This window comes from Nocardia ninae NBRC 108245 (genome assembly GCF_007990755.1).
GTDB lineage: Bacteria > Actinomycetota > Actinomycetes > Mycobacteriales > Mycobacteriaceae > Nocardia > Nocardia ninae.
Window position 1 is genome coordinate 1 of the sequence record NZ_BJXA01000056.1, and the last position, 57,671, is coordinate 57,671.

Below are 57,671 nucleotides of genomic sequence, written 5' to 3' on the forward strand. Positions count from 1 at the left end.
CCGTGCTCGGCGCTGCGGCGGAGTTGGTGCAGCAGGAGGCCAGGGACGGGGCGCGGTCGCGGCAAGGCCGGGTGATCGTGGTGTTCCAGCCGCATCTGTACAGCCGCACCGCGACTTTCGCGAAGGACTTCGGCGCCGCGCTGAGCCTGGCCGACGAGGTGGTCGTGCTCGACGTGTACGGCGCGCGGGAGAAGCCGCTGCCCGGCGTGAACGGCGCGCTGGTGGCTCAATCGGTCACCAAACCCGTGCATTACCAACCGGATATGTCGCGGGTCGGCCGTCAGGTCGCCCGGCTCGCGCTGCCCGGCGACGTGGTGATCACCATGGGTGCCGGCGATGTGACCATGCTCGGCAGCCAGATCCTCGACGGTTTACGGGCGCGCCCCCAGTACGGGCGGTGAGGCCGTGACTCGCAGGGAGCGTGGCGACGGTTCGGTGCGCAGGGCGGGTCTCGGTTCGGTGCGCTCGGCCGGCGCGTGGCTCGGCCCGGACGGCTGGCGCCGGGTCCGGCTGTGGGGATTGCTGGGCGTGTGCGTCCTTGCAATAGTCGGCGGCGTCGCGCTGTTCACGCCGGTGCTTTCAGTGCGTACCGTCGAGATCGACGGCGCGGTCGCGGTGCCCGAACAGCAGGTGCGCCAACTGCTCGAAATCCCTTCGGGGCGCTCGATGCTGCGCATCGACACCGACGCCATCGCCCGGCGGGTGGCGAGCATTCCGAAGGTGCGCTCGGCTCGGGTGCAGCGGGTTTTTCCGTCGACGGTGCAGGTGACGGTGGTCGAGCGGGTTCCGGTGCTGTACTTCGAGAGTCCGCAGGGCGCACATCTGCTCGACGTCGAGAGCGTGGAATTCGCGATCGAGGACACGCCGATCGGGGTACCCAAATTGGTCACCGATCACCCGGCCAGTGACGCCCCCGCGACCAGGGCCGCAGTCGCGGTGCTCGCCGCGCTACCACCTGCACTTGGCATCCAGGTGGACGAGGTTGTGGCGCGGTCCATTTCGGATGTTTCGCTGAATCTGAAGGATGGGCGCACGGTACTCTGGGGCGGGATGAACGATGCCGAACGCAAGTCGGCGGTCGTGCTTCCGCTGCTGACCCGCCCTGGAACGGTGTTCGATGTTTCGAGTCCTAATCTGGTCACGGTAAAGTGAGCGATACCCATTGCGCCCGCATCGAATTGCAGAATTCGATGGGCGGCGTTCGCCGACTCTCCGGAGTCGCGCGGACCGTCGCCTCCGGGCCTGACGCTCACGCCGCCGGCCCTCGCGCCGCGCGGCGAGCGTCGGGGGGCAACCGTTCACCATACGTCGTGCGGGGCTGCGAGACGAGAGGGATCACACAAGATTCTGTCTCTCGTTTCGGCGCGCCTGCGCGTGTATTGCGGCGGCGGCGAATAGCGTTCCGCAGCAGTCGGATACTTGACATAACGCTAACCCTATGGTTGAGGTTTAGGGTTTGCCCGGGCGGCGGTTCGCTGAGTGAAGCCGCTCAGGCGAACTTCGGCCCGGCAGAACGGGCGAAGTGTCTCGAATCCGAAAACGACAGGCTTTAGATCGAAGGAAGGCGAGAGCCCATGACGCCCCCGCACAACTACCTTGCCGTGATCAAGGTCGTCGGTATCGGCGGCGGCGGTGTGAATGCCGTCAACCGGATGATCGAACAGGGCCTCAAAGGTGTCGAGTTCATCGCGGTCAACACCGACGCGCAGGCCCTGCTGATGAGCGATGCCGACGTCAAGCTCGACGTCGGCCGCGAACTCACCCGTGGTCTCGGCGCAGGCGCTGATCCGGAGGTCGGCCGCCGAGCCGCCGAGGACCACAAGGACGAGATCGAAGAGGTGCTCAAGGGCGCCGACATGGTCTTCGTGACCGCGGGCGAGGGTGGTGGCACCGGCACCGGTGGCGCCCCGGTCGTCGCGCAGATCGCGCGCAAGCTCGGCGCGTTGACCATCGGCGTCGTCACCCGGCCGTTCTCCTTCGAGGGCAAGCGGCGTGGTGGCCAGGCCGAAACCGGCATCACCCAGCTGCGCGAGTCCTGCGACACGCTCATCGTGATCCCCAACGACCGGCTGCTCCAGCTCGGCGACGCGGCGGTCAGCCTGATGGACGCGTTCCGCTCGGCGGACGAGGTGCTGCTCAACGGTGTCCAGGGCATCACCGACCTGATCACCACCCCGGGTCTGATCAACGTCGACTTCGCCGACGTCAAGAGCGTGATGTCCGGCGCGGGCAGCGCACTGATGGGCATCGGCTCCGCGCGCGGCGAGGGCCGCTCGGTGAAGGCGGCCGAGTCGGCGATCAACTCACCACTGCTCGAAGCGTCCATGGACGGCGCGCACGGCGTGCTGCTGTCCATCGCGGGCGGCTCCGACCTCGGCCTATTCGAGATCAACGAGGCCGCCTCGTTGGTTCAGGAGGCCGCGCACATCGAGGCCAACATCATCTTCGGCACGGTGATCGACGACTCGCTCGGCGACGAAGTACGAGTCACCGTGATCGCAGCGGGTTTTGACGGTGGAGGACCCGCCCGGCGTACCTTCGACACCGCCAGCCGGGGCACCATCGGATCGGCCCGCGCAGGCGAGGTCGGCCAGAGCCGTACCGCCGAGGTCGCGGCACGCAGCACCGACGTCGCATCCGCCACCGCGAGCTCGACCAGCTCGACCCGCGGCGCGGTACCGAGCTACCGCGACACCGAGCGCGCCCGTTTAGCGGAGCCGACCGTGGCGAGCAACGCGCGCACCCACATCGAACCGCCCGACGACGATGACGACGATGTCGACGTGCCGTCGTTCATGCGGCGCTGACACCGGGCAGCTTGCACTGTTGAAGGCCCTGACCCCGACGGGTTCAGGGCCTTCGTCGTACCCGACGCGGTCCGTCGTGGTCACGGGGAGCGAAAGTTGTTGATCTCACAGCGCGTTCCGCTACGTCATAGAACCGGCGGGCCAGGTACGCGGAACGAGAGCTCTGTGCGATCGGCGGGGCGGGACGGTTGACTACGCTCGGGGGCATGACTTCTGCTCCTACGCTGACAGTTCGACGGGTGACGACGACCAGGGCGGGTGGGTTCTCGGCCCCGCCGTACGAGTCGTTCAATCTCGGAGATCATGTGGGCGACGATCCGGCCGCGGTGCGCCGGAATCGGGATCGGCTGGCCGAGGGGATCGGGTTGACGCCCGACCGGCTGGTGTGGATGGAACAGATCCATGGACGCAATGTCGAGATCATCGACGGGCCGCGCGACGAGCCCGTGCCCGCCACCGATGCGATCGTGACCAGGGTGCCGGGGCTGGCGCTGGTGGTGTTGACCGCCGACTGTGTGCCGGTGCTGTTGTCCGACGACGAGGCGGGGGTCATCGCCGCCGTGCATGCCGGACGGATCGGGGCGCGGATCGGGATCGTGCCGCGGGTGCTCGAGGCGATGGTGTCGGTCGGCGCTCGGCTGGATCGGATCGGCGCGTTCCTCGGACCCGCCGCGTCCGGGCGGCAGTACGAGGTGCCCGCCGCGATGCGCGCCGATGTCGAGAAGCATCTGCCGGGCAGCGCCGCCACCACGGTGCGCAAGACTCCGTCGCTGGACCTGCGGGCCGGTATCAGCAGGCAGCTGCTCGAGGCAGGGGTCAACGGGGTTGCGATCGACCCGCGCTGCACGATCGAGGATCACACCCTGTTCAGTCATCGCCGCGGCGCGCCGACCGGTCGGCTCGGCAGTGTCATCTGGTCGGAGGTCCGGTAGTGAATGAGGTTGCGGCGCAAGTCGACGCGCGCACCGCGGAACTGGCCACCAATCTCTCGGCGCTGCTGCAACGGGTGGACGCGGCGTGTCTCGCGGCGGGGCGCGCGCCGGACTCGGTGCGTCTACTCCCCGTGACGAAGTTTTTCCCGGCCGAGGACGTGGCGATCCTGTATCGCTTGGGCCGCCGCGAGTTCGGCGAATCGCGCGAGCAGGAGGCCACCGCAAAGGTGGCAGCACTGCCATCTTTGGTCCGTCAGGATGCGGAAAGTGACGAAGGACTCCCGGATGTCCAGTGGCACATGATCGGACGCCTGCAGCGCAACAAGGCACGCGTCGTCGCGCGCTGGGCACACACCGTGCATTCGGTCGACAGCGAACGCCTGGCAACGGCGCTTGACACCGGTGCGCGCACCGCGTTGGACGTGGGGCAGCGCAGCGAGCCGGTCCGCGTCCTGCTGCAGGTGAGCCTGGATGAAGACCCTTCGCGCGGCGGTGTCGCACCCGACGATCTGGCACGGCTAGCGGAACATATTGCCGCGTCTACGGGATTACGACTGTCCGGTCTGATGGCTATTCCGCCATTGGGGGTTGAGTCTGATGCCGCATTTGCACGACTTGCGACTTTGCACACCCTGCTGCTCGCCGAGCATCCCGGTGCGACAGAACTTTCCGCAGGAATGTCCGGCGATCTGGAATCTGCCATCCAACACGGCGCCACGTGTGTGCGTGTCGGTACCGCCTTGATGGGCGCTCGACCGATAACCTCGGCGTAGCAAAGAAACCTCATCAGTCACATTCGACACATATGCTTGAGACAGGCGAGGGCTGAGCAAGACTTCAACACCCGGCCGCCACCGGGGCCGAAGGAAGGTCGACCAACATGAGCGAGCGGAGCGAGCGAGTTCTCGACGCAGCCACGATCGTGGTCATGACTGCGCCGAGCGTCAGCGAGGTGCGGTGATGAGCGAGCGCAGCGAGCCAATGGGCGCAGCCACCCGCGTGGTCATCATCGCGCCGAGCGCCAGCGAGGTGCGGTGATGAGCACGCTGCACAAGTTCAAGGCGTATTTCGGCATGGTTCCGCTCGAGGACTACGAGGACGACTACGTCGACGATCGCGCCCCCCGGGGTAGCGACGAGCGTGGGGTTCGTCGGCCTCGGCCCCGTGACTACTCCGACCGCTATGTCGAAGATCGTTACGGCGCAGACCATTACGGCGCCGACGGCTTCGACCGCGAGGACGCCGACTACCCGGAACCCGCCTACAAGTCGCCCTACAAGGGCGGTTACCCGGTTTCCCGGCGGGACGAGTACGCCGACGAGCCCTACGGCGAGGACCGCTACGAGCCGGCCCGCAGGCCCACCCGCATCGACGCCGCGCCCTCGTCCGGCCGGTTCCGTGCGGGCGGCACCGCGCCGCCGCCGCTGCGGGGCACCACCCGTGGTGCGCTCGCGGTCGATCCCGACGCCGAGGAGCGACGGCTGGAGGAGCGCGTGCGCCCCGAGCCGGCACCCGCGCGCAGGCCGGGGATCTTCGAGGACGGAGGCCCCTTGTCCAAGATCACGACACTGCGCCCGCGCGACTACAGCGAGGCCAGGATCATCGGCGAGCGGTTCCGCGAGGGCAACCCGGTCATCATGGACCTGGTCGAGCTGAGCAACGCCGACGCCAAGCGCCTGGTCGACTTCGCCGCCGGGCTCGCGTTCGCGCTGCGTGGCTCGTTCGACAAGGTGGCCACCAAGGTGTTCCTCCTCTCACCGGCCGATGTCGACGTATCAGCCGAAGAACGCCGACGCATCGCCGAAACCGGCTTCTACAACCAGAAATAAGGTCGTGATCTGGGGGGTGTTGCAGACCGGTCGCAGGTGGGGCGGCGCGGTCATTTTGCGCAAAGCGGATTTTGCGGCAGAGTGAACTCGTGGCCTTGTTCGCGGTGCTGTACTTCGTACTGTTCATCTTCTGGCTGTTGCTGATCAGCCGGGTGATCGTCGAGTTCATCCGAAGCTTCGCGCGCGACTGGCGCCCGACCGGTGTCGTCGTCGTCATCCTCGAGGTGATCTTCACGATCACCGATCCGCCGGTGAAACTCCTGAGGCGCTTGATACCACCGGTGTCTCTGGGAGGAATTCGCCTGGATCTGTCGATTATGGTCCTGCTTTTCATCGTCTTCATCTTGATGTCGATCGTGGGCAGCCTTGGGCAGTCGGCAACCCCGGTGTGACAGAATGGGCCATGAAGTAGCTTGCTAGATCTGCTAGATCTCCAAAAGACGCGTGAAGGGATCCTTCCATGCCGCTGACTCCAGCCGATGTGCACAACGTCGCGTTCAGCAAACCGCCGATCGGGAAGCGCGGCTACAACGAGGATGAAGTCGACGCCTTCCTGGATCTCGTCGAGCAGGAACTCTCGCGTCTGATCGAGGAGAACGCCGACCTGCGTCAGCGGGTCGCCGAACTCGACGCAGAACTTGCTGATGCCAAGAAGAATCGCGGCCCGGTCGGCCCGAACAACGTGAAAGCGCCTGTCCAGCAGGCCCCGCCGCCGCAGCCGGAGCCGATCAAGCCCCCGGTCCAGCAGGCCCCGCCCGCGCCGATGCCTGCCCCGGCCCCGCCGAAGGAAGCCCCGAGCGCGGACGCCAACCTGCAGGCCGCCAAGGTGCTCAGCCTCGCCCAGGAGATGGCGGATCGGCTCACCAGCGACGCGAAGGTCGAAGCGGAAAACCTGCTGTCGAACGCGCGGGCAAACTCCGAGCGTCTCGTCGGCGATGCCAGGACCCGCTCCGAGGCGATGATCGCCGACGCGCGCCAGAAGGCCGACGCGATGCTGTCGGACGCGCAGTCCCGGTCGGACAACCAGCTGCGTCAGGCGAAGGAAAAAGCCGACGCCCTGCAGGCCGATGCCGAGCGCAAGCACACCGAGATCATGGCGACCATCACCCAGCAGCGCAGCGTGCTGGAGAGCCGGATCGAACAGCTCAAGACCTTCGAGCGCGAGTACCGGGTGCGGCTGAAGTCCTACCTGGAATCGCAGCTCGAGGAGCTGGAGAACCGCGGCTCTGCGGTCCCGGTCGACGGTGGCGAGGCCTTCGCGGACGCCAACACGGCCAACAACCTGCAGCCCGCGTCGTTCGCCAAGGGTGGCAAGTAATCCGCTCGCCTCGAGCGCACCACAGTTCGTACAATTGAAGAAACTGTCGAGCCGCCTGGGGTCACCATGCTCGTCTTGACGCTCGTTCTTGCCGCCGTCGGCTTCGCCCTGCTGGTCGCCGCGCTCACCACCGGATCGGTGATCTGGGCGTGGGGTTGCATTCTGGTCTGCGTGCTCGGCGCCGTGCTGTTACTGGTCAGTGCCCTGTCTATGCGTCGGCCGGACGAGGACGCCGCGCCACCGCCGGGGCGTCACGCCAAGCGCTAGGTAGGCGGCACCGTAATCAGGTTTGACCGCACTGGCTAGAATCAAACATGAACATGGTGTTGATCCGGCCATCACCGGGGAGCCTTCGGAAGAACAGCACCCGCGGCCTGCGCGGCGGCGGTGCCCAGTAGAACCGAACGGGTGAGCCCGTCACAGCTCACAACGAGAGGTTCGGCCGCTCTGGCCGGACAAGCGGGGTGGTACCGCGGTATCGACGCACCGGCGTCGGCATCGTCCCCGTGCCAACGTAAACGGCACGAGGAGACGCACCCGCGATGGCGGACCAAACTTCCAGCAACAGCGGATACCCGCGCGTGGACCTCGGTGTCGGCACGGGCTCGGCGTTCCCCGCGATGGAGCGCCGCGTGCTAGACGCCTGGGCCGCCGCCGACACCTTCCGCGCGAGCATCGAAAACCGTTCCGGGGCAGCGGAGTTCGTCTTCTACGACGGACCGCCGTTTGCCAACGGTCTGCCACATTACGGGCATTTGCTCACCGGATACGTCAAAGACCTGGTACCGCGTTTCCAGACGATGCGCGGCAAGCGGGTCGACCGGCGATTCGGCTGGGACTGTCACGGATTGCCCGCGGAAATCGAAGCGGAGAAACAGCTCGGTATCACGGACAAATCACAGATCGACGAGATGGGCCTCGCCGAATTCAACGCGGCCTGTAAATCTTCCGTGCTCCGCTACACCGGTGAATGGCGCGATTATGTGACACGTCAGGCGCGCTGGGTCGACTTCGACAACGACTACAAGACACTCGATCTCGACTTCATGGAGTCGGTGATGTGGGCGTTCAAGTCGTTGCACGAGAAGGGCTTGATCTATCAAGGCTTCCGGGTGCTGCCCTACAGCTGGTATGAGCAGACGCCGCTGTCGAATCAGGAGACCCGCCTCGACGACGCGTACAAGATGCGCCAGGACCCGGCGGTCACCGTCGACATGGTGCTGCGCGTGCCCGCCGAGCATCCGCTGCACGCCTTGGACGGCGCCAACGCGCTGATCTGGACCACCACCCCGTGGACGCTGCCGTCGAACCTCGCGATCGCCGTGCACCCCGACGTCCGCTACGTGCACCTGCGCGCCGCCGACGGCAAGCGCTATCTGCTGGCGGCCGAACGCGTGTCGCACTACGCCCGCGAATTCGGTGACGAACCGGAGACGCTCGGCGAGTACGACGGCGCCGCGCTCACCGACCTGCCCTACGAGCCCCCGTTCGACTTCTTCGCCGGCCACCCGCGCGCGCACCGCGTGCTGAACGCCGACTACGTGACCACCGACTCCGGCACCGGAATCGTGCACCTCGCACCGGCATTCGGTGAGGAGGACATGGACGTCGCCACGGCCAACGGCATCGAGATCGTGCAGCCGCTGGACCCGGGCGGCAAGTTCACGTCGATGGTGCCGCCGTACGAGGGCCTGATGGTGTTCGACGCCAACCCGGTCATCATCAAGGACCTCAAGGCCGCCGGAAAGCTGTTGCGGCACGAGACCATCGAGCACTCCTACCCGCACAGCTGGCGCTCCGGCCAGCCGCTGATCTACATGGCGGTGCCGTCCTGGTTCGTCGCGGTGACCAAGTTCCGTAACCGGATGGTCGAGCTGAACCAGCGGATCAGCTGGGTGCCCGAGCACATCCGCGACGGCCAGTTCGGCAAGTGGCTGGAGGGCGCGCGGGACTGGAACATCAGCCGGAACCGCTACTGGGGCAGCCCGATCCCGGTGTGGGTCTCCGACAACCCGGACTATCCGCGGATGGACGTGTACGGCTCGCTCGACGAGCTGGAACGCGACTTCGGCGTGCGCCCGGCCGACCTGCACCGCCCGATGATCGACGAACTGACCCGGCCGAATCCGGACGACCCGACGGGGCAGTCGACCATGCGCCGGGTGCCCGAGGTGCTCGACTGCTGGTTCGAGTCGGGCTCGATGCCGTTCGCCCAGGTGCACTACCCGTTCGAGAACAAGGAGTGGTTCGACAGCCACTTCCCCGGTGACTTCATCGTCGAGTACAACGGGCAGACCCGCGGCTGGTTCTACACGCTGCACGTGCTCTCGACCGCGCTCTTCGACAGCCACGCCTTCAAAACCGTTGCCGCACACGGCATCGTGCTCGGCGACGACGGCCTGAAGATGAGCAAGTCCAAGGGCAACTACCCGAACGTCAACGAGGTGTTCGATCGGGACGGCTCGGACGCGATGCGCTGGTTCCTGATGAGCTCGCCGATCCTGCGCGGCGGCAACCTCATCGTCACCGAGCGCGGCATCCGCGAGGGCGTCAGCCATGCGCTGCGGCCGCTGTGGAACGCGTGGACGTTCCTGAACCTGTATGCCTCGAAACCGGGTACCTGGCGCACGGATTCGCCGAACGTGCTGGACCGCTACATCTTGGCCAAGCTCGCGCAAACCCGCGACGCGATGACCGAGGCGCTGGAGACCTACGACATCGCCGGGGCCTGCGAGCAGCTGCGCGGATTCGCCGACGCGCTCACCAATTGGTATGTGCGCCGGTCACGTTCGCGCTTCTGGAGCGAGGAGCCGGATGCGGTGGACACGCTGCACACGGTGCTCGAGGTGGTCACCCGGCTGGCCGCGCCGCTGCTGCCGCTGATCACCGAGGTGATCTGGCGCGGGCTCACCGGTGGCGAGTCGGTGCACCTGACCGACTGGCCGAAAGACGGTGAGCTGCCCGCCGATCCGGAGCTGGTCGCCGCGATGGACGAGGCCAGGGTGGTCTGCTCGACGGTGCTGAGCCTGCGCAAGGCACAGAACCTGCGGGTGCGGCTGCCGTTGGCCGAGGTGACCATCGCCGCGGCCGACGCCGAGCGGCTCGCGCCCTACGCCGACATCATCGCCGACGAGGTGAACGTCAAGAAGGTCGACCTGACCACCGACGTCGCCGTGCACGGCCGGTTCGAACTGGTCGTCAACGCCCGTGCCGCAGGCCCGCGCCTCGGCAAGGACGTGCAGACGGTGATCAAGGCGGTCAAGGCCGGCGAATGGTCCGAGGATGCCGATGGTGTCGTCACCGCCGCCGGAATCGCCCTACTCCCCGAGGAATACACGCAGCGCCTGGTGGCCGCCGAACCCGAGTCCACCGCCGCCCTGCCCGGCAATGCTGGCCTGGTGGTGCTGAACTCGGTGGTCACCGAGGAACTGGAGGCCGAGGGCTGGGCCCGCGACCTCATCCGCGATCTGCAGGAGACCCGAAAGTCCTTGGGGCTCGACGTCTCCGACCGCATCTCGGTGCTGCTCGAGGTACCGGCCGACCGGGCCGGGTGGGCCGAAACGCACCGTGCGCTGATCGCGGGCGAGATCCTCGCCACCACCCTCACCTTCGGCGAGGCGGGGGCCGACGCCGCCGATCTGGTCGGGGGCGTGCGGGCACAGGTCACCAAGGCCTGACACGTCGAACAGCAAAGGCGGGGCCAGCTGGTCCCGCCCTTGTTTGTTCCGCTGCTGCACCGCGATCCCGCGTTCGGCGGCTTTGTAGGCGCCCATCAGACCGGCGCCGTCAACTGCTGCACGATCGCGGCGGTGTCCAGCCAGACGTTCTCCCGGCTGATCTTGTCGTCGCGGATCTCGCAGACGTGCAGTATCCGGAAATCGATGGGGCGGTTGCCGCCGGGGATGCCGAGGAACGTGCCGGTCGCCCGGCCGTACCAATGGGATTCGTCGACGAAGAAGTCCTCGCCGTAGTACCGGTGGACGGTCTCCATCTTGTCTTCGCTGATCGCGTCGAACAGGTCGCGGTAGCGCTGGGCGATCGCGGCCGGGTCGCGCAGGGTGCCCTGCGGATCGCCGACGGCGTCGTGCTCGACGTCCGCGGCCAGGGTATCCATGATCGCCTCGACATCGTTGGCGGCCTCCGCCGCGCAGTGCCGTTCGAACAGCTCGTCCATCTCTTCACGTGTCATCGCCACGCCCTCCTGAAAGTGAGAATCTGCTATCGTGGTGAGATGACTTTCTCACGGCGAGATGAGATTCTCAATAGTGGCCGAGCGAAGAATCAGAAGATGCGCACCAGGGAAGCTCTGCTCGCGGCCGCGCTCGAACTCGCTCGCAACGGTCACTCGCCCTCGATCGCCGAGGTCGCCGAGGCCGCGAAAGTCTCCACCGCCACCGCTTACCGGTACTTCCCGAACCCGCAGTCGCTGTGGTCGGACATGGCGACCCGGCAGGCCGGGACCACCGGCGGGTTTCCGGACTTCCTCGACGAGCTGCCCGACGATCCGGAGCAGCGCATCGACCGGGTGGTGCGCGAGGTCTGCGCCTTCCAGTTCGCGGACGAGGTGGTGTGGCGTGGCGTACTGCGGGCAACCCTCGATCGCTGGTTCGGTCAGGTCGATGTCGCTGAGGCGGAACGGGTTCCGGTGCGCGGCGTGACCCGGCTGGAGATGGCGCGGGTCGCCTTGGCGCCGTTGCGGGACACGTTGTCGGCCGAGCGGATGGAGCGGTTGGTGAACGCGGTGACGCTGGTCTTCGGGATCGAAGCGCTGGTATCCACCCGCGACACCTGTGGGCTCGATGTCGCCGCGGCCACCGAGACGATGAGCTGGGCGGCCCGCTCTTTGGTACGCGCCGCCCTTGCCGAAGCGGGCTCGGATTGACTCGCGGCCTGCCGGTGCCGGAATAATGTGTGATGTAGATCACATGCCAGAAATTTGCTGAACCGGGGTTGCACGTTCAAGCGGCACGGCAGAATCGAAGATGGTGCTGCTGTTGCGGAGATCGACTTCTGGGGCAGTAGTGAGTTCGTGAGTTGTCCTACCTGAATGCGCTGTGCCAGGTGTTTGTGCGCCGGACACGGCGGCTGCGGCCCCTGTGGCGCTGCTCGACCCAGGCGTCAGCCGGGACCGCCGGATGGTGGCCCGCGCGCCGGGCCGCCGGAAGGGACGAGCACGTGAACAGAAAACCCTTGCGTCGCATCGCTTTCGGATTCCTCCTAGCGACAGCCGCGACACTGATCCTGGCGGGTCCGGGCTGGTCGGACACCGGTAGCGCTACCGGCAGCGCCCAATCCCTTTCCGCCTCCGGTTCGGCCGCGATCCCGCTGCCCAGCTCGAACGGGGTGGGTGCGCTGGCGGCGGCCGTCTCGCAGACCGGAAAGCCCTACGAGTGGGGCGGCACCGGCCCGTTCACCTGGGACTGCTCCGGCCTGGTCCAGTGGGCATTCCGCCAGGTCGGCGTCCGCATTCCGCGCACGACCTGGGAACAGGCCAGAGCGGGCGCACCCGTCCCGTACTACGCGCTCTCGCCCGGCGACGTGGTGGTGCTGAACACCGACGGCTCGCACGTCGGCATCTACGCCGGCTTCGGCCAGATCTTCAACGCCTACGACTGGGGCGTCCCCGTCGGCCTCAGCCCGCTCAAGCAGTTCGACATCTACGCCATTCGCCGCTTCTAGCCGCACATCCGCTGATGTCCCGCACCGAAAATCGCGTGCGATTCGGTCCGCGGGACATCAGGATGTGTGCGGCTCAGTCCTTCTCGTCGACCAGGCTGCGCAGCAGTGGGGCGTACTGCGGGTTGGCCAGCGCCGAGGCGAACTGGGCGACCAGGTAGTCGGCCGGATTGCCGGTGTCGTACCAGCGGCCCCGGATCACCTGGCCGTAGACGGGGTTCTCGGCGGCGTGCACGTTGATCGCGTCGGTCAGGTAGACCTCGCCGGAGCGGTGCTCGTACCAGGCCTTGGTCTGCGCGCGCAGTTCGTCGATGATGCCGGGGGTGACGACATAGCCGCCGATCGCGGCGAAGTCCGACGGCGCGTCCTCCGGCTTGGGCTTCTCCCGCAGGCCGGTGATGCGCAACAGGCCGTGTCCCTGGTCGTCGGCGACGACCGGGACGCCGTAGCGCTGCGACTCGGCCGGGTCCATCGGCATCAGCGCGAGCACCGGGGCGCCGGTGGCCTCGTAGGCGTCGATCAGCTGCTGGGCACGCGGCACCTCGGCGACGAACACGTCGTCGGGCCACAGCACCAGCATCGGCTCGTCGCCCAGATTGCGGGCCGCGTTCAGGACCGGGGTGCCGTTACCGTAGGGGCCGTGCTGGTCGAGGTAGGTGATGTGGCCGAGCCTGGACAGTTCACCGACCTCTTCGACCGCATCGGCGTAGGCGGTCTTGCCGTCCGCGCGTAGCTGGGCCACCAGCGCGGGATTGGGGCGGAAGTGGTCCTGGATCAACGATTTTCCGCTGCTGACCACGATGGTGATGTCGGTGATGCCCGACGCGACCAGCTCGCGGACCGTATGTTCGATGACCGGCTTGTCACCGACCGGCAGCATCTCCTTCGGGATGGCCTTGGTCAGCGGGAGGAGCCGGGAACCGATACCGGCGGCCGGGATCACGGCCTTGCGGATCTTCATAGGTCCGATCATCACACATGAAGCTGTGCGGCAAGGGCGGTCCCCGCGCTTCGTCAACTGTTTACCGAAACCGTGTAGTGCGCTCGGGCTTGTGATATCTGCCCAGGTCGCGGGCTGGTTGTCCGTTCAATGTCGAAATCGCATCACTTCGGATCGCGACAGGAAACCGACAGCTAGTCCGCAGTCACCACACAGCGTCGGCGCCTGCCCGATGCTGTCGGTGGGCGGGCGTAGATTTCCGAAGGTGAGTACGGACAAGGCGATCGTCGCCGAGCGGGTGCCTGCGAAGGCGCCGGCGGATGCGGCCCGGCTGGGGGAGTTCGGGCAGCGCACCGCCGACGTGCTGCCGGTGCGCTTACCGGAGTCCAGGAAACCTTCGGCGAAACCACGGTGAGTGAACAGCATCCACTGACGCGCGCCGACGCACAGAGCACTGCCCGGCGCTGGGTGCTGCACATCGATATGGATGCGTTCTTCGCGTCCGTAGAACAGTTGACGCGTCCCACGTTGCGTGGGCGCCCGGTTCTCGTCGGCGGCATCGGCGGGCGCGGTGTCGTCGCGGGCGCCAGTTATGAAGCGCGCGTGTACGGCGCGCGTTCGGCGATGCCGATGCATCAGGCGCGCAGACTGGTCGGCGTCACCGCGGTGGTGGTGCCGCCGCGGGGTGCGGTGTACGGCGTGCTGAGCGGGCAGGTGTTCGACACCCTGCGCAGCCGGATCCCGGTGCTGGAGACGCTGTCGTTCGACGAGGCGTTCGGCGAACCCGCCGAACTGGCCGGCGCCACGGTCGCCGAGGTGCACGAGTTCTGTGCGGACCTGCGCGCCGCGGTGCGCGAACGCACCGGCCTGACCGCGTCCGTCGGCGCGGGCACCGGTAAGCAACTCGCGAAGATCGCCTCCGGCCTGGCCAAACCCGATGGGATCCGGGTGGTTTCGGCGGTCGAACAAGCAGAGATGCTGTCCGCGCTGCCGGTCCGGAAGCTGTGGGGGATCGGCCCGGTGGCCGAGCACAAACTGCGCTCGCTCGGCATCGAGACGGTCGGCGCGTTCGCCGCGTTACCGGAATCGGAGGCGATATCGATCTTGGGAGGTGCGGTCGGCGCCGCGCTGCATCGCCTCGCACGCGGTATCGATGATCGCCCGGTCGCCGAGCGGGCCGAGGCCAAGCAGATCAGCGCCGAGACCACCTTCGAGACCGACATCGTCACCCTCGCGCAGCTGCGCCCGGCGATCGAGGCGATGGCCGCGTCGGCGCATCGTCGCCTGATCGCCGACGGGCGCGCCGCCCGCACCGTGGTGCTCAAGTTGAAGAAGTCGGATATGAGCATCGTGACGCGCTCGTTCACGCTGCCGTACGCGACCGAGGATCTCACCACGCTGTCCACCGCCGCGCAGCGTTCCGCGATCGACCCGACCGAGCTCGGCCCGATCCGGCTGGTCGGGGTCGGCTACGGCGGATTGTCCACGGTGCGGCAGGAGTCACTGTTTCCCGAACTGGATCAGGCGCCGGTCGCCGAGGACGGCGTCTGGGAACAGGCGGCCGCGCCGGCCGAAGTGGCAGCGGACGCGGAGGAGGCACCGGCGACCGCGCCGCTCGCGACCGCGCTGTCGGTTCCGCTCTGGCATCCCGGCATGGACGTCGAGCACCCCGAGTACGGCCACGGCTGGGTCCAAGGCGGTGGATACGGCGTCGTCACCGTGCGATTCGAGACCCGCTCGACCGGTCCGGGCCCGGCCCGCACCTTCGCCGCCGACGACCCGGGCCTGAGCAGAGCCGATCCGCTGCACAGTCTGCGGTGACGGGGTCGGCGCAGCGCTCGACATCGCCGAGCCCACCGCGTACGTTCGCTGCCGACGACATCAGTCAGTCCCGTGTGGGTCCACGCGGTGGTCCTCTGTGCCGGTAGCCTGGGAGCTCGTGCAGCGCCGCCGGTCGGGTGGAGGCTGCCATTGGTGGACATGACACGGACCTACTCGAACGCAAAGGACGAGCAGTTGAAGCTTCGTAAGACTGGACGCATCGCGATCGCCGGCCTGGCCATCGTTGCCGCGCTGGGTATGACCGCGTGCGGCGACGACAAGGACAGCAAGCCGGCCGCCAAGACGTCGACCAGCGCCAAGGCGTCGGCGTCGGCCGCTGCGAACCTGCCGCCGGTCCCGACAGTCGCGGAGCTGAACGCCGCACTGGCCCGCGCGCTGGACCCGGCGGTTCCGGCGTCGGAGAAGCTGGACGGTGTCCAGGGCGCCGAGGCCGACCCGACCCTGCCGGATCGCCTCTCGCAGGCGGCCAAGGGCGCCGACGTGAAGATCGAGGTCACCGATGTGACCGAGTTCGGCGACAGCGTCAACGCCAAGGCCAAGTTCGTGGTCAACGGCCAGGAGAACCTCGTCGACGTGCCCTTCGTCGCCGACAACGGCAAGTGGAAGATCCAGAAGTCCTGGGCCTGCGCCATGCTGACCAACCTGGGCCAGACCTCCACGGCCTGCAGCTAGTTCGTGTCGTCGCGGCCGGCTCCCAGCGAGCCGGCCGCGACAACGGCCTCCGTTCGCGTCGGTGACCGAATATGCAGGCTGAGTACGTGATTCGACCGCCGATAGCTGGGACTCTGTGTCATCCGATGATTACGCGCTAGCATCCAGCGTCGTGACTGTCAGTGACGCTGTGCGTGAATCCGCCCAACCGTCGGCACCCCAGGAGCCACAGGATTCCGGAGCGCATCGCGGTGTCGCTCGCCGAATCAGGTTGCTGGCGATCGTCAGTGGGCTGCTGGCCATCCTCGCCGCCGCGTCGATTCCGTTCCTGCCGGTCGAGCAGGACCAATCCAGTGTGGCGTGGCCGCAGACGGCGGCAGTCACCTCGGTGACGGCGCCGCTGCTCACCTACGCGCCGATGGACCTATCCGCCGAGATACCGTGCGCCGCCTTCGACGCGCTCGCCGACTCGGGTGGCGTTGTGGTGTCGACCATTCCGCGGCAGTCGCCCGATCTGGAGCGCTACGGGTTCGTCGTCAAAGTCGTCCCCGATGCCGCGGATCGTGTGGGCCGGGTCGACGTGGTGTCACGCAACACGCTGCTGTGGTCGGCGCCGCTGAGCGCGGTCCGCAATGGATCCTGCGCGGTCCACGTCCAGATGGATACGCAGCGGACCACGGTCACCGCAACGGGTGTCGCGGATTCGGGCAAGGAGTTCACCACCGACATCCGCCCGCAGGTTGTCGGTGTCTTCAGTGACCTGACCGGTGCGGCGCCGTCGGGCTTGCACGTGAATGTGCAAGTGGATTCCCGTTTTTCGGCCTCGCCGACGCCGTGGAAGCTGGCCGCGATCGTGCTGGCCGTGTTGGCGACGCTCGTCGCTTTGGTCGCGCTGTACCACCTGGACAGTGCGGACGGCCGAAAGTCGCGGCGGTTCCTGCCCACTCGTTGGTGGCGGCTGCAGCCTGCCGACTACCTGGTGTTCGCCACGCTGCTGGTGTGGCACTTCATCGGTGCCAACACCTCCGATGACGGTTATATCCTCGGCATGGCTCGCGCCGAGCGGAGCTCCGGGTTCATGTCGAACTATTACCGATGGTTCAGCGTCGACGAGGGGCCGTTCTACACGCCGTACACCGACTTGATCGGGTTGCTGACCCACGTGTCGTCGGTGAGTCCCTGGGTTCGGTTGCCTACCTTGCTCGTCAGCGTCATCGCCTGGTGGGTGATCAGCCGTGAACTCCTGCCCCGGCTCGGTGCCGCCCTGCGGGACAACGCGGTCGTGGTGTGGACAAGCGCACTGGTGTTTCTCGCCTTCTGGCTGCCCTACAACAACGGACTGCGGGCCGAACCCTTTGTGGCGCTGGGTGTGATCCTCACCTGGGCGTCGGTCGAACGGGCCATCGCAACCCGTCGCCTGCTGCCGTACGCGCTTGCGATCCTCATCGCGGCGTTCACCTTGACCGCCGCACCCTCCGGCCTGATCTGCATCGGCGCACTGGCGGCCGGGGCGCGCACCATGGTTGCGGTTATCGTGCGGCGGGCGAAGAGCGCCGGCTACTTTGCGCTGCTGCTGCCTCTGCTCGCCGCCGGTCTGGTGGTGCTGACTGTCGTCTTCGCGGATCGAACCCTGGCCGGAGTGCTCGAGTTCTCCTACGTGCACAACAGGATCGGGCCTGGTGACGGTGCCTCGTGGTTCCTGGAATTCCTGCGCTACCAGTATCTGCTCCAGCCGAGCGGCGACGGGTGGCTGACCCGGCGGTTCGGCATGTTCATGATGCTGCTGGGCTTGGTGGTGTGCGTGGTCATCATGCTGCGCCGTGGTGGGCATATTCCCGGCACCGCGGTCGGGCCGTCGCGCCGACTCCTCGGCATCACTGTCGCCGCGATGGTGCTGATGATGTTCTCGCCCACGAAATGGATTCATCAGTTCGGCGTCTTCGCCGGGTTGGCTGCCTGCGTTGCGGCGCTCACCGCCGTCGCGATCAGCCCGCACGTGACGCGCCCGGTGCGCAACAGGGCGCTGTTCGCCGCGGCAGTCTTCTTCGCACTGGCGCTGACTTTCGTCGGCGCCAACGGTTACTGGTGGGTGTCCGCCTGGGGTGTCCCGTGGTGGGACAAGGCACCGACATTCGCCGGTTTCGGCCTGTCGACCTTCGCGGCGGGTCTGTCGGTGCTCGCACTGATCGTCGCTGCGTGGTTCCACCTTCGCCCGGAGACGCAGCCGCGTCCTGACTCGGTGCCCGGTCGAATCGCCCGTACTCCCGTGCTCGCCGTCGTCGCGGCCGCCATGGTGTTGTTCGAAGTGCTGTCGATGGCGAAAGCTGCGGTGGCGCAGTATCCGTCGTACTCGGTCGCCCAATCGAACCTGTCCGCAGCCTTTTCCGGTGGCTGCGGACTCGCGGACAAGGTGCTGATCGAAACCGATCCCAACGCGTCGGTGCTGAGCCCACAGGCCGGCGATGCGGCGGCGGCATTGGCCGGTGCCGAGTCGACCGGATTCACTCCGAACGGCGTGGCTGCCGACCTGACCTCCGATGAGATCGAATCCACCACGGGCAAGGCGAATTCCGTAACCAGCGCCGATTCCGACGAGGCTGCGGATCCGAAGGCGGGGTCGAAGTCACCCGGTTCGGAGACCGGTACGTCGAAGGGGGCCGGAATCAATGGCAGCAGTGTCCCGCTGCCTTTCGGCCTGGATCCGGCGTCCATTCCGGTGCTCGGCAGCTACCGGGACGGTGACCAGGTACCCGCCGAGCTGACGACCGGGTGGTACCGACTTCCGCAGGACAACAACGGAAGTCGCGGCCCGATCATCTCGATTGCGGTCGCCGGGCGGATCCGGCATGTCGACAGCGACGGCATCGTGCACCCGGGTCAGGACCTGCGCGTCGAGTACGGTCGCGCCGAATCCGAGGGCGCGGCAACAGCACTCGGCAGCATCGATCCGATCGATATCGGCCCGTCACCGTCATGGCGCAACGTGCGGGTCCCGCTCGACCAGCTGCCCGCCGATGCCAACGTCGTCCGGATCGTCGCGAGCGACAAGGATCTCGGTAAGGACCAGTGGCTCGCGGTGACCCCGCCGCGCGTGCCGCAGCTGAAAACCATGACCGACGTGGTCGGTTCGCGGACGCCGGTGCTGCTGGACTGGGAAGTCGCGATGACCTATCCCTGCCAGAACCTGGTGGCCACGCACGCCGGTGTGGCCGACCTGCCCGCCTACCGAATCCTGCCGGACCGCAACGGCGCCACCATCACCAACCTGTGGCAGGCCCACGACGGCGGTGGTCCACTCGGCTGGACCCAGCTACTGTTCACCGCCCGGGCCCTGCCCGCCTACCTGAGCGACGACTGGGATCGGGACTGGGGCTCGATCGAGCAGTACCTACCCCTCGACCCCAACGCCCAGCCCGCCAAGGTGACCATCGACGAAACCCAACGCTGGGGCACCTGGACCCCCGGCCACATCAACACCGCCTGGTAGGCCACGCCCGGCCGAACCGCTGGCCGTACATCCTTTGTGTGAGGCGCACACCCGTATAGCGGGGTGTGCGCGCACGCGCCGAAAAGGTGTGCGGCCAGTGCTCGCTCTCGGCGCAACCTGCGGAGGGGCGGTCAAACCCTTTGGCGCGTCAAGCTTTCGACTGCACCGCGAACGGGTGCTGCCAGCGTAGGCCGGGGAAGCGGGCGAACCCGCGGTCGCAGGTGATCAGTTCGCTGCCGGACTCGATGGCCAGGGCGGCGTGGTAGGCGTCGGCGACGTCGTTGCCTCGGGCGTCGATGGTGCGGCACAGGTGCGCGAAGATCTCGTAGTGGCGGGGTCCGGGGCGCACGGGACGGGAGTTCGGTGCACCGATCAGGATCTCGGTGAATTGCAGGGCCTGGTCCGGCGAGGTCGGCGTCCGGAAGATGCGCGGATTGGTGACCACGCGAACGAACCCGCTGAGCACCAACTCGCTCAATGCGAAGGTGGCGGGTCCGTTCACCAGCGTGGTCAGCCAGTCATGCGCGGCGGCGTGGTCGGGCGACTCGACCCGGAACGCGTAGACCAGGACATTGACGTCAGGAAGCAGCATCGGACAACGTCGATCGCAGCCGTGCGTCGTCGTCCTCGTAACCGGCGTCGCGGACCGTACTCCACTGAGCGAGGTTGATGCCGACCTGAACCCCGTCGCCGCCGCCCGTCGGTAGGACGATGTCCATCCGTGCGGTGTCCCGTGCGCTGAGGTCTTCGAGCAGCATGCGTAACGCCTCCTCGATCAGGCTGGTCAGGGTCCGTCCGTCGCGAGCGGCCTGTTGCTTGGCGGCGCGCAGCAGCGCATCGTCCAGATCCAAAGTCGTCCGCATGCAGATCACTGTACCTGGCCGTGCAGATTTATGCATCCGCTGATTTGGGCTGCGATCCAGCCGCGACGGTGCTGGTCCGGGCCTCGCGGTGGGTGCGGCGGGCACGCAGCAGGGCGTGCGCGGTGAATATGGCCAGGGCCGTCCAGATGAGGGCGAAGCCCGCCCAGCGGGAGGCAGGCATCGGTTCGTGCGCGACGGCGACGCCCCAGGCCATCTGGAGGGCCGGGGTGAGGTATTGCAGCAGCCCCATGGTGGACAGCGGAACACGTTGGGCGGCAACGGCGAACAGCAGCAGCGGGATGAGCGTGACCGGACCGGTGGCCACCAGCAGCGCGGCATGCCCTGTGCTGGAACCGAATTCGCTGCGCCCCGTCAGGGCTAGCACGATCACGAAGGCGAGGGCGAACGGCGCGGCCACTACACCCTCGGCGGCGATGCCACGCACCGCGTCCAGCGGGATGACCTTCTTCACCAGGCCGTACGTCGCGAAGGAGCAGGCCAGCACCAGCGCGATGACCGGCGGCCTGCCGTAGTCGACGGTGAGCACCGCCACCGCGGCGGCACCGAGCGCGAGCGCGGCCCACTGCGCCTTCGCCAGCCGCTCGCGAAAGATCAGCACTCCGAACGCGACCGTCACCAACGGGTTGATGAAGTACCCGAGCGCACACTCCACGACGTGCCCCGACATGACGCCGAACACATACACACCCCAGTTGATCGCGATCGCCGCCGACGCCACCGCGGCCAACCGCCAGATCCGCGCGCCGATGCCGCGTAGCTCGCGCAACCGTCCGGTCACCAGCAGCATCGCGAGCACCAACACCAACGTCCACAGAATCCGCTGCGCAACCACCTCGGCCGCACCGGCGAACGCCAGCAACCCGAAGAAAGCGGGGAACAAACCCCAGAGGAAGAACGCGCTCGTACCGAACGCAACACCCGGGATAGTCCTGCTTCGCTGCACGCTTCCGACGCTACTTCTCACGTAGCCTTGCGGTCATGTCGACTAGCGTGCAGGCCGCGCCTGCCACCGGATTGACCGCGGCGGAGGTCGAGCAACGTCGCCGCGACGGGCTCACCAACGATGTGCCGGACCGGGCCAGCCGCTCGGTCCGCGACATCGTCAGGGCCAACGTCTTCACCCGGATCAACGCCATCCTCGGCGTGCTGTTCATCCTGGTGCTGGCCACCGGATCGATCATCGACGGCATGTTCGGACTGCTGATCGTCGCCAACAGCGCGGTCGGCATCATCCAGGAGGTCCGCGCCAAGCGCACCCTGGACAAGCTGGCCATCGTCAGCCAGGCCAAGCCGACCGTGCGCCGCGACGGCAAGTCCGTCGAGCTGGCGCCGCGCGAGGTGGTGCTCGACGACCTGATCGAGCTCGGCCCCGGCGACCAGATCGTGGTGGACGGCGAGGTCGCGGAGGCCTCGCTGCTGGAGATCGACGAATCGCTGCTCACCGGTGAGGCCGACCCGATCGACAAGCAGGTCGGCGCCGAGGTGATGTCGGGCAGCTACGTGGTGTCCGGTAGCGGCTGCTATCGCGCCACCAAGGTCGGTAAGGACGCGTACGCGGCGAAGCTGGCCGACGAGGCGAGCAAGTTCACCCTGGTCAAGTCGGAGCTGCGCAGCGGTATCGACACCATCCTGAAGGTGATCACCTACCTGCTGATCCCGGCGGGCGCGCTGAGCATCTACAACCAGCTGGTCTCCAGCAAGGAGTCGTGGCGGCCCGCGGTGACCGGCATGGTCGCGGCGCTGGTGCCGATGGTGCCGGAGGGCCTGGTGCTGATGACCTCGGTGGCCTTCGCGGTCGGCGTGGTCCGGCTCGGCAGGCGCCAGTGCCTGGTGCAGGAGCTGCCCGCCATCGAGGGCCTGGCCAGGGTCGACGTGGTGTGCGCGGACAAGACCGGCACGCTCACCGAGAACGGCATGCGCCTGTCCGAGATCAAAACACTGGATTCCTTCGACGACAACGACATTCGACAAGCCCTGGCCGCGCTGGCGGCCGACGATCCGCGCCCGAACGCGAGCGTGCAGGCGATCGCCGAGGCGCTGCCGGACGGGCCGGGCTGGACGCGGACGGCGGTCGCACCGTTCTCCTCGGCCAAGAAGTGGAGCGGCTGCTCCTACGGCGAGCACGGCGACTGGCTGCTCGGCGCGCCCGACGTGCTGCTCGACGCGAAGTCCGAAGATGCCAGGGTGGCCGAGGAACTCGGCTCCTCGGGGCTGCGCATCCTGCTGCTGGCCCGCAGCGACCGTCCGGTCGACGCGGCGGATGCGCCGGGCACCGTGCAGCCTGCGGCGCTGGTGGTGCTGGAGCAGCGGGTCCGGCCCGACGCCAAGGAAACGCTCGAATACTTTGCCAGCCAGAATGTTTCGATCAAGGTGATCTCCGGCGACAACGCCGTCTCGGTGGGCGCGGTGGCCGCCTCGCTCGACCTCACCGGCGGCGACCACGCGGTCGACGCGCGCCAATTGCCCGAGGGCCGCGAGCAACTCGCCGACGTGCTCGACCACGAGACCACCTTCGGCCGGGTCCGGCCGGACCAGAAGCGCGCCATGGTGGCTGCACTCCAGTCGCGCGGCCACACCGTCGCGATGACCGGCGACGGCGTCAACGACGTGCTGGCGCTCAAGGACGCCGACATCGGCGTCGCGATGGGCGCGGGCAGCCCGGCCACCCGCGCGGTGGCGCAGATCGTCTTGCTGGACAACAAGTTCGCGACCCTGCCGTACGTGGTGGGGGAGGGTCGCCGGGTGATCGGCAATATCGAGCGGGTCTCGAATCTGTTCCTCACCAAGACCGTCTACTCGGTGCTGCTCGCCTTCCTGATCGGCATCGCCGGCGTCGGCTCGCAGATCTTCGGCTACGACCCGATCGGCTATCCGTTCCTGCCGCGGCACGTCACGATCGCCGCCTGGTTCACCATCGGCATCCCGGCGTTCGTCCTCTCGCTCGCGCCCAACAACGAGCGCGCCCGCAGCGGATTCGTCCGTCGCGTCATGCGATTGGCGATTCCGTCCGGCGTGGTGATCGGCGTGGCCACCTTCGTCGCCTACCTGATCGCCTATGCCGGTCCGGAGGCTTCCGCGCAGCAGAAGGAGCAGGCAGGCACCACCGCGTTGATCACGCTGATCATGATCGCGGTGTGGGTGCTCGCCATCGTCGCCCGGCCGTACGTGTGGTGGAAGGTAGTGCTGATCTCGGTGTCGGTCGGCGCGTACATCTTCCTGTTCAGCGTTCCGTTCACCCGGGAGTTCTTCAAACTGGACCCGTCCAATGTGGGGCTCACCACCGCCGCATTCATTTGTGGCGCTGTGGGTATCGTGCTCGTCGAGGTCGCGTGGTGGGTGAGCGCGACACTGCTGGGGGAGAAAGCCGAACTGTTCCCGACCCCTAATACGGCGGTTCCTGACAAACTGGACATCTGACCCGGCGCGCCGCGAGAACCCTTGTGCGGGGCGATCATTCAGTGTTGGAGTACCTTCTCCGAATATGGAGGTACTGCTGCACCAGATCGACGCGTTCGCGGACGCACCGTTCTCGGGCAACCCAGCCGCGGTGATGCCGCTCTCGTCGTGGCTCCCGGATTCGTTGCTGCAACACCTGGCCGAGGAGAACAACCTCGCCGAAACCGCCTTCTACACCGCGGAATTACCGCCGGAGGCCGGTGCGCCGCCCGGGGATTGGCCCGCGTTCCACCTGCGCTGGTTCACCCCTGCGGTAGAGGTCGACATGTGCGGGCACGCCACCGTCGCCAGTGCCGCACAGATTTTGGAGGACATGCACCCGGGCGCGGACCGGGTGAGCTTCTTCACTCGCAGCGGCTGGCTGCACGTGGATCGCACCGACGACGACGAATTCGTGCTCGACCTGCCCGCGGTGCCCGCCACCGAAGTGACCCCCGATGTGGTGCTGGTCGCCGCGCTCGGCGTATCCGCGGTGCGCGCCTACACCGGCACCGATGTGGTCATCGTGGTGGGCAGCGAACAGGAAGTCCGCGACGCCGCACCGATTTTCACCGCCTTCCCGCCGTTGCCGCGCGGCGCGATCGTCACCGCGCGCGGCGAGTCCGCCGACTTCGTCTCGCGCTTCTTCGCCCCGGGCGTCGGCGTGCCGGAGGACCCGGTCACCGGCTCGGCGCACGCCCAACTGGTTCCGCTGTGGGCCCGTGAACTCGGCCGCACCGAACTCACCGCCCGCCAGCTCTCCCGGCGCGGCGGCAGCCTGCGCTGCGAGCTCGTCGGTGACCGGGTACTGCTCGTCGGCCGCTGCCGCCGCTACCTGGACGGCGTTGTGCAGCTGCCGGACTGACCCGGACCCCGCGACTCGCACGTGCCGCCACTTGGTCGCACGAGCACCCGGCGCCATCGAAATGTGGTCGCGCCGTGGCCGAGTCGCGCTTTCGTCACCGCGGCGCAAACGAATCATTGTGCGGCGCGGTGATGTCCGGCCTCCGCCGGGATGGAGCGGGGATGAGTCATCCCGGCGGAGGTCGGTTCCGCGTGTTCAGGTCCGCATCGGGTGCCTGTTCGCGATCGGATCCGAATCACGCGCTCACCGTGCGCTCGCCGCCGGAAGGTGCGTGAATCCGCTTAGGCAGGTAGCGAACGCGGCAGATCGGTGCGGCCACCGCCCGGCCGGGAGTGCATGTGGCCGATCCTCCGGACAGGGTTACCGATCGGGCACTGGGCCGTCGTCAGGACCGGGCTGGACGACATCCACTTGGCCGGGGAGCAGCGGCACTACGCCGAATCGGTCGGCTACCGCGTCGGACGGCAGGGCCTGCACCGCGCGGATTCCGTTCTGCGCGGCGAGATTTCGGAGGCTGTCCAACGGTCCGCGCAGGACGAGGCCGACGGTGCACGCGCAGCCGGAACGTAGGCGAGCGGCGGAGAGCGCGTTGATGTCGGCGGCGCGCTGGTCGGCGACGGTGCGGGGGAGCAGCCAGGCCGCCGCTTCGGCGGAGCTGACGGCCGCCTCGTCACCTCGAGGGACGGGAACGGCGACCAGCGGGGTCTGCACGCGGGGTATCGAAACCTGGTACAGCACTTGCGATATCCGCATGCCGCCGCTGTTCCGTGGAATCTGTTCCGGCACCAGAGGTTCGGTGAAGGAGACCAGCGCCCAGTGGTCGGCGGTATCCGTGCCCGCCAGCGAAGCCCGTGCTCGGGCAAGGTAATCCGCGACCTGCTCACCCTGCTCGGGACCGAGCCGATCGGTGGATACGCCATCCTTACGGGGCGGGTTCAGCACACCGAGCAGGACGATGAACACGACGAGGGCGACGGCCGCTGCCGCGAGGGCGAGCCGACCCAGCGGCAGCGCCCGCCGGTCAGGCATTGCGCAGGACGTCCAAGGCGTGCTTCAGATCGTCCGGGTACTCGCTGGTGATCTCCAGCCAGCGACCGTCGGCCGGATGGTTGAAGCCGAGCGAACGGGCATGCAGCCATTGCCTTTCCAGGCCGAGGCGCTCGGCGAGGCGCGGGTCCGCGCCGTAGGTGAGGTCACCGCAGCATGGGTGCCGGATCGCGGAGAAATGCACCCGGATCTGGTGGGTGCGGCCGGTTTCCAGGTGGATGTCGAGCAGGCTCGCTGCCTGGAAGGCCTCGACGGTGTCGTAGTGCGTGATGCTCGGGCGCCCGTCCGCGGTCACCGCGAACTTCCAGTCGTTGCCGCGGGCCCGCCCGATCGGGGCGTCGATGGTGCCGCTGCTCGGGTCCGGATGTCCCTGCACCAGAGCGTGATACCGCTTGGCCACGGTGCGCTGCTTGAACGCGCGCTTGAGCACCGTATACGCGTGCTCGGACTGCGCGACCACCATCACGCCCGAGGTGCCGACGTCGAGCCGGTGCACGATGCCCTGCCGTTCGTGTGCGCCGGAGGTGGAGATGCGGTAACCAGCCGCGGCGAGCCCGCCGATCACGGTCGGCCCGGACCAGCCGACACCGGTGTGTGCCGCGACGCCGACCGGCTTGTCCACCGCGACGATGTCGTCGTCGGCGTAGAGGATCCGCATCCCTTCCACCGGCGCTACCTCGATCGAGAGCTCTCGCTTGGGTTCCGGGAAGATCACCTCGAGCCAGGCGCCCGCGGCGAGCCGGTCGGATTTGCCCGCGGCGACGCCGTCGAGCTGCACGGAGCCTTCCTCGGCCAGCGCCGCCACGGCGGTGCGGGACAGGCCGAGCAGCCGGGACAGGCCCGCGTCGACCCGCATGCCGTCGAGCCCGTCGGGAACGGGCATGGTCCGTGTTTCCCTCATGCAGTGTTTCCTTCGCTGGTCTTGTTCGCGGTGGTGTCGGCGGTGGCGGTGGCGGGCTCGTCGCGCCCGGTGCGCGTGCCGTTCGGCTCGAAACCGAACACGGTCAACACCACCAGCAGGATCGCGCCGCAGACGATCGACGAGTCCGCCACGTTGAACACCGGCCACCAGCCGATCGCGAGGAAATCGACCACATGCCCCTGCAACGGTCCCGGCGCCCGGAACAGCCGATCGACCAGATTGCCGAGCGCGCCGCCGAGCACCATGCCGAGCCCGATCGCCCACCACAGCGACCGCAGCGTGCGCCCGATGCGCACCACGCCGATCACCACGGCCGTGGCGACCAAGGTCAGCAGCCAGGTCATGCCGGTCGCCATCGAGAAGGCTGCTCCGGGGTTGCGCACCAGGCTCAGCCTGGCCCAGTCACCGATGAGCGAGACCGGCTCGCCCGGCTTCAGGTTCGCCACGACGAGGCATTTGGTCAGCAGATCCAGGCCGAGCAGGATGACCGCGATGACGAGTAAGGTCCGCAGCCGCTGGGGCGGAGTCGCTGGTGTCGCCTCCTCGGCGGTGTTCGCTGGGTTCTCCTCGGGCGGCGGGTCGTCACTCACACGCACCATCATCGCTCGAGCTACCCGACACCTTGTGCAGTGGTCACCCGCAAGACCCAGCTGACACTCAGGAACCGGTCGTACCCTGATGCTCGTGACGGTGTTGTCTTCCCCCCATATCCCGCGCTTCGCGCGGTCGGGTGTGTTGCTGATAGTGCTGGCGGTCGGCCTGACCGCGTTCGGAACCGGTTGCAGCGGTGGCGTTGAGTCGCGCTCGGAGCCGGAGAGCACCGAGCCCCTCGGCATCGGCAAAGAAGTGTCCGTGCCGATCCCGGCCGCGATCACCAATGTCGTCGCGCCGGGGGCCGAGCCGCGCTCGTTGCTGCGGCGTGACTACCCGGCGGGCACCGTGCAGCGGGTGACGCTGCATACCTCGCACCGGATCGCGCAGCAGATCAACGATCAACCCGCGCGCGACTTCTCCGCGCCCGCCCTTTCGATCCCGATGACCGCGCAGACCGACGCCGAGGGCATCGATCTCACCCTGGGCACCGTCACCACGCCCGATCCGGCGCTGGCCAAGGCGCTCACCAAGACCGGCGGTTCGCACGCCGGATTCGACCTCAGCGACCTCGGCGCCATCACCGCGCTGCGGTTGGAGCCGTCGCCCGACACCTCCAACCCGGCGCGAGCCGCGCTGGAACAAGCCTTCTATCAGGCGGTCTACCGCTCGATCGCGTTTCCCGATCAGCCGGTCGGCGAGGGCGCGGTCTGGACGGTGCGGCAGGAGATCAGCGGCGGAGTCACCCTCGACCAGGTCACCACCGCGACGCTGACCAAGCGCGACGGTGACCGGCTGACCATCGAGCTCGACGTCATCCAGCAGCCGAAGTCGGCGGTGTGGAATCTGCCCAACAACGCGGGCAAGCTCGACATCCAGGACTACGTCATGCAGGGCACCGGCACGATCACCGTCGATCTCGGACTGCCGCTGCCGGTCGCGGGCACCATCACCGTCGGCGGTCATCAGGGCTATCGCGACCCGCGCACCGAGAGCGTGTTGCAGCAGACGATCGATACGCAGGTGTCGTGGACCGAGTGACCCGCGGCTGCGGCCTGCTGCTCGTCGCCGCGACCACCGCGCTCGTCGCGGCGTGCGGATCATCGACGTCGGCCGCGCCCGAGACGCCGGACTTGCCGCCGCTGGGTCCGGTCACGGCGGCCGCGCCGGTGACCGGTGCGCCGATGGCGGACGCAGACCGGCTGCGCGATCAGCTGCTGACCAGCAAGAATTTGCCGCCGAACTTCACCGCGCTGCCCGCCCGGGCCGAGGCGCCCGCCGGGGTGCAGGGCTCGCCGACCGATCCGGCGGAATGCGCGAAGGTGCTCACGCCGCTGGGTGCGCAGCGACCGGGCGCGCTTGCTCAGGCGTCTATTCAATATGCAGGTCCGAATTTCTCCAGCATCGATATAGACGCGGCGAGTTTTCCGAATGCAGCTCTAGCACCCGCGTTTTCGGACGTGCAGGCGTTGTTGCGCCGGTGCGCCCACTATTCCGGCGCGGATGCCACGGATATAGCGGTGGATTACCGGATCGGTGGTTTTCCCTCGCCGCAGGGCGGTGACGCGGTCACCGCCTTTCAGGTGCGTACCAGCAGTGATGGACTGACGCTGCATTCGGCGGTCGCGATCGTGCAGGTCGGCAGTACCTTGGCACAGGTGGCGGTGACCGCGCCGGAACCCGTCGAGCCGGGGGTGCTCAGCGATCTCACCGCCGCCCAGGTGCGCAGGCTACAGGGTGTTTCGGGGCCTTGATCAGGGCGGATTCGCCATGGGGCACGGCGTCGCGGCGCTAGGCTCGACAGGTCCGACACACCGCCTCGACGGAGGTTTCTCATGTCTGATGTCAAGCCAGTGCCCGACGGCTACCCGGTATTGTCGCCGGGCCTCGCGATCGATGGCGCCGCGGCCGCTATCGATTTCTACAAGCACGTTTTCGGCGCATCGGAGCGGATGCGCATGCCTGGGCCGGACGGCAAGGTCGCGCATTGCGAGCTGATGTTCGGTAATTCGCTCGTCATGATCGGCGACCCGTCCGAGGAAATGGATTTCCGGGACCCGAAGCAGGTCGGCGGCACGCCCGTCAATCTGCACGTCTACGTCGAGGACGCCGATGCCGCCTTCGGCGCCGCGATCGCCGCGGGCGCCAGGGAACTCAGCCCGATGGCCGACCAGTTCTACGGCGACCGCAGCGGCGCCTTCGAGGATCCGTGGGGCCACCGGTGGACAGTGGCCACGCACACCGAAGACGTCGCACCCGACGAGATGGATCGGCGGATGCGGGAGCTGTTCGGCTAGCCGGAAACCACCGAATCACCGACTACTCGAACAGGTTTCGCGGCCAGCGGCTTGACCGCGGGTCCGTTGGAGACCGAGCCGTCCAGGCGGTACCTGCTGCCGTGGCAGGGACAGTTGATGGTGCCGTCGGACACCGAGGCGACCTTGCAGCCGGCATGCGTGCAGACCGAGGACAGGCCGACGAAGCTGCCCGCGCTCGGCTGGGTCACCACGGTGTCACCGACGATCACGCCTCCGCCAACGGGGATGTCGGCGGTCTTGGCGAGTGTCTTGTCGGCGGACTGACCCGGGCCCGCTGGTGTGTCCTTCGGTGCGGGAGTGGCGTTTTCCTTGTCGGAGGTGGCGCATGCGGTCAGCGCCGCCGCCGCGACCGCACTGCCCGCGGCGACCACGCTGCGGCGGGTGAAAACTGATTCGTCGGTGGACATGGTCGATCTCCTCGATGTGCTGCCGTCGTCGGACGGCCGGAGCGATCCCCGAACTGTGGGCTGTGCCGCTCCTCGCCTTGTCCACGGGATGGGGGACCCCAACGGTTCAATCGGGCATGCGCGGCGCTGGCCCGTCGTCGCGTATGCGATGTTGCGGGTCATGGCCGGCGACAGCAGTGGATCGCGGCGAAGTCGGTCGTTGCGTGGCGGTCAGCGGCCCGCGCACAGCGATACGGCACTGCTCGCGCGGTGGACTGCGGCCCTCGGTCGCTCCAGCTAGCTGTGGGCCGGTGCCACGGCGGCTTTGGCGGCCAGGGCGCGGGCAGCCTGGACGGTCAGTGCCGAGCCCACAGCGAAGGCCGTGTCGAAGGCGGCTTCGCCGAGGGCGGCGCGGGTGGTCGCGGTGGGGCGGTCGATGTCCGGGCGTTCGGCGGGGAGGACGGGGATGCCGTTGTCCTCGCGCACGGTGTGGGCGGCGCCGAGAAGCTGGGCGGCGGTGTCGAATTCGCCGAGGGCCGCCGCGGCTGATCCGAGTGCGGCCAGTGCGAACGTGGTGTCGCGCGGGGCCTCGATGCGCTGGGCGCCGTCAAGGGCCATCAAGTGCATGGCGAGGGCGGCGGACGGGTCGCCGTGTTGTTCGAGGAGGTAGCCCAGCTCGACCTGGAGCATGGGCACGAATAGCGGTGTCTCCTCGCCGTCGGCCGGGGCGGTGGCGAGGATTTCGCGCAGAATGTGTTCGGCGACATCGGGTTTGCCGTTGCGGCGGGCGGTATAGGCGAGCACGACGGAGGCGAAGAGACGACCGGGCGCGTAGCCGTGTTCGGTGGCGACCCGCACGGCCTGCTCGGCGAGGACTTCGGCGCGATCGAACTCGGTGTGCTGCATGGCGATCCAGCCCAGCCAGCAGAGGTGGGTGCACACCTGACCCCACAGCTCCAGCTCCTGTGCCAAACGCAGGGCCTCGGTGTGGATGTCGGTCGCACCGGACAGGTCACCGGTCAATTCGGCGAGACCGCCGAGCCACTCGGCGGCTTGCAGCCTGCCCCAGCGGTCATCGATCTCGGCGAACAGCCGGGCCGCGGCGCGGGCGTGCTGCCCGAGTGCGGTCAGGTCGGCGCGGCTGTGTGCGGCCTTGGCCAGGCAGACCTGGCCGAACGCGACGGCCCAGCGGTCGCCGAGCTGCTCGCAGACCGGAAGTGCCTGGCGCACCAGGGCTTCCAGCTCTGGGATGTCGCCGGATTCGAGCGCGGAGAAGGCGAGGAACAGGTCGGCGCGCGCCCGGCCCGCCGGATCATCGACGGTGTCGTACATGGCCGCGATTTCACGCCGCCTGGCCGCGCCGTCGGCGAATTCGCCCTGCTGGAAGGTGAACCCGACTCGCCAGGCGAGTGCGGACGCGCGTTGCCGCGCCGAACCGCCCAGCGCCAGCGCGGTGTCGAACCAGCGCCGAGCTTCGGTCAACCGCCCGCGTAGCAGCCAGTACCAAGCGAGTGCGCTGACCAGCCGCAAGGCCTCGTCGGCGGCGCCGGCCCGAACGAATCCAGCCAGTGCCGCACGCAGATTCGCGGCCTCGGCATCCAGTCGACGCAACCATCGCTGCTGGTCCGCGCCGTGCAGCTCGGGTGCCGCCTGCTCGGCCAGGGTCAGGTAGTACCGATGGTGCGCCCGATGTACCGTATCGAACTCGCCGGCCTCGGCCAGCCGATCGAGGCTGAACGCCGCGACTGACTCGAGCAGTCGGTAGCGTCGACCCGCGGCCTGCACGAGCGACCGGTCTACCAGCCGTGCAACAACATCGGCGATCGTGGATTCATCGAGCGGTGCATAGTCGGGCGTGAGCTGAGCGTGCAGGTCCGTGTCGGCACCCGCTGCGTTGGAGCTCTGCCGGGCAGAGAGTCCACTGTCTGGATTGCGGGCGCCGACTGTGCCACCTGCGTCGGGACCCGCCGCATCGGAGCTCTGCCCGGCGGAAGGTCCACTGCCTGCATTGCCGCCGCCGACGGTGTCATCCTCGAACCACCCGGTGGCGCAAACAATTTCGGCGGCATCGAGCGTGCACCCACCCGCATGCACAGCCAACCGACGCAACACCGCTTGCTCGGTCGCGTCGAGCAGCTCCCAACTCCAGTCGATCATCGCCGTGAGCGTCTGCTGTCGCGGCGGCGCACCACGGTGCCCGGTGGCGAGCAGCCGGAATCGATCATCGAGGCGGGCGACCATCTCGTGGACGCCGAGCGCACGCACGCGGGTCGCCGCAAGTTCCAGGGCCAGCGGGATGCCGTCGAGCCTGCGGCACAGCGTCGCGATCGGTTCGGCGGTATCGGCGTCGAGAACGAAATCGCGGGCGCTCGCCCGGGCCCGGGCAACGAAAAGCTGTACCGCGCTGGCCTGTTCGAGATCGGCGACGTCGGCGTGCGATGCGGGCACCGCGAGCGGCTCGACCGCGACGACGTCCTCGCCGGGCAGGCGCAGTTGCTCTTGGCTGGTGGCCAGGATGTGCAGGTTCGGCGCCGCGCCGAGCAGCAGTTCGGCGAGATCGGCGGCGTGCTCCACCACGTGTTCGCAGTTGTCCAGCACCAGCAGTAGTTCCTGCTCGGCGAGCACTTCGCACAGCAGCTCGACCGGGTCGGCGCCGTCGCTTGCGCGGATGCCGAGCACCTGGGACACCGCGTCGACGAGGAAGGTCGCGCCGTCGGCCGCAGTCGGTTGTAGTGGCGCCAACTCGACCAGCCAAGTGCCGTGCGGGAATCGGTCGGTGAGCGCGGTCGCGGCGGCCAGCGCGAGCCGGGTCTTGCCGACCCCGCCGGGACCGGTCAGCGTGACGAGCCGGGTGTCGGGGACGACGCGGCGCAGCTCGGCGAGGTCCGCGGCACGGCCGATGAGCTCGGTGCGCGGGGCGGGGATATTGGAACTGCGCCGCCGCAGCACGGTTTCCGGTCGTGGCGTGGCGAGTTCGAGGTCCTGGCCGAGGATCGAGCGTTGCAGCGCAACCAATTCCGGGCTCGGATCGAGACCGAGTTCGTCGGCCAGTTGCCTGCGCAGGTCTTCGTAGCTGTCGAGTGCCTCGGCCTGTCGTCCCGCGCCGTACAGCGCGCGCAGCTGCGCGCCGCGAAGTCGTTCGCGCAGTGGATGTTCGGTGACGATGGTGGCGAGTTCGCTGGCGACCTCGCGGTATTCGCCCAGCGACAGGCGCGTCTCGGCCAGCTCCTCCACCGCGACGAGCCGCTGCTCCGCCAATTGCGCGATGGCGGGCTGCGCGAAGGCGGCGTCGCGGAAGTCCGCGAACGCCGGTCCGCGCCACAGCCCGAGCGCCTCGCTCAGTGCCTCGGCTCTGGCCTTCGGTTCGGCCGTCTCGCGGGCGGTCGCCACCAGCGTGCGGAAGCGCAGCGCGTCGAGCTCGGTGCAGGCGAGCCGGTAGCCGGGCGGCGGCGAGACCACCAGGTGGCGGCCGCCTGGCTCGGCGTCCTCCAGTGCCCGGCGCAGCTGGGAGGCCTTGGCGGCCAGGGTGCCCGCCGGATTGCCGGGCGGTTCATCGGCCCAGATGTCGTCGATGAGCCGGTCACCGGAGACCGGTTGTCCGGCATTGACCAGGAGGTCCGCCAGCAGGGCGCGCACCTTGGTGCCGGGGATGGGCACGGGTGTGCCGGAATCCGTCCAGACCGCCAACGGACCGAGCACACCGAAACGCATACGAGGCAGCTTAGCGACGGTGTTGTCCAGCGGAATCACACCGTAAACAAACCGGAAGGTGGCCCCGTCAGAGTTGCTGACAACACGGAAACAGCACACCGAAAGGGCCCGCCATGAAACTCTCCACCGTCTTCGCCGCCGCCATCGCCACGACCGCACTGCTGACCAGCTGCGGCACCGCCGACGCTCCGGCCGAGGCCGCCAAGCCCGGGGCCTACGCCGATGTGAACGGTCTGCACATGTACTACGAGGTGCACGGCACGCCGACCGAGCAGCCACCGCTGGTGCTGCTGCACGGCGCGCTGTCCGGCATCGGCACCGACTTCGGCCAGCTCATCCCGGAACTGTCCAAGACCCGCCAGGTCATCGCCGTCGAACAGCAGGCGCACGGCCGTACGGCCGACATCGACCGCCCGCTGCGCACGCCGCAGATGGCCGAGGACACCGTGGCGCTGCTGCGCATACTCGGTGTCCAGCGCGCCGACATTCTCGGTTACAGCATGGGCGCCGGTGTCGCCCTGCAGATTTCGCTCACTCACCCGGAATTGGTGCGTAAGCAGATCCTGGCAGCCGGCGGTCTCGACGCCGGTGCGATGCACCCCGGTCTGCTGGAAGGACTCGCCGAGCTGAAGCCCGAACAGCTGCACGGCTCGCCGTTCCACGACGACTATGTGAAGAACGCCCCGCGCCCCGAAGACTTTCCGCGCCTGGTTGCCAGGGTGACCGAACACGATCAGAACGCCAGTCCGGTATTCGCGGCAGATGCGGTGCGCCAGAGCAAAGCCCCCACGCTGACGGTGATCGGTGACTCCGACATCATCCGGCCCGAGCACGCGGTCGAGATGTTCCGCTTGTTCGGCGGCGGCATCATGGGCGACAGCCCGGCCGGACTGCCCGACTCGCAACTGGCCATCCTGCCCGGCACCTCGCACATCACCCTGGTGCACCGGCCCGAACTGCTGCTGCCGATGATCCCGGCCTTCCTCGACGCCCCCGTCAAGGCGACCCGATGACCGGCACCGACCGACTGCGGGTGGCGCTGATCGTCGGCAGCACCCGCGCCGGGCGGTTCGGGCCGACGGTGGCCGACTGGTTCGCCGGTCGGCTCCGCCGCCGCGACCTCGACCTGGACCGCATCGACCTCGCCGACGCCGGCCTGCCCGACCAGCTGACCGGCCACGACGAACCGGCCCCCGCCGCCGTGCGGGACCTCGGCGACCGGCTCGCCGCCGCCGACGCCTTCATCGTGGTCACCCCCGAATACAACCGCAGCTTCCCGGCGGCGGTGAAGAACGCCATCGACTGGTTCGACACCGAATGGGCCGCCAAACCCGTCACGGTCGTCGGCTACGGCAGCGACACCGACGGCGGCCACGCCGCCACCCAGCTCCGCCAGATCTTCGGCGAACTCAACGCCGTCCCCATCCGCCGCAGCATCACCATCACCAAAACCTGGCAACGCTTCGCCGCCGACGGCACCTGGCCCCGCCGCGACCCCGAACTCGACGAAGCCGTCAACACCCTCCTGGACCAACTCCTCTGGTGGGCCACCGCCCTCCGCACCGCCCGAACCACAACCCCTTTCGTGCGATGAGGCGTCGGCGGCAGACCCGGCCCCCCTCAACGCTGTGGTGGCCGGGTCCGCCGTTAGGTGGGTTACCCCATGCTGATTGGATCGGAAACCTCGGATTGTGCGGGGGATCTTGGTGGGGCGCTGGGGCTTTGGAGTTTTCAGCAGGTTTGGGCTGGTGGGGGCATGCGGTGGGCCAGGAGGAAACGCATGAGGTTGCGTTGGATTTCGATGCCGTGGTCCTGCTGGAGCAGTCCTGCGCCGAGGGCGTGTTCGGCGAGTAGGGGTGTGGTGAATTGGGCCAGTTCGCAGCCGCGGGGGCTGGCGTAGTGCTCGACGGTGAGGGGGATCGGCAGGCCGGGGCCGATGACGAGGACTTGGGTGCTGGTCGGTAGTGCGGGAGCCGAACCGGGGTCGGCGAGGTTGTCGGCCGCGAGCCACTGGGCGAGGTTCGTGCGTCCGATGACGATGTTGCTGATCTGGTCGAAGAGGGTCTGCAGGAAGAAGGCGGGCATGGGGCGGGCGCGGGGGCCCATCGCGTCGATGATCGCCTGCCCGTCGAGCCTGGTTCGGTACGGCGCGCCCGCCATGGGGGCGATGGCCGCGTACAGGTCGGGATAGGTGGCGCCGAGGTTGGTGACCGTCGCGCCGCCCGCGGAGTAGCCGCCGAGGTAGACGCGGGCGCGATCGAGCTTAAACTCCTCGATCAGCGCGGTGGTGATGCCGGCGATGATGGACGGTTCACCCTGACCGCGCTGCTGATTCTCGACCTTGTCCCAGTTCCAGCACTGCTGCCGGTTCGCTGCTTGATCCTGCAGCGGATACGCGAGTACGAAACCCATCTCGTCGGCCACCCGGGTGAGCGAGAAGCCGGACGGCCGGGGGTGGGCGAGCGGATCGTCGCACCCGTGCAGGTACACCATGAGCGGCTTGCCCGCGGTCGCGCCGGGCGGCACATGCAGGTAGTAGCAGCGGGTGCCCGCGTCGTTGGTGAAGCAGCGCCGATCGATCTGCGCTTGCGCCCCTGGCGCGCCGACCAGCAGACAGGCGGCGATCAACAGGAGGACGGCGGACAGGCGAAGCTCGGTGACTCGCACACCGGAAGCCTAACCGCTGGCCGCCTGATCAGGCATGACCCCGATTCCCTGGGCGACGGACCCGTCCCCTCATCGCCATTTCGGGTGGCCGGGTCCGTCGCGGGAGCGGGTGCTACCCGCGGGCGATAGCCTCGAAAACCTTGGGATCGACCAAGGTCGAGGTATCGCCCAGCTCACGCCCCTCGGCGATGTCGCGCAGCAGCCTGCGCATGATCTTGCCGCTGCGCGTTTTGGGCAGCTCAGGGACGAGATGGATTTCGCGCGGCCGCGCAATGGGGCTGATCTCCTGCGACACCGCGCGTTTCAGCTCGGCGACGAGCGCGTCGCCGGTGTCCTTGCCCTCGGCGGTCAGGATGACGAAAGCGACGATGGCCTGACCGGTGGTCTCGTCGGTGGCACCGACGACCGCGGCCTCGGCGACGGCCGGGTGCCCCACGAGCGCGGATTCGACCTCGGCCGTGGAGATCCGGTGGCCCGACACGTTCATCACGTCGTCCACCCGGCCGAGTACCCACAGGTCGCCGTCGGCGTCGAGCTTGGCCCCGTCACCGGCGAAATACCAACCGTCACCGGCGAATCGGTCCCAGTAGGTCGTCCGGAAGCGCTCCATGTCGCCCCAGATGCCGCGCAGCATCGACGGCCACGGCTGGTCGAGCACCAGCAGTCCGGCGGCGCCGCGGCCGAGTTCGGTGCCGTCGTCGTCGACCACCTTCGCCGAGATGCCGGGCAGCGGTGCCATTGCCGCACCGGGCTTGGTCGAGGTGACGCCGGGCAGCGGCGAGATCATGATGGCACCGGTCTCGGTCTGCCACCAGGTGTCCACGATCGGAGTCCGGTTGCCGCCGACGACTTCTCGGTACCAACGCCAGGCTTCGGGGTTGATCGGCTCACCGACACTGCCGAGCAGGCGCAGCGAGGACAGATCGTGCGCGTCGGGGATCTGGCGGCCCCACTTCATGAAGGTCCGCACCAGGGTGGGTGCCGTGTAATAGATGCTGACGCCGTACTTTTCGATGATCTGGAAATGCCGGTGCTCGTCCGGCGAGTTGGGCGTGCCCTCGTAGATCACCTGGGTGGCGCGGTTGGACAGTGGTCCGTAGACGATGTAGCTGTGTCCGGTGACCCAGCCGATGTCGGCGGTGCACCAGTAGACGTCTTGTCCTGCTTTGTGATCGAAGACGTTGTGGTGGGTGTAGGACGCCTGGGTGAGGTAACCGCCGGAGGTGTGCAGGATGCCCTTCGGCTTCCCCGTGGTGCCGGAGGTGTAGAGGATGAACAGCGGATGCTCGGCATCGAACGCCTGCGCCTCGTGCTCCGGCGAGGCATCGGTGACGGTGTCGTGCCACCACAGGTCGCGACCTTCGGTCCACGGCACCTCGATGTTGGTGCGGCGCACCACGAGAACGTGCTCGACGGTCGACGGCGCACCGCCGAGCGCCTCGTCGACGGCCGCCTTGAGCGGTGCCGCCGTGCCGCGCCGCCATTGCCCATCGGTGGTGATCACCAGCCGTGCCCCGGCGTCGTCCACCCGCTGGCGTAGCGCGGTGGGGGAGAAGCCGGCGAACACCACCGAATGGGTGAGACCGAGCCGGGCGCAGGCCAGCATCGACACGATGGCTTCGGGGACCATAGGCATGTAGATGGCGACCCGATCGCCCGCGCGCAGCCCCAACTCTGTCAAATAGTTTGCCGCCCTGGACACCTCGTCGCGGAGTTCGCCGTAGGTGATATCGCGTGAGTCGCCGGGCTCGCCTTCCCAGTGAATGGCGACCTGGTCACCGTGCCCGTCCAGCACGTGCCGGTCGACGCAGTTGTAAGCGACGTTGAGCTTGCCGCCGACAAACCACTGCGCGACCGGCGCGCCACTCCAGTCCAGAACCTGCGTCCACGGCTGTTCCCAGTACAGCCTGTGCGCCTGCTCGGCCCAGAATTCCAGCCGATCCGCTGCCGCGCGGTCGTAGAGGCCCGCATCGGCGTTGGCCGTCGCAACGAAAGTTTCGCTGGGCGGGTAGGACACCGGTGTGGTGTCGCGGGCATCGGTGGTTGCGCTGGTCACGCGATATCTCCTAACGAGAGCACAAGGGGGACAACAACTATCCGACAGGGGTCAGTGCACCACCGCCCTCTCGGCGCCGACGCCGGTGAGCGAGCGGACCTCCATCTCGGCGGCCTTGGCCGGGTTCTCGTCGGCCTTGCCGAGGAAGGTCCCGACGATGCCGAGCACGAAAGCCAGTGGGATGGACACGATTCCGGGGTTGGACAGCGGGAAGTAGTCGAAATCGAAGTTGGACAGCATCGAGGTCTTGGTGCCCGACACCGCGGGGGAGAACACGATCAGCACGATGGTGGAGATCAAGCCGCCGTACATGCTGAACAGTGCGCCGGTGGTGTTGAACCGCTTCCAGAACAGCGAGTACAGGATGGTCGGCAGGTTCGCCGCCGCGGCCACCGCGAACGCCAGCGCCACCAGGAACGCGATGTTCTGGCCGTTGGCGAGGATGCCGAGGCCGATCGCGAGCACGCCGATCACGACGGCCGTGATCCGGGAGACCCGCACCTGCTTGTCGTCATCGATCTTGCCCTTCTTGATGACTCCGGCGTAGATGTCGTGCGCGAACGAGGTCGCCGCGGTGATGGTGAGGCCCGCGACCACCGCGAGGATGGTGGCGAACGCGACCGCGGAGATGATGCCGAGCAGGATCACGCCACCGAGTTCGAACGCCAGCAGCGGTGCCGCGGAGTTCTGCCCACCCGCCGCGGCCAGGATCCGGTCCGGGCCGACGATCGCGGCGGCACCGTAGCCGAGCACCAGGGTGAACAGGTAGAACGCGCCGATCAGACCGATTGCCCACACAACTGACCGGCGCGCCTCCTTCGCGGTCGGCACGGTGTAGAAGCGCATCAGCACGTGCGGGAGACCCGCGGTGCCGAGCACCAGCGCCAGACCGAGAGACAGGAAGTTGATCTTCGAGGTGGCGCTGCCGCCGTACTGCGCGCCGGGCGCGAGCACGTCACGGGCGGCCACACCCTTGTTCGTCGACTCGGACACGTGCTGCTGCGCCGAACCGAGAATGTCGGACAGGTTGAAGCCGAACTTGGCGAACACCATGACCGTCATCAGCCCGGCGCCGGCGATCAGCAGCACGGCCTTGATGATCTGCACCCAGGTGGTGCCCTTCATGCCGCCGACCAGCACATACACGATCATCAGCACGCCGACCACGGCGATCACGACGGCCTGGCCGGTCTTGTCGGAGATGTCGAGCAGCAGCGCGACCAGACCGCCGGCGCCTGCCATCTGCGCGAGCAGATAGAACAGCGACACCGCGAGGGTGGTCAACGCCGCGGCGGTGCGCACCGGACCCTGCTTGAGCCGGAAGCTCAGCACGTCGGCCATGGTGAATTTGCCGGTGTTCCTGAGCATTTCGGCGACCAGCAGCAGGGCGACGAGCCAGGCTACGAGAAACCCGATGGAGTAAAGGAAGCCGTCGTAGCCGTACACCGCGATGGCGCCCGCGATACCGAGAAAGCTTGCGGCGGAAAGGTAGTCGCCCGCGATGGCGATACCGTTCTGCGGTCCGGAGAAGCCGCGGCCGCCGGTGAAGAAGTCGGCGGCGGTGGCATTGCTGCGGCTGGCCCGGATGACGACGACCATGGTGATCGCGACGAAGACGCCGAAGATCGCGATATTGGCGACCGGGTTGCCGATGGTGGCAGCGGCCGCGTAGGTGCTGACGTGATTCACGCGTGGCCCCCCTCGAGCTGGTTGCGGATGGCCGCCGCGCGCGGATCCAGTTCCCGGTTGGCGAACCGGACGTAGAGCGCGGTGATGGCGAAGGTGGAGACGAATTGCGCGAGGCCGAGCAGCAATCCGACGTTGATGTTGCCGAAGACCTTCGTCGCCATGAAGTCGTGCGCGTAGGCGCCGAGCAGCACGTAGCTGAGGTACCACACCAGGAACAGGGCGGTCATCGGAAATACGAAGCGGCGCAGGCGGTTTCGTAACTCTTGAAAGTCCGGGCTGGCTTGTACTTCGACGAATTCGTCTGCACTCGGCGTGCGCCGGGGGGCGCTGCCGTCGAGTTCTGTACTTGTCATGGTCGTCCTAGCTTGTGACATGGCTTACTTGTTCAGCACCGTAGCCAGGCCTTCGTGAGGAAAGAATGATGTGGCCTGGGTCACTCCGGGAAGGCGGCCGATTGTGCGGTGAACGGTTGCTTCGATGCGACGAACGGTCGGACCCGGTGCGCCGGCTCAGTTCGAGCGCAGGCTGCGTTCGCGGTCGGCGCCCATGCCGAGCCGCTCGGGGGCGTGCATGCGCACGAAGATGTGGCCGACCCGGCGCGGGCCCGGCCCTCGAGTCACCTTGCTGACCAGCATCATCGCCGCAAACGCCAGCGGGACACTGATCGCCGCGGGATAGCCGAGCAGCGCGGCGGGCCAGCCGCCGGCCACCTCGTCGGACAGCCCGCCGGTCACCGAAACCACTGTCGCGCCACCGGCAGCCAGCCCACCGGCGATCAGCCCGGCCGCCGCACCCGCCGCGGTGAGGCCGCGCCACCAGATGCCGAGCACCAGCAGCGGGCACAGCGTCGAGGCTGCCACCGCGAACGCGAGACCGACCGTCCGCGACAGGTCCAGCGAGGCCACCGTGAGCGAAAGGGCAAGCGGCACAGCGCCTGCAACCACTGCGGCGGCCCGGAAGTCGCGGATTCGCCCGCGCAGCATGTCGGTACTGAGCACGCCCGCGATGCTCACCAGCAAGCCCGACGAGGTGGACAGGAACGCCGCGATCGCACCTGCTGCGACCAGTGCGGCCAGCAATTGTCCTGGCAGCCCGGCGACGACCGAGCCCGGCAGCAGGACGACGGCGGCGTCGGAGGTGCCGGTGATCAGCAGCTGTGGCACGTACAGTCGCGCGAAAACCCCTAACAGCACGGGGAATAGGTAGAACAGGCCGACGAGCCCGATCACCGCCAGCGCGGTCGCTCGCGCGGCCCGTCCGTCCGGATTGGTGTAGAAGCGCACCAGCACGTGCGGCAAGCCCATGGTGCCCAGGAAGGTCGCGATGATCAGCGAATAGACCTGGTACGTCGGATGAGTGCCGCCGAAGCCGCCGCCCGGCTCCAGCCATTCGGCGCCGTTCGCGGGCGCACCGGCCACCACCGGCACCGCGGCTCCCGCCTCGAGCATCAACTCGGTCCCTGCCGACAGTTTGTGCGCGCCAGGGGCCAGCAGCACCTGGCCACCCACCGGGTGGTCATCGAGTGTCCCGGTGATCGAAACCTGTTGTGGCGCAGCGACCTGCACCACCACGCCGGTGCGTACGTCGACCACCGTGCGCTCGGTGACCACCGGGGGAGCGGGTGCGCCGAGCTGCTGGTCCGCGGCGAAGAAATGACCGAGCAGCACCAGCGCCGGAATCGCCACGGCGGTCAACTTCAGCCAGTACTGGAACGCCTGCACCAGCGTGATCGACCGCATGCCGCCGCCCGCCACGTTCGCTATCACGATCGAGCCCACCGCCGCCGCGCCCACCCAGTCGGGCACGCCGAGCAGCGTATGCAAGGTCAACCCGGCGCCCTGGAACTGCGGAATCAGGTACACCGCGCACACGAGCACCACCACGATCGCCGCCAGTCTGCGCAGTCGGACCGAGCCCAAACGGAATTCGGCGAAGTCGGGCACCGTGTAGGCACCTGACCGCCGCAAGGGTGCTGCGACGAACAGCAGCAGCGAGAGGTATCCGGCGGTGAAGCCAACCGGGTACCACAGCGCGTCCGCCCCGTACTTCGCGATCAGCCCGGCAACGCCGAGAAACGAAGCGGCCGAGAGGTATTCACCGGAGATGGCCGCCGCGTTCCAGCCGGACCGGACGCTGCGGGAGGCGACGAGGAAGTCGGAGGTGGTGCGCGCCAGGCGAACTCCGTAGGCGCCGATCGCGACGGTGGCGAGGGCGGCGAAGATCAGCGCCAGCATCGTCAGCACCGGCACGGAGCCCGCCGTCACCGCACCCCCGCCCGATCGGCCCGGACTCGTGCCTGCCAAGCCGCACACCTTTTGATTTGGCGCACACGGATTCGCATGCGATTCGGTATGCGGGAAATCGAAAGGTGTGCGGCTCCGTCTGTCATGTCAGTCCTCGGCCAGATCGAGGAAGTCCTGTTCGTTGCGTTCGGCGAGGCGGACGTACAACCGCCCGGCCAGGTACAGCAGCGGATAGACCGCGACGCCGAGCAGCAGCCACGGCAGGCGCATGCCGAACACCACGGTCGAGCCGATCGAGCCGATCCCGAAAAGGACAGGGAGCGCACACAATACGACAACGATGACCAAGCCGAGCCGCAGCGCGAGCCCGAGCTGAGCCCGGATCAGGCCGCCGATCAGCGCCTCGCCGATCTCGGTCTGCTCGACCACCTCCATCCGGGTGCGCACGCGTCGTGCCCCGCGACGTTCGGACAGCACAACGCGCTGCCGGGGTTGGGGTCCCGTCATTGGCCGGTCCACTGCTGCCGGGGGCCGTGCACCAGACGCTGTTTCAGCTCACGCACCTGTCGACGGCTGACCGGCAGCTCTACCGCGCCGGCATTGCCGTCGGCGCGCAGGCAGACCACCGTCCCGGTGCCGACCGTGCGCAGGCCAGTCACCAGGCGCAACGCGACCAGGTAAGACCGGTGTACCCGCAGGAATCCCGCGTCCTGCCACCGGGACTCCAACGCGGACAACGGAATCCGCACCAGGTGCGAACCGGCGCTGGTGTGCAGGCGCGCGTAGTCGCCGTCCGCCTCCACCCAGCTGACGCTCGACCGGGGCACCAGCGTGGTCACGCCACCGAGCTCGACGGGGATGACCTCGCTCGGATCGGCCCTGGGTTCGTCGGCGACGGGTGCCGGTGTGCCGCGGGTGGCCGCGATCCGGCGCACCGCCTCGGCGAGCCGTTCCTCGCGCAACGGTTTGAGCAGGTAGTCGACGGCACCGAGATCGAAGGCGGCCACCGCTCGGTCGTCGTGCGCGGTCACGAAGACGACCGCGGGTGGATTCGCGAACTCCGACAGGATGCCGGCCAGCTCCATACCGTCCAGACCGGGCATGTTGATATCCAGGAACACCGCGTCGACCGCGTGTGCGCGCAACATCCGCAGCGCGGTGGTCGCGTCGGCCGCGTCGTGGATCTCGCCGACCCCGGGCTGGGCGCGCAACAGATACACCAGCTCGTCCAGAGCAGGCTTCTCGTCGTCGACGGCCAGCACGCGCAAGGTACCGGCCCCTTTATCAGTGGTCCGGGTCACAACCGCTCCATCGTAAGCAATCGATCCCCGCGCCTCGCCCGAGTCCCCGCCGCACCTCGCGTACGTGCGCTCGAGTGGCACACCATGGTGCGGCCTTCTCGCTGTTTGCCGCAATCATGTGCCACTCACGACTCCAGGTCACTGCCATGGTGTGCCGCTCGCGACGTCGGCTCGCTCGCAAGCGCCGTGTCACGCTGCGTCTTCGGTTCGCTCGCTGGCGAATGGTTGGGGATTCCACCTCGGTGGCGGGTGCCGGGCCGCGCTGTGTTTCCGGTTCGCGTCGCCGGGGGACGTCGCGTGACGCTGTGTCGTCGGTGCCCCGGGTCATGCTTGGATGCCCGCCCGGAACTTGGGCACGCGCAGGGACACCTTGGTACCCGCGCCGGGGGCGGTTTCGACAATGAGGCCGTAGTCATTACCGAAGGCGGCGCGCAGGCGGTCGTCGACGTTGGACAGGCCGACGTGTGCCGATTCGCCGGAACCCGCTGGACCGCTGCCGGTTTCGATGGCGTCGAGGGCGCCGGAGCGCAGCAGCTCGGGGTCCATGCCGACGCCGTCGTCCTCGACGCTGATCAGGCAGTCGGTGCCCGCGTCGGTCGCGGTGATGCTCACGGTGCCGCCGCGGGTGCCGCCCGCGAGGCCGTGCCGGACCGCGTTCTCCACCAGGGGTTGCAGGGCGAGGAAGGGCAGCACGACGCCGAGGACCTCCGGTGCGATCTGCAAGCGCACGTCGAGCGCGTCGCCGAAGCGGGCGCGCTCGAGGGCGAGGTAGCGCTCGATATTGCGCAGTTCGTCGGCGAGCACGGTGAATTCGCCTGCGGCGCGGAACGAGTAGCGGGTGAAGTCGGCGAATTCGAGGATCAGCTCGCGGGCTCGGTCCGGGTCGGTGCGCACGAACGAGGCGATGGTGTTGAGCGCGTTGTAGATGAAGTGCGGGCTGATCTGAGCCCGCAACGCGCGCACTTCGGCGCGATCCAGCCGGGCCCGGGAGGCGTCGAGTTCGGCCAATTCGAGCTGGCCGCAGGCATACCGGGCCACCTCGGCGACCGCGCCGAGCCAACCAGGCCCGGGTTGACCGGTGGTGACCACACCGATCGCCCCGGCTACACCCGTGCTGTCGATCAGCAGCGGTTGCGCGATGAGCGTGCGGCCCGCGTGCTCGCCGCTGCCGGGTCCGGCGACGAGCACCGGGCGTTCCCCGGCGACGGCGCGCTTGGCGGCATCGGTGAAGTGCTCGGCGAGTTCGGCATGCGGACCGTCCCAGGCGAGCAGCGTGCCGTCCGGGTCGGCCACGCCGAGCGCCTCGGCGCCGGTGAGCATCCGCAGGTGCGGCGCGGACTCCTGCGCCGACTGTTCGGTGAGCCCGCGCCGCAACGGAATCGCCGCGAGGGAGGCGGTGTGCAGCGCGGAATGCACCGCGCGCTCGGCGGGTGTGGTCACCACCCGGCGGGTTCGTGGCCAGATGACCAGCGCTCCGGCGATCAGCGCCGCCGAGACGACGAGGGCGACGACGGTGGTTGTCATCGTGGCCCCGGAAACCGGCCCACCGGCAGCGCGTTCATCCGGTGATTATGGCGTCCGGAGGCTAGTGCAGGTCGGAGGTCGGCTCAACCCTCGTAGCGGTCGACCCGGAACTCGCCCGTGCCCGGCTCCGGAATGTGCGCCGCGCCGACGGTCAGCGTGGCGGTGAACTTGCCGATGCCCGGGCGGAACAACGCGGAACGGCCGCTGTTGCTCCAATATCCGGGGCCCTGTGCGGTCACGGTGAACGTGCCCGTCTCACCGGTGTCCACGTTGCGCCAGTTCAGCGTGAGCGGCAGGCTGCAACCGCCGACGCCGTACATGGTGGTCGCCACGGTGAAGCCCGCGTGCTCCGGGTAGGCGTTGCTGACGACCGAGGAGCTCACCTGCGCGACGCACAGCCCCTGCGTCAGCGAGTAGACACTCTCGAAAGGGTCGACGATCTGGGCTGCGGCCGGGGCCGCGGTGGCGACCAAGGCGGCTGCCGCGGCGGCGGGAACAGCGGGAATGGCGAACAGTGCGTTGAGCGACTTCATCAGTACCTCGATGGGTTGGCACACTCGTGTCTGTTGAATGTGCTGTGGCTGTGCCCGCTTTCGAGGGTGGTAACCGCGGGAGGTTGCCATCGATTCTGGGGGCAGCCGGGTTGCGTCCGAGCGCACTCGACTCCGATTGGATCGGGCCGAATTTCGCGTGTGCGGGAAACCTCGACCCGGCCCTGCTAGCGGAATTCGGACGCAAGTACCGTAGGTCGGCGAGACGCGCCGGTGATCTTTGCCACCGACACGCCGAACACCAACGATGGCGCCGCGCGCCTGTCCGAACCAGTCGGTGGGGACCCCTAGAATCGGTCCAGCCAACCCCCGTCGAGACCTTGGGAGGAAGGACCGTCTTGGCCGCCTCGTCCGGATCGTTCGTTCACCTGCACAACCACACCGAGTACTCCATGCTCGATGGTGCGGCCAAAATTTCACCCCTGTTCGCGGAGGCGAAACGGCTGGGAATGAACGCGGTCGGGATGACCGACCACGGCAATATGTACGGCGCCTCCGAGTTCTACAACTCGGCGAAGAAGGCCGACATCAAGCCGATCATCGGGATCGAGGCCTACATCGCGCCCGCCTCCCGGTTCGACACCAAGCGTGTGCTGTGGGGCGATCCGAGCCAGAAGGGCGACGACGTCTCCGGTTCCGGCGCCTATACGCACATGACCATGGTCGCCGAGAACGCGACGGGGTTGCGCAACCTGTTCAAGCTGTCGTCACTGGCGTCGCTGGAGGGTCAGCTCGGCAAGTGGGCACGGATGGACGAGGAGATCATCGCCCAGTACGCCGAGGGCATCATCGCGACCACCGGCTGCCCCTCGGGTGAGGTGCAGACCCGGTTGCGCCTCGGCCACGATCGCGAAGCGCTGGAGGCGGCGGCGAAGTGGCAGGAGATCTTCGGCAAGGAGAATTTCTTCCTGGAGATCATGGACCACGGGCTGTCCATCGAGCGCCGGGTCCGCGAGGGACTGCTGGAGATCGGTAAGAAGCTCGGCATCCCGCCGATCGCGACCAACGACTGCCACTACGTCACCAAGGATCAGTCGACCAATCACGAAGCGCTGCTGTGTATTCAGACCGGCAAGACGCTCAGCGACCCGACTCGGTTCAAGTTCGACGGTGACGGCTACTACCTGAAGTCCGCCGAGGAGATGCGGGAGCTGTGGGACTCGGAGGTGCCCGGCGCCTGCGACAACACCGTGGCCATCGGCGAGCGGGTGCAGTCCTACGACGACGTCTGGGAGTTCCGCGACCGGATGCCGGTGTTCCCGGTGCCCCAGGGCGAGGACCAGAATTCGTTCCTGCGCAAGGAAGTCGAGCGCGGACTCGCGCGCCGGTTCCCCGACGGGGTGCCCGACGAGTACTTCACCCGCGCCTACTTCGAGCTCGACGTCATCAAGCAGAAGGGGTTCCCCGCCTACTTCCTCGTCGTCGGTGACCTCGTCTCGCACGCGAAAGAGGTGGGCATCCGGGTCGGCCCCGGCCGTGGTTCGGCGGCCGGTTCGCTGGTCGCCTACGCGTTGGGCATCACCAATATCGACCCGATCCCGCACGGTCTGCTGTTCGAGCGGTTCCTGAACCCGGAGCGTCCGTCCGCGCCCGATATCGATATCGACTTCGACGATCGCCGCCGCGGTGAAATGGTCCGCTACGCCACCGAGAAGTGGGGCAGCGACCGGGTCGCCCAGGTGATCACCTTCGGCACCATCAAGACCAAAGCGGCGATCAAGGACTCGGCGCGAGTGCTGTTCGGTCAGCCGGGTTTCGCCATCGCCGACCAGATCTCGAAGGCGCTGCCGCCGCCGATCATGGCCAAGGACATCTCGGTGTCCGGCATCATGGACCCGGACCACGAGCGGTACAAGGAAGCCGCCGAGGTCCGCGAACTCATCGGCAGCAACCCCGATGTCGCGAAGATCTACGAGACGGCCCGCGGACTCGAAGGCCTGATCCGCAACGCGGGTGTGCACGCCTGCGCGGTGATCATGTCCTCGGAGCCGCTCACCGACACCATCCCGGTGTGGAAGCGGGCCCAGGACGGCGCCATCATCACCGGCTGGGACTACCCGTCGTGTGAGGCCATCGGCCTGCTGAAGATGGACTTCCTCGGCCTGCGCAACCTCACCGTCATCGGTGACGCGATGGAGAACATCAAGGCCAACCGCGGCATCGACCTCGACCTGGACACGCTGCCGCTGGACGACCCGGCCACCTACGAATTGCTGTCCCGCGGTGACACACTCGGCGTGTTCCAGCTCGACGGTGGCCCCATGCGCGACCTGCTGCGCCGCATGCAGCCGACCGGCTTCAACGACATCGTCGCGGTGCTCGCGCTGTACCGCCCCGGCCCGATGGGCATGAACGCGCACAACGACTACGCCGATCGTAAGAACGGCCGTCAGCCGATCTCGCCGATCCACCCCGAGCTCGAGGAACCGTTGAAGGACATCCTCTCGGAGACCTACGGTCTGATCGTCTACCAAGAGCAGATCATGTTCATCGCGCAGAAGGTCGCCGGCTACTCGATGGGTAAGGCCGACGCGCTGCGTAAGGCCATGGGTAAGAAGAAGCTGGAGGTGCTGGAGGCCGAGTACAAGGGCTTCCACGCGGGTATGACCGCCAACGGCTTCTCCGAGGCCGCGGTGAAAGCGCTGTGGGACACCATCCTTCCGTTCGCCGGCTACGCGTTCAACAAGTCCCATGCCGCGGGCTACGGTCTCGTCTCGTTCTGGACCGCCTACCTCAAGGCCAACTATCCCGGCGAATACATGGCCGGGCTGCTCACCTCCGTCGGTGACGACAAGGACAAGGCCGCGGTCTACCTGTCGGACTGCCGCCGCCTCGGCATCACGGTGCTGCCGCCGGACGTCAACGAGTCCGAGTTGAACTTCGCCTCGGTGGGCAAGGACATCCGGTTCGGGTTGGGCGCGGTGCGCAACGTCGGCGCCAACGTGGTGTCCTCGATCATCGCCGCCCGCAAGGAGAAGTCGAAGTTCACCGACTTCTCCGACTATCTGAACAAGATCGACGCGGTGGCCTGCACCAAGAAGGTCACCGAATCCCTCATCAAGGCAGGCGGATTCGACTCGCTCGGGCACCCGCGCAAGGGGCTGCTGCTGATCCACTCCGACGCCATCGACGCGGTGATGTCCACCAAGAAGGCGGAGGCGATCGGGCAGTTCGATCTGTTCGGCGGGGTGGACGCCGACGAGTCGGTGTCGTCGGTGTTCAACGTGAAGGTGCCCGACGACGAGTGGGAGTCCAAGCACAAGCTGGCGCTGGAACGCGAGATGCTGGGCCTCTATGTGTCCGGGCATCCGCTCAACGGCGTCGAGCATGTCCTTGCGGCACAATCGGATACGCACATCCCGGCGATCCTCGAAGGCGACATCAAGGACGGCACCCAGGTGACCGTCGGCGGCATCCTCGCCTCGGTGAACCGGCGGATCAACAAGAACGGCCTGGCGTGGGCATCGGCGCAGCTGGAAGACCTGGCCGGTGGCATCGAGGTGTTGTTCTTCCCGCAGGCGTACTCCGTGTACGGCATGGATGTCGTCGAGGACGCGGTGGTGCTGGTGAAGGCGCGGGTATCGGTGCGCGACGACCGGATCTCGTTGATCGCCAACGATCTTGCGGTGCCGGACCTGTCATCGATCGGTGTCGCCAAGCCGCTTGCGGTGGTGATGTCCACTCGGATGTGTACGCCGGACAAGATCAGCGAATTCAAGCGCATTCTGTCGCGGCATCCCGGTACTGCCGATGTGCATGTCCGGCATGTGGGGGCGCGGGAGAAGACGACGTTGTTGAAACTCGATGACAGTTTGCGGGTTACGCCGTCGTCGGCGCTGATGGGTGATTTGAAGGCGTTGCTCGGGCCGGGGTGTTTGGCCGTTTAGCGGAAGCGACAGGATTCGAACCTGTATGGGCAATGCCCAGCCAGTTACAATGCTGGCCCCTTTTCCGATCAGGCACGCTTCCGGGTTCAGTATGGGAGTCGGTGGGGGATCGGGTGGGTGGTTCGGGGAACTGTTGTGTTCGGGAGGGCTTCGGCGGGGTTGAGCTGTGCGGTTGCGCTCAGTGGCGTTTCGGGCCTGCTGTCCCTGCGTTTTCGACGTTTTGTGGGATGCCCGGATAGTGCTGGGCGCGTTGGGCGGGGTTCCCGGCTTTCTCTTCCGCGGCTTTGGGGTGGGCAGGGTGCGGGTTCCGGGGTGGGGACTGGGCTGCGGTGCTGTTTTCGAGCGCGTTGTTTGCTGGTGGGGTAGGTGTGGCGCTGGGTTTTATGGTGGACGGGACATGGGGGCGGCGCTACTTGCACAATGCCGCAACTATGTTCCGTTGATCATGAAAAGTGATGATCAACGGGACATGGGGGCGGCAAATGTCGAGTAGGGCCGCCGTCATGTCCCATCGATCATGAAAAGAGGTGGGGTGGGGTGCAGTCGCACTGTTTCTATGGACTTGCACTGTCTTTCGGGGCCCGTGGGGGCGCGGATTTCGAGAATTGGTGCGGCGGTTGGGGATTAGTGGACTAGTTCGGGTTCAGGGGTGTGCGTTGGGGTGGGGCGGGGGGTGAGGTGTTGTTCCCAAGTGACTGTGGACAGGGCGATGAGGCCGATGGCGGCGCCGATCCAGGCGACCGACGCGTAGCCGAGGTCGGCGGCGATGGCCAGGCCGCCCAGCCAGGGGCCGAGGGTGATGCCGATGTTGAAGGACGAGACGTTGAAGGCGGGGGCGAGGGTGGGGCCTTGGGGTGCGAGGTTGAAGACTCAGCTGTTGAGGGTGGGATTGGTGCCGAAACCGAAGGCGCCGAGCAGGAAGGTGAGGGCGACTACGGGGCCGGGGTGCTCGGCGGTCAGGGCGAGCAGAACCGAGGTGAGAATCAGGCCGGTGATGCCTACGTACAAGGTGCGGATCGGGTGGGCGTCGGCGGTGCGGCCGCCGATGATGATGCCGAGGAAGCTGCCGACGCCGTAGACCGCCAGCACGAGCGGGATCCAGCCGTCGGCGAGGCCGGTGGTGTGGGACAGCAGGGCGCCGAGGTAGGCGAAGCTGACCATCAGTGCGGCGGTGGCGAGCGCGGTGGTGCTGTAGGACAGCCACAGGCGGGGATTGCTGATGCTGCGCAGTTCTTTTCGGAGATCGGGCGTCGTGGTCGCCCGGCCTGCGGGGATCTTGGCGAGCACACCGATCATTGCCAGCGCGGACATGATCGCGACCGTCCAGAACGCGGCGCGCCAGCCGAGGTGCTGGCCGATCACGGTGCCTGCGGGCAGGCCGACGACGGTGGCGATGGTGAGGCCGCCGGCGACGATGCTCATCGCTTTGCCGCGTGCGTTCGCGGGGACCAGGCCGATGGCGGTGGTCGCCGCGACGGACCAGAATCCGGCGTAGACGAAGGCGCCGACCGCTCTTGTCGCGAACAGCACCCAGTAGTCCGAGGTCAGCGCGCCGACGACGTGGGCGCCGACGAACACGGCCAGGAACGCGAGCAGGGCACTGCGCCGCGGCAGACGTAACGTCGCGACCGCGAGTACCGGTGCACCGACGAGCATGCCCAGTGCGAACGCCGAAATCAGCAGTCCGGCTTGCGGAATGGTGACGCCGAGATCGGCGGACAGCTCGGTGAGCAAGCCGGAGAGCATCAGCTCGGAGGTGCCCTGGGCGAAGATGGACAAGCCCAGGATGTAGACGGCGAAGGGCATCGGGTACCTCTCTAGTTTTGGATCATTCAGTTCAAAATTGGCGCAGGAAAAGGTGTGGTTCGACCAGTTGTGTTGGGTCAGAAGGCGTTCAGTGCGGTGGTGGCGATGGCGGCCAAGGCGGCACGGTCCGCGCCGCCGCGGGCCACCACCCGCATTCCCGAGATGGTGGCGTTGATGAAGTTCGCCAGGTCTTCGGCACTCTTGGCTTTGTCGATTTCCCCTGCGCGCCTGCCGGTTTCGAGCACGGTCCGGAGCGCCGCCAGGCGCAGGCGCTGATCGTCGCGCAGTGCCGCGGCCACTTCCGGGTCGCGCGGCGCGAGCTCGATCATCGAATTGACCACCAGGCAGCCCAGTGGGTCTTCGTCCGGTGCGTCCACAACCTGCCACAGCAGTGCCCGCATCTTGTCCTTCGCGGACTCGTCACCGTCGAGCAGTGCGAAGGTCGCGGCGTTCTTGGTCGTCATGTAGCGGCGCAACGCTCGCTCGAACAGGTCGTGCTTGCTGGTGAAGGTGTTGTAGATGCTGCTGCGGCCCAGTCCGGTCGCGTCGCACAGGTCCTGGGTCGAGGTCGCCTCGTAGCCCGCGGTCCAGAACGCGCGCATCGCGGCGTCCACTGCCCGCTCCTCGTCGAACTGTCTCGGTCGTGGCATGGGGACGACGCTAGCACAGTTTTGCACTGATCGTTTCAAAAAGGTGTGATGCGCAGGGTTGCATCGCTAACTGATGATGTTCAGTGCATCGATATCGATGTACGATCTGATGCATGACCAGACGAACAACTCTGACGCTCACTGAGCGGGAGGAACGCACCTTGGCGACGCTGAGCGACCGGAAGGGGGCCGAGTGGCTGCTGTTCGAATCCCTTGCCGCCCATCTCGGATACGAGCTCACCCCCGACGCATCCGAAGCGACTGTGATCCGCGTATTGATGTCGATCGGTGCTCAGGTTCTGATCGATGAGGCGCTGGATCAGGGCTATCGGCAGCTCGCCGCGGTGTGGCCGGAGATCCACGACGAGGCAGAAGCCGAAAAGCGGAGGCGGCGGTACGCCGACGAGGTCGATCAGGTGATGCCCGGATGACAATTGGCGCTCCGATACGCGGCCAGATCTATCGTGCGGACATCGGCCACGGTGCCAAACCGTGGTTGATCGTTTCCAACAACCGCAGAAATAGAGAGTTGTCTCGCGTATTGGCGGTTCGTATTACCTCAACGGACAAGTTCGCAAGCCTGCCGACCATGGTTCCCCTGTCGACCGCCGACCCGCTCGTCGGTCATATCGCCACCGATGATGTGCAGCAATTGCGGCGTGACGAGCTCACAGTGCTGCTCGGCACGGTATCGCCGGCCACCATCATGGCGGTCAACACTGCATTGAAGCTGGTACTCGCCATTCCGTGACGCGGAGAGTTGTCGCGGTTGCGACGACGGGATTGCCTGCGGGCTGCCCGGGCGGGGACCACTCGGGGCAGGTGGGCGGGGTTTGGGCGGTGTCGAGGTCAGATGTGGCGCGGGTGGGTTGGGGCTGGGACAGTGGGCTGGTGAGCTTTTATGGAGATCGGGTTGTGCCGCGACTGGTCGATGTGGCCTGTGGGATGCGGTTCAATCAGCCGCTGCGGGAGCGGGTGTGTGCGGGGCTGACCGGTCGGGTGGTGGAGATCGGGTTCGGGTCGGGGTTGAATGTGCCGTTCTATCCGGAGACGGTGGCGGCGGTCAGTGCGGTCGAGCCTGCTGATCTCGGGTGGCGGTTAGCCGGTAAGCGAGTTGCCGAGTCGAAGGTGCCGATCGAGCGCTCGGGGCTGGATGGGCAGTCGCTGCCATTCGAGGACAACACGTTCGACTCAGCGGTGTCTACGTGGACGCTGTGCACGATCCCCGATGTCGCGACCGCGCTCGCCGAGCTCCGCCGAGTGCTTGCCCCGGGCGGCACCCTGCATTTCGTCGAGCACGGTCTCGCCCCTGATCACAAGGTCCAGGTCTGGCAAAACCGGCTGAACCCGGTGCAGAAAACCTTGTGCGGCGGCTGCAACCTGAACCGCGACATCTGCGGCTTGGTGACAACCGCCGGCTTCGAAATCCAGGACATCGACGTCTTCTACGCCGAAGACGCCCCCCGATTCCTCGGTGCCCAATCCCTGGGCGTAGCCGTCTCCCGGTAGTCCACTTCCGCTGCCCCGCACGGCCGCCGTTCGTGCCGAACCCTCGGCGGCCTGCCCTTTCCCGGTTGGCCGACCACTGAGCGGTGACCTCTTGCCGGCGGTTCCCGAGGCGCACGGTTCCTTGGGCCGGACCACGCGCGACTAGATCGTGCCCTAGACGGGGGTAACTCACTCGATTGCCGATTGCCGATTGCCGATTGCCGATTGCCGATTGCCGATTGCCGATTGCCGATTGCCTGAGCCTCCGCTGCCTATCTTGCGGCGTTGCTGCCCGCCAACAGTTACTGAGCCGATGCTGACGGGCCGAGTTCTCTGACAAATGGCTGGCATCAGCCGACGATTTCCCTACCTCGAGATAGCGCCGCGACTAGCCCGGACATGCGGCGTCGTACCCACTTATGCCCAATGACCTGGGGAACCCGGGAGGTCGGTGCCGCACAAAGCATCGGCTGCGCGACGGGGTGGGGCGGTTGCACTCGGGCACCGGACACGCGGTCGTGGAATGCTGGCTTGGTGACCTTGTTCGAGGTGTGGGCGCCGCTGCCGGAGCGGGTGCGGTTGGACCTGGATGGTGCGATTCATTCGATGGACCGGTGTGCCGGCGGCTGGTGGCGGGTGGAGGTGACGGCTGCGGAGGGGGCTCGGTATGGGTTCTTGATCGACGAGGATCCGACTGTGCTGCCGGATCCGCGGTCACCGCGACAGCCCGACGGGGTGCACGGGCGATCGGCGTTGCATCGGCTGGACCCTTCGGTGTGGACGGATGCGAGCTGGACCGGGCGGCCGCTGGCAGGCGCGGTGTACTACGAGATGCATGTCGGGACGTTCACGCCGGAGGGGACGTTCGACTCGGCGATCGAACGGCTCGACCATCTGGTGGAGCTCGGGGTCACCGTGGTCGAGCTGATGCCGGTGAATGCGTTCGACGGGCCGCACAACTGGGGCTACGACGGGGTGCTCTGGTATGCGGTGCACGAACCGTACGGCGGGCCCGACGGGTTGCAGCGGTTCGTGGATGCCTGCCATGCCAGGGGTTTGGCGGTCGCGCTGGACGTCGTCTACAACCATCTCGGCCCGTCCGGCAACTATCTGCCGCGGTTCGCGCCCTACCTCACCGATGGTCGCAACACCTGGGGGCAGAGCCTCAACCTGGACGGACCCGACTCGGACGAGGTACGGGCCCACATCATCGGCAATGCGTTGCGCTGGCTGCGCGACTTCCACATCGACGCGCTGCGACTGGATGCGGTCCACGCATTGGTCGACCGGACAGCCACCCACCTCCTCGCCGAACTCGCCACCGAGACAACGCGTCTCGCGGCCCACGTGCGCAGACCGCTCACCCTGATCGCGGAGAGCGACCTCAACGACCCCACCCTGATCACCCCGCGCGCCGCGGGCGGCTACGGCCTGACCGGGCAGTGGAACGACGACCTGCACCACGCGATCCACACCGCGGTCTCCGGCGAACGACAGGGCTACTACGCCGATTTCGGTTCACTGCGCTGCCTGGCCTATACGCTGACGCACGGATTTTTCCACGCCGCAACGTTTTCCAGCTTCCGCGGCCGCACCCACGGCCGCCCGATCGACACCGCGGTGACCCCGGCCGCCGCGCTGCTCGCCTACACCTGCAACCACGACCAGATCGGCAACCGCGCCATCGGCGACCGTCCCAGCGCCTACCTGACCGACGGCCAACTGGCGATCAAAGCCGCACTCGTCCTGTGCTCGCCCTACACGCCCATGTTGTTCATGGGGGAGGAGTGGGGCGCGCGCACCCCGTTCCAGTTCTTCACCTCGCACACCGACCCGGTGATCGCCGCCGCCACCGCGGACGGCCGCAAAGCCGAGTTCGCCGACCACGGGTGGAGCGCGGAGGAGGTACCCGACCCGCAGGACCCGTCGACGTTCCTGCGTTCGAAACTGGACTGGGCCGAACTCGAAGAATCCCGCCACCTCCGGCTACTGTCCTGCTACCGCAAGCTGCTCGCCCTGCGCAGGCAGCGCCCGGAACTCACCGACCCATGGCTGTCGCATACCTCGGTCGACTACGACGAGAGCGCCCGCTGGATCGTCGTGCATCGCGGCGCGCTGAAGCTGGTGTGCAATCTGTCCGAAGACCAGGTCACCGTGCCGGTGACCGGTTTCTCGCTGCTGTCGTGGGAGCCGCCGACCGAAGGCCCGTCGGCGACAACGATTCCCGCTCACTCGTTCGCGATCCTCGCGGACAGATAACGAAACCGGCTCGCGGCCGTCGACATCCGCACACCGGCCCTCGAATGCGATTGCGGGAAAGTCACGATACCGCACTGTCCGAGACAGACACGTTGCCCGCCGGGACCGCCGCCATTACCGTAGAAAGATGAGCAACGACGCTACGGGGGATCTAGCGCCGATCCCATCCGGAATGGGTGGCAGCGCCACCGCCGAATTCGCCCCGCTGGTACGCGCTTTCGCCAGGACCTTCGGACACCGCCGCGGCGCGGGCGGCGCGCTGGCGGTGCACCTGCACGGTGAGCCGCTGCTCGACATCTGGACCGGATCCGGGGGCGGCACCCCGTGGACCCAGGACACCGGGTCGATCATCTTCTCCGCGACGAAGGGCGTCACCGCCACCGTCATCCACCGGCTCGCCGACCGGGGGCTGGTCGACTACACCGCACCGGTCGCCGAGTACTGGCCGGAATTCGGCGCCAACGGCAAGAGCAAAATCACCGTGCGCCAAGCGATGACGCACAGCGCGGGCCTGTCCGCCCTCGCCCCGCTCGCCACTGGCATGCACGACGTGCTCGACCACGAACTGATGGAGCAGCGCCTCGCCGCCGCGAAACCCGATCGCCTGCTGGGTGTTCCGGCCTACCATGCGCTCACCTTCGGCTGGTTGATGGCGGGCCTGGCTCGGGCGATCACCGGCCGCGGCATGGCGGACCTGTTCCGCACGGAGGTCGCCGAACCGCTCGGTATCGACGGCATCCACCTCGGCACCCCACCGACTTCCGCGCAGACCAAATACGCACCGTTGGCGGGTTCCCAGCTGAGTTTGATCGGAAAGCCGGTCGGCGCAATGGTGCTCGGCCGCAGCCACCTGATCCCCGGCGCCCTCGGTGCCGCGACGCGCTGCCTGTTCCTGCCCGGCCTGGAAACGATTCTGGAGGGCGCGGATCCGCCGATCCTGCAGACCGAACTGGGCGCGGGCAACGGCGTCTGCACCGCCCCGGCCCTGGCCACCATGTACGGCGCACTCGCGAACGACGGTGTCGTGGAAGGACGTCCGTACCTGAGCCCGCGAACCATCAAGGCGGTGCGCCGTATTCAGACCTACCGGCTCGACAGCGCCCTGTTCTACGCGCCGATGATGTGGCGGCTCGGCTACCACTCGCTGCCGATGCCGGGCGCCCGCGCCGGATTCGGTCACATCGGTCTGGGTGGCTCCTTCGGCTGGGCCGAACCGCGCCTCGGCCTTTCGGTCGGCTTCGTGCACAACCGGCTCTCGGCGGCTCAGCTGTCCTACGACCAGTCCGCGGCCTTCTGGCTGCTGCCGCTGGTGCTGAACTGCCTGCGCGCCACCCGGCGCGTCCCGATGGAGGCGACGCGCGAGGCAGCGGCATAGGTCAGGTCAGGTCAGGTAGCGATACGCCGGGGAACCCGGCTCCAGCCGTTCGCACTGGATCGGCGACTCGGCCATCCGTTCCAGCAACGCGCCCAGGCCCTCCGGCGCCCCGAGCTCGATACCCACCAGCGCCGAGCCGGTTTCGCGGTTGTTCCGCTTGACGTACTCGAACATGGTGATGTCGTCGTCGGGCCCGAGCACCTCGTCCAGGAACCGCCGCAGCGCGCCCGGCTCCTGCGGAAAGTCCACCAGGAAATAGTGTTTCAGGCCGCGGTGCACCAGCGAGCGCTCGATGATCTCGCCGTAGCGCGACACATCGTTGTTGCCGCCGGAGACGAGGCACACCACCGTCGATCCGGGTTCCACCGCGAGCTCGGTGAGCGCCGTAACCGCCAGCGCGCCGGCGGGTTCGGCGATGATGCCCTCGTTCTGGTACAGGTCGAGCATGGTGGTGCAGATGGCACCCTCGTCGACCTGCATCATCCGGAAAGAGCTTGCGCCGCTGGGGGACTCGGTGGTGGTCAGTAACGGCAA

Annotated in this window: 51 protein-coding genes and 1 tRNA gene (1 of these 52 running past the window's edge); 29 read left to right on the forward strand and 23 right to left on the reverse strand. The window is 67.6% G+C overall.

From position 1 onward, the window contains the following. The 10 genes from NN4_RS30740 to ileS all read left to right on the forward strand — a co-directional run. Positions 1–401, forward strand: a 401-nt coding sequence (locus tag NN4_RS30740; RefSeq protein ID WP_281289434.1) for a glutamate ligase domain-containing protein, incomplete at its 5' end; no start/stop codon positions are given. Between the two features lie 4 nt (positions 402–405). Continuing rightward, on the forward strand, positions 406–1,152 hold the full coding sequence (locus NN4_RS30745; RefSeq protein ID WP_234390804.1) for a cell division protein FtsQ/DivIB: 747 nt from the start codon (positions 406–408) through the stop codon (positions 1,150–1,152). A 422-nt stretch (positions 1,153–1,574) separates the two neighbouring features. Continuing rightward, positions 1,575–2,807 carry a cell division protein FtsZ gene (gene ftsZ, locus NN4_RS30750; RefSeq protein ID WP_135235882.1) on the forward strand — a complete coding sequence of 411 codons (1,233 nt, stop codon included), beginning with the start codon at positions 1,575–1,577 and terminating at the stop codon, positions 2,805–2,807. 206 nt (positions 2,808–3,013) lie between these two features. Then, complete coding sequence (gene pgeF, locus NN4_RS30755; protein WP_147138819.1) at positions 3,014–3,739, forward strand: peptidoglycan editing factor PgeF; 726 nt, start codon at positions 3,014–3,016, stop codon at positions 3,737–3,739. Continuing rightward, on the forward strand, positions 3,739–4,512 hold the full coding sequence (locus NN4_RS30760; protein WP_147138820.1) for a YggS family pyridoxal phosphate-dependent enzyme: 774 nt from the start codon (positions 3,739–3,741) through the stop codon (positions 4,510–4,512). The genes pgeF and NN4_RS30760 overlap by 1 nt, the downstream gene beginning before the upstream one ends. A gap of 264 nt (positions 4,513–4,776) precedes the next feature. Then, positions 4,777–5,568 carry a cell division protein SepF gene (locus NN4_RS30765; protein WP_107655165.1) on the forward strand — a complete coding sequence of 264 codons (792 nt, stop codon included), beginning with the start codon at positions 4,777–4,779 and terminating at the stop codon, positions 5,566–5,568. 89 nt (positions 5,569–5,657) lie between these two features. Next, on the forward strand, positions 5,658–5,960 hold the full coding sequence (locus NN4_RS30770; protein ID WP_107655166.1) for a YggT family protein: 303 nt from the start codon (positions 5,658–5,660) through the stop codon (positions 5,958–5,960). Positions 5,961–6,028: 68 nt separating this feature from the next. After that, positions 6,029–6,886, forward strand: a complete 858-nt coding sequence (gene wag31 / locus NN4_RS30775) for a DivIVA-like cell division protein Wag31 (protein ID WP_107655167.1) — start codon at positions 6,029–6,031, stop codon at positions 6,884–6,886. 66 nt (positions 6,887–6,952) lie between these two features. After that, on the forward strand, positions 6,953–7,153 hold the full coding sequence (locus NN4_RS30780) for a hypothetical protein (RefSeq protein ID WP_107655168.1): 201 nt from the start codon (positions 6,953–6,955) through the stop codon (positions 7,151–7,153). 275 nt (positions 7,154–7,428) lie between these two features. Further along, positions 7,429–10,563 (forward strand): isoleucine--tRNA ligase, encoded by a 3,135-nt coding sequence (ileS, locus tag NN4_RS30785; protein WP_147138822.1) that lies wholly within the window; start codon positions 7,429–7,431, stop codon positions 10,561–10,563. Positions 10,564–10,658: 95 nt separating this feature from the next. Here ileS and NN4_RS30790 read toward each other — a convergent pair whose 3' ends face one another. Next, positions 10,659–11,075: an ester cyclase gene (locus NN4_RS30790; RefSeq protein WP_147138825.1), complete on the reverse strand. Its 417-nt coding sequence runs from the start codon at positions 11,073–11,075 to the stop codon at positions 10,659–10,661. Positions 11,076–11,117: 42 nt separating this feature from the next. Here NN4_RS30790 and NN4_RS30795 point away from each other — a divergent pair, with 42 nt between their 5' ends. Together NN4_RS30795 and NN4_RS30800 are read left to right on the forward strand one after the other, a co-directional pair. Continuing rightward, positions 11,118–11,768 (forward strand): TetR/AcrR family transcriptional regulator, encoded by a 651-nt coding sequence (locus tag NN4_RS30795; RefSeq protein ID WP_147138827.1) that lies wholly within the window; start codon positions 11,118–11,120, stop codon positions 11,766–11,768. A 293-nt stretch (positions 11,769–12,061) separates the two neighbouring features. Beyond that, positions 12,062–12,565 (forward strand): NlpC/P60 family protein, encoded by a 504-nt coding sequence (locus NN4_RS30800; protein ID WP_135235889.1) that lies wholly within the window; start codon positions 12,062–12,064, stop codon positions 12,563–12,565. 73 nt (positions 12,566–12,638) lie between these two features. On the opposite strand, the gene NN4_RS30805 is transcribed toward NN4_RS30800, so the two are convergent. Continuing rightward, positions 12,639–13,523 carry a UTP--glucose-1-phosphate uridylyltransferase gene (locus tag NN4_RS30805; protein ID WP_147138829.1) on the reverse strand — a complete coding sequence of 295 codons (885 nt, stop codon included), beginning with the start codon at positions 13,521–13,523 and terminating at the stop codon, positions 12,639–12,641. A 244-nt stretch (positions 13,524–13,767) separates the two neighbouring features. Between NN4_RS30805 and NN4_RS45260 the strand changes: the two genes are divergently transcribed. The 4 genes from NN4_RS45260 (at position 13,768) to NN4_RS30820 (ending at position 19,482) form a co-directional block, all read left to right on the forward strand. Next, positions 13,768–13,917: a hypothetical protein gene (locus tag NN4_RS45260; protein WP_186818715.1), complete on the forward strand. Its 150-nt coding sequence runs from the start codon at positions 13,768–13,770 to the stop codon at positions 13,915–13,917. Between the two features lie 68 nt (positions 13,918–13,985). Then, positions 13,986–15,323, forward strand: coding sequence for a DNA polymerase IV (locus NN4_RS30810; protein ID WP_246181175.1), 1,338 nt, complete (start codon positions 13,986–13,988; stop codon positions 15,321–15,323). Positions 15,324–15,482: 159 nt separating this feature from the next. Next, positions 15,483–16,016 carry a WKL family lipoprotein gene (locus NN4_RS30815; RefSeq protein ID WP_107655174.1) on the forward strand — a complete coding sequence of 178 codons (534 nt, stop codon included), beginning with the start codon at positions 15,483–15,485 and terminating at the stop codon, positions 16,014–16,016. A 151-nt stretch (positions 16,017–16,167) separates the two neighbouring features. Next, entirely contained in the window at positions 16,168–19,482 is a 3,315-nt protein-coding gene (locus tag NN4_RS30820; RefSeq protein WP_186818716.1) for an arabinosyltransferase domain-containing protein, read from the forward strand. A gap of 148 nt (positions 19,483–19,630) precedes the next feature. Here NN4_RS30820 and NN4_RS30825 read toward each other — a convergent pair whose 3' ends face one another. From NN4_RS30825 to rarD, 3 genes are read right to left on the reverse strand one after another with little or no spacing between them, the layout of a single operon-like run. Next, complete coding sequence (locus tag NN4_RS30825; RefSeq protein WP_147138833.1) at positions 19,631–20,074, reverse strand: type II toxin-antitoxin system VapC family toxin; 444 nt, start codon at positions 20,072–20,074, stop codon at positions 19,631–19,633. Then, entirely contained in the window at positions 20,061–20,345 is a 285-nt protein-coding gene (locus tag NN4_RS30830; RefSeq protein ID WP_147138835.1) for a type II toxin-antitoxin system VapB family antitoxin, read from the reverse strand. The genes NN4_RS30825 and NN4_RS30830 overlap by 14 nt, the downstream gene beginning before the upstream one ends. A gap of 28 nt (positions 20,346–20,373) precedes the next feature. Next, the gene (gene rarD / locus NN4_RS30835) at positions 20,374–21,309 is read right to left on the reverse strand and encodes an EamA family transporter RarD (protein WP_147138836.1); all 936 of its coding nucleotides are present in this window, start codon (positions 21,307–21,309) and stop codon (positions 20,374–20,376) included. A gap of 35 nt (positions 21,310–21,344) precedes the next feature. Here rarD and NN4_RS30840 point away from each other — a divergent pair, with 35 nt between their 5' ends. Both NN4_RS30840 and NN4_RS30845 read left to right on the forward strand, forming a co-directional pair. Continuing rightward, positions 21,345–23,783, forward strand: a complete 2,439-nt coding sequence (locus NN4_RS30840) for an HAD-IC family P-type ATPase (RefSeq protein ID WP_147138838.1) — start codon at positions 21,345–21,347, stop codon at positions 23,781–23,783. A 64-nt stretch (positions 23,784–23,847) separates the two neighbouring features. Continuing rightward, complete coding sequence (locus NN4_RS30845; protein WP_147138840.1) at positions 23,848–24,666, forward strand: PhzF family phenazine biosynthesis protein; 819 nt, start codon at positions 23,848–23,850, stop codon at positions 24,664–24,666. Positions 24,667–25,026: 360 nt separating this feature from the next. Here NN4_RS30845 and NN4_RS30850 read toward each other — a convergent pair whose 3' ends face one another. The 3 genes from NN4_RS30850 to lspA are packed head-to-tail and all read right to left on the reverse strand — an operon-like array spanning position 25,027 to position 27,237. Next, positions 25,027–25,695, reverse strand: coding sequence for a hypothetical protein (locus NN4_RS30850; protein ID WP_147138841.1), 669 nt, complete (start codon positions 25,693–25,695; stop codon positions 25,027–25,029). Continuing rightward, complete coding sequence (locus NN4_RS30855; RefSeq protein ID WP_107655180.1) at positions 25,688–26,614, reverse strand: RluA family pseudouridine synthase; 927 nt, start codon at positions 26,612–26,614, stop codon at positions 25,688–25,690. Before NN4_RS30855 ends, NN4_RS30850 begins: the two co-directional genes overlap by 8 nt. Further along, positions 26,611–27,237 carry a signal peptidase II gene (lspA, locus tag NN4_RS30860; protein WP_147138843.1) on the reverse strand — a complete coding sequence of 209 codons (627 nt, stop codon included), beginning with the start codon at positions 27,235–27,237 and terminating at the stop codon, positions 26,611–26,613. Before lspA ends, NN4_RS30855 begins: the two co-directional genes overlap by 4 nt. A gap of 76 nt (positions 27,238–27,313) precedes the next feature. Between lspA and NN4_RS30865 the strand changes: the two genes are divergently transcribed. The 3 genes from NN4_RS30865 to NN4_RS30875 all read left to right on the forward strand — a co-directional run bounded on the left by NN4_RS30865 (position 27,314) and on the right by NN4_RS30875 (position 29,523). Continuing rightward, positions 27,314–28,267, forward strand: a complete 954-nt coding sequence (locus NN4_RS30865) for a hypothetical protein (RefSeq protein WP_147138845.1) — start codon at positions 27,314–27,316, stop codon at positions 28,265–28,267. Then, positions 28,255–28,980, forward strand: coding sequence for a hypothetical protein (locus tag NN4_RS30870; protein ID WP_246181172.1), 726 nt, complete (start codon positions 28,255–28,257; stop codon positions 28,978–28,980). The genes NN4_RS30865 and NN4_RS30870 overlap by 13 nt, the downstream gene beginning before the upstream one ends. Positions 28,981–29,061: 81 nt before the next feature. Then, complete coding sequence (locus tag NN4_RS30875; protein ID WP_147138847.1) at positions 29,062–29,523, forward strand: VOC family protein; 462 nt, start codon at positions 29,062–29,064, stop codon at positions 29,521–29,523. Here the strand turns inward: NN4_RS30875 and NN4_RS30880 are convergent. Then, complete coding sequence (locus NN4_RS30880) at positions 29,520–29,951, reverse strand: QcrA and Rieske domain-containing protein (protein WP_147138849.1); 432 nt, start codon at positions 29,949–29,951, stop codon at positions 29,520–29,522. The two genes, NN4_RS30875 and NN4_RS30880, sit on opposite strands and share 4 nt — an antisense overlap. 276 nt (positions 29,952–30,227) lie before the next feature. Further along, positions 30,228–33,641 carry an AfsR/SARP family transcriptional regulator gene (locus NN4_RS46345; RefSeq protein ID WP_246181173.1) on the reverse strand — a complete coding sequence of 1,138 codons (3,414 nt, stop codon included), beginning with the start codon at positions 33,639–33,641 and terminating at the stop codon, positions 30,228–30,230. Positions 33,642–33,754: 113 nt separating this feature from the next. On the opposite strand from NN4_RS46345, the gene NN4_RS30890 reads away from it, so the two are divergent. Beyond that, positions 33,755–34,654, forward strand: a complete 900-nt coding sequence (locus NN4_RS30890; RefSeq protein WP_147138850.1) for an alpha/beta fold hydrolase — start codon at positions 33,755–33,757, stop codon at positions 34,652–34,654. Beyond that, positions 34,651–35,235, forward strand: coding sequence for an NADPH-dependent FMN reductase (locus tag NN4_RS30895; protein WP_147138852.1), 585 nt, complete (start codon positions 34,651–34,653; stop codon positions 35,233–35,235). The genes NN4_RS30890 and NN4_RS30895 overlap by 4 nt, the downstream gene beginning before the upstream one ends. Before the next feature lie 137 nt (positions 35,236–35,372). On the opposite strand, the gene NN4_RS30900 is transcribed toward NN4_RS30895, so the two are convergent. From NN4_RS30900 to NN4_RS30940, 9 genes are all read right to left on the reverse strand, one after another. Next, positions 35,373–36,308 carry an extracellular catalytic domain type 1 short-chain-length polyhydroxyalkanoate depolymerase gene (locus tag NN4_RS30900; RefSeq protein ID WP_147138854.1) on the reverse strand — a complete coding sequence of 312 codons (936 nt, stop codon included), beginning with the start codon at positions 36,306–36,308 and terminating at the stop codon, positions 35,373–35,375. A 112-nt stretch (positions 36,309–36,420) separates the two neighbouring features. Next, positions 36,421–38,364 carry an acetate--CoA ligase gene (gene acs, locus NN4_RS30905; RefSeq protein ID WP_147138856.1) on the reverse strand — a complete coding sequence of 648 codons (1,944 nt, stop codon included), beginning with the start codon at positions 38,362–38,364 and terminating at the stop codon, positions 36,421–36,423. 51 nt (positions 38,365–38,415) lie between these two features. Further along, positions 38,416–40,053, reverse strand: a complete 1,638-nt coding sequence (locus tag NN4_RS30910) for a monocarboxylic acid transporter (protein ID WP_147138858.1) — start codon at positions 40,051–40,053, stop codon at positions 38,416–38,418. Next, positions 40,050–40,406 (reverse strand): DUF485 domain-containing protein, encoded by a 357-nt coding sequence (locus NN4_RS30915; RefSeq protein WP_147138860.1) that lies wholly within the window; start codon positions 40,404–40,406, stop codon positions 40,050–40,052. Before NN4_RS30915 ends, NN4_RS30910 begins: the two co-directional genes overlap by 4 nt. Before the next feature lie 156 nt (positions 40,407–40,562). Then, positions 40,563–42,287: a sodium/solute symporter gene (locus NN4_RS30920; RefSeq protein WP_186818719.1), complete on the reverse strand. Its 1,725-nt coding sequence runs from the start codon at positions 42,285–42,287 to the stop codon at positions 40,563–40,565. A gap of 156 nt (positions 42,288–42,443) precedes the next feature. Next, positions 42,444–42,803, reverse strand: coding sequence for a hypothetical protein (locus tag NN4_RS30925; protein WP_147138862.1), 360 nt, complete (start codon positions 42,801–42,803; stop codon positions 42,444–42,446). Continuing rightward, positions 42,800–43,597: a LytR/AlgR family response regulator transcription factor gene (locus NN4_RS30930; RefSeq protein WP_147138864.1), complete on the reverse strand. Its 798-nt coding sequence runs from the start codon at positions 43,595–43,597 to the stop codon at positions 42,800–42,802. Before NN4_RS30930 ends, NN4_RS30925 begins: the two co-directional genes overlap by 4 nt. Positions 43,598–43,921: 324 nt before the next feature. Next, entirely contained in the window at positions 43,922–45,121 is a 1,200-nt protein-coding gene (locus NN4_RS30935) for a sensor histidine kinase (RefSeq protein WP_135235913.1), read from the reverse strand. A gap of 83 nt (positions 45,122–45,204) precedes the next feature. Continuing rightward, on the reverse strand, positions 45,205–45,654 hold the full coding sequence (locus tag NN4_RS30940; RefSeq protein WP_147138866.1) for a hypothetical protein: 450 nt from the start codon (positions 45,652–45,654) through the stop codon (positions 45,205–45,207). Positions 45,655–46,010: 356 nt separating this feature from the next. Here NN4_RS30940 and dnaE point away from each other — a divergent pair, with 356 nt between their 5' ends. Continuing rightward, on the forward strand, positions 46,011–49,559 hold the full coding sequence (gene dnaE, locus NN4_RS30945; protein WP_147138868.1) for a DNA polymerase III subunit alpha: 3,549 nt from the start codon (positions 46,011–46,013) through the stop codon (positions 49,557–49,559). Here the strand turns inward: dnaE and NN4_RS30950 are convergent. The 3 genes from NN4_RS30950 to NN4_RS30960 form a co-directional block, all read right to left on the reverse strand. Further along, positions 49,560–49,641 (reverse strand) — tRNA-OTHER (locus NN4_RS30950). It abuts the gene before it with no gap. A 788-nt stretch (positions 49,642–50,429) separates the two neighbouring features. Next, a complete protein-coding gene (locus NN4_RS30955) occupies positions 50,430–51,365 on the reverse strand; it encodes a Cmx/CmrA family chloramphenicol efflux MFS transporter (RefSeq protein WP_246181174.1) in 936 nt (311 codons plus the stop codon). Positions 51,366–51,442: 77 nt separating this feature from the next. Then, positions 51,443–52,015, reverse strand: a complete 573-nt coding sequence (locus tag NN4_RS30960; protein WP_147138870.1) for a TetR/AcrR family transcriptional regulator — start codon at positions 52,013–52,015, stop codon at positions 51,443–51,445. Between the two features lie 113 nt (positions 52,016–52,128). Here NN4_RS30960 and NN4_RS30965 point away from each other — a divergent pair, with 113 nt between their 5' ends. The 5 genes from NN4_RS30965 to NN4_RS30990 all read left to right on the forward strand — a co-directional run bounded on the left by NN4_RS30965 (position 52,129) and on the right by NN4_RS30990 (position 57,137). Then, positions 52,129–52,446 (forward strand): hypothetical protein, encoded by a 318-nt coding sequence (locus tag NN4_RS30965; protein WP_147138872.1) that lies wholly within the window; start codon positions 52,129–52,131, stop codon positions 52,444–52,446. Continuing rightward, on the forward strand, positions 52,443–52,766 hold the full coding sequence (locus tag NN4_RS30970) for a type II toxin-antitoxin system PemK/MazF family toxin (protein ID WP_371865775.1): 324 nt from the start codon (positions 52,443–52,445) through the stop codon (positions 52,764–52,766). The genes NN4_RS30965 and NN4_RS30970 overlap by 4 nt, the downstream gene beginning before the upstream one ends. 140 nt (positions 52,767–52,906) lie before the next feature. Beyond that, entirely contained in the window at positions 52,907–53,524 is a 618-nt protein-coding gene (locus NN4_RS30975; RefSeq protein ID WP_147138874.1) for a class I SAM-dependent methyltransferase, read from the forward strand. Positions 53,525–54,037: 513 nt separating this feature from the next. Beyond that, positions 54,038–55,762, forward strand: a complete 1,725-nt coding sequence (gene treZ, locus NN4_RS30985) for a malto-oligosyltrehalose trehalohydrolase (protein ID WP_147138876.1) — start codon at positions 54,038–54,040, stop codon at positions 55,760–55,762. A 127-nt stretch (positions 55,763–55,889) separates the two neighbouring features. Next, positions 55,890–57,137: a serine hydrolase domain-containing protein gene (locus NN4_RS30990; RefSeq protein WP_147138878.1), complete on the forward strand. Its 1,248-nt coding sequence runs from the start codon at positions 55,890–55,892 to the stop codon at positions 57,135–57,137. Positions 57,138–57,143: 6 nt separating this feature from the next. Here the strand turns inward: NN4_RS30990 and ilvA are convergent, their stop codons facing one another. Next, a protein-coding gene (ilvA, locus tag NN4_RS30995) for a threonine ammonia-lyase IlvA (RefSeq protein ID WP_147138880.1) crosses the window boundary here: on the reverse strand, positions 57,144–57,671 show its 3' portion. 828 nt of this gene lie beyond the right edge of the window; the window shows 528 of its 1,356 coding nt (coding positions 829–1,356); its start codon lies off the right edge, out of view; it ends in the stop codon at positions 57,144–57,146.

Bases quoted from the DNA above. Each gene is read 5' to 3' on its own strand.
- ftsZ (WP_135235882.1), top strand. From the start codon at position 1,575: ATGACGCCCCCGCACAACTACCTTGCCGTGATCAAGGTCGTCGGTATC.
- pgeF (WP_147138819.1), top strand. From the start codon at position 3,014: ATGACTTCTGCTCCTACGCTGACAGTTCGACGGGTGACGACGACCAGG.
- NN4_RS30765 (WP_107655165.1), top strand. From the start codon at position 4,777: ATGAGCACGCTGCACAAGTTCAAGGCGTATTTCGGCATGGTTCCGCTC.
- wag31 (WP_107655167.1), top strand. From the start codon at position 6,029: ATGCCGCTGACTCCAGCCGATGTGCACAACGTCGCGTTCAGCAAACCG.
- NN4_RS30780 (WP_107655168.1), top strand. From the start codon at position 6,953: ATGCTCGTCTTGACGCTCGTTCTTGCCGCCGTCGGCTTCGCCCTGCTG.
- ileS (WP_147138822.1), top strand. From the start codon at position 7,429: ATGGCGGACCAAACTTCCAGCAACAGCGGATACCCGCGCGTGGACCTC.
- NN4_RS30790 (WP_147138825.1), bottom strand. From the start codon at position 11,075: ATGACACGTGAAGAGATGGACGAGCTGTTCGAACGGCACTGCGCGGCG.
- NN4_RS30795 (WP_147138827.1), top strand. From the start codon at position 11,118: ATGACTTTCTCACGGCGAGATGAGATTCTCAATAGTGGCCGAGCGAAG.
- NN4_RS30805 (WP_147138829.1), bottom strand. From the start codon at position 13,523: ATGAAGATCCGCAAGGCCGTGATCCCGGCCGCCGGTATCGGTTCCCGG.
- NN4_RS30810 (WP_246181175.1), top strand. From the start codon at position 13,986: ATGGATGCGTTCTTCGCGTCCGTAGAACAGTTGACGCGTCCCACGTTG.
- NN4_RS30815 (WP_107655174.1), top strand. From the start codon at position 15,483: ATGACACGGACCTACTCGAACGCAAAGGACGAGCAGTTGAAGCTTCGT.
- NN4_RS30825 (WP_147138833.1), bottom strand. From the start codon at position 20,074: ATGCTGCTTCCTGACGTCAATGTCCTGGTCTACGCGTTCCGGGTCGAG.
- NN4_RS30830 (WP_147138835.1), bottom strand. From the start codon at position 20,345: ATGCGGACGACTTTGGATCTGGACGATGCGCTGCTGCGCGCCGCCAAG.
- NN4_RS30840 (WP_147138838.1), top strand. From the start codon at position 21,345: ATGTCGACTAGCGTGCAGGCCGCGCCTGCCACCGGATTGACCGCGGCG.
- NN4_RS30845 (WP_147138840.1), top strand. From the start codon at position 23,848: ATGGAGGTACTGCTGCACCAGATCGACGCGTTCGCGGACGCACCGTTC.
- NN4_RS30850 (WP_147138841.1), bottom strand. From the start codon at position 25,695: ATGCCTGACCGGCGGGCGCTGCCGCTGGGTCGGCTCGCCCTCGCGGCA.
- NN4_RS30855 (WP_107655180.1), bottom strand. From the start codon at position 26,614: ATGAGGGAAACACGGACCATGCCCGTTCCCGACGGGCTCGACGGCATG.
- lspA (WP_147138843.1), bottom strand. From the start codon at position 27,237: ATGATGGTGCGTGTGAGTGACGACCCGCCGCCCGAGGAGAACCCAGCG.
- NN4_RS30865 (WP_147138845.1), top strand. From the start codon at position 27,314: ATGCTCGTGACGGTGTTGTCTTCCCCCCATATCCCGCGCTTCGCGCGG.
- NN4_RS30875 (WP_147138847.1), top strand. From the start codon at position 29,062: ATGTCTGATGTCAAGCCAGTGCCCGACGGCTACCCGGTATTGTCGCCG.
- NN4_RS30880 (WP_147138849.1), bottom strand. From the start codon at position 29,951: ATGTCCACCGACGAATCAGTTTTCACCCGCCGCAGCGTGGTCGCCGCG.
- NN4_RS46345 (WP_246181173.1), bottom strand. From the start codon at position 33,641: ATGCGTTTCGGTGTGCTCGGTCCGTTGGCGGTCTGGACGGATTCCGGC.
- NN4_RS30890 (WP_147138850.1), top strand. From the start codon at position 33,755: ATGAAACTCTCCACCGTCTTCGCCGCCGCCATCGCCACGACCGCACTG.
- NN4_RS30895 (WP_147138852.1), top strand. From the start codon at position 34,651: ATGACCGGCACCGACCGACTGCGGGTGGCGCTGATCGTCGGCAGCACC.
- NN4_RS30915 (WP_147138860.1), bottom strand. From the start codon at position 40,406: ATGACAAGTACAGAACTCGACGGCAGCGCCCCCCGGCGCACGCCGAGT.
- NN4_RS30920 (WP_186818719.1), bottom strand. From the start codon at position 42,287: ATGCTGGCGCTGATCTTCGCCGCCCTCGCCACCGTCGCGATCGGCGCC.
- NN4_RS30925 (WP_147138862.1), bottom strand. From the start codon at position 42,803: ATGACGGGACCCCAACCCCGGCAGCGCGTTGTGCTGTCCGAACGTCGC.
- NN4_RS30935 (WP_135235913.1), bottom strand. From the start codon at position 45,121: ATGACAACCACCGTCGTCGCCCTCGTCGTCTCGGCGGCGCTGATCGCC.
- NN4_RS30940 (WP_147138866.1), bottom strand. From the start codon at position 45,654: ATGAAGTCGCTCAACGCACTGTTCGCCATTCCCGCTGTTCCCGCCGCC.
- NN4_RS30955 (WP_246181174.1), bottom strand. From the start codon at position 51,365: ATGCCCTTCGCCGTCTACATCCTGGGCTTGTCCATCTTCGCCCAGGGC.
- NN4_RS30960 (WP_147138870.1), bottom strand. From the start codon at position 52,015: ATGCCACGACCGAGACAGTTCGACGAGGAGCGGGCAGTGGACGCCGCG.
- NN4_RS30965 (WP_147138872.1), top strand. From the start codon at position 52,129: ATGACCAGACGAACAACTCTGACGCTCACTGAGCGGGAGGAACGCACC.
- NN4_RS30970 (WP_371865775.1), top strand. From the start codon at position 52,443: ATGACAATTGGCGCTCCGATACGCGGCCAGATCTATCGTGCGGACATC.
- NN4_RS30990 (WP_147138878.1), top strand. From the start codon at position 55,890: ATGAGCAACGACGCTACGGGGGATCTAGCGCCGATCCCATCCGGAATG.